Below are 41,447 nucleotides of genomic sequence, written 5' to 3'. Positions count from 1 at the left end.
TCTCGAAGCGGATCTGCACGGAACCCAGTTCGGCGCGCAGGCCGTTGATCTGGGTCAGGGCACCGTCCACCGCGGCGATGGTCTTGAAGGCATCCTCGCGGGTGGACACGTTGAGTTCGGTGAGGTTGACCTGCTCGGAATCAACACCTGCTCCGAACAGATCAACCGTGGTGCCGCCAACCAGCGTGACCTGGCCACCGACAACTCTAAACAGATCCGTGCCATCGGTGTTCTCTTCGAACTTGCCGTTGACCACGATGGTGGTCTCACCCTCGTTGTTCACCCGCAGGGAGGCGGTCAGGTTGGCGTCGGAGATGACCGTATCAAGAGCCGCAGCCGTCCGGATGGCGCTGTTGATCTCGCGCACGGCATCCTCAAGTGAGGTGACATCGGTCATGTTGGCCGTGATTGTGGTAGCTGTACCATCAACATCGATCGTGATGTTGGTGATGCTGGTGATACCCACATCGTTGATCTGCGCCTGGGTCAGACCGCTCGTGCCTTCCGCTTCCGAGGCGCCCAGCTGGGTGGTGCGGGCATCCACACCGCTCACGGCGATGGTCTGGCCCTGATTGGCACCCACCTGGAAGAACAGGTCCGTCTGGCTGCCGTCCAGGATACGCCCACCGTTGAACTCGGTGGCGTTGGCCACGCGGCCGATCTCGGCGATCAGCTGCTGCACCTCGTTGTTCAGGGCCTGGCGGTCGGAGGCGCTGTTGGAGTCGTTGGCGGACTGCACCGCCAGCTCACGCATGCGCTGCAGGGCATCGCCCACGGTGGACAGGGCACCCTCCGCCGTCTGGGCGAAGGAGATGCCGTCGTTGGCGTTGCGGATGGCCTGGTTCAGGCCGCGGATCTGGGTGGAGAAACGCTCGGAGATGGCCAGACCGGCGGCATCGTCCTTGGCGCTGTTGATGCGAAGACCCGAGGACAGCCGCTGCAGGGAGGTCTGCAGAGCGCTCTGGGAGTTGGTCAGGTTGCGCTGGGCGTTGAGCGACAGCACGTTGGTGTTGATGATCTGGGCCATGACAGTTCCCCTTCTTAATCAGAGAGTTGGTTCAGTCCACCGCCCTCGTTGGCGGGTGTCCGGGCGGCGAGACTGTGCCGCTTTCAGGCCATGTATCGGCGGCTCGTGGGGAAGCTTTAGGGGGATTTAGGAAAAATTTTGCGTCTCAGGTGCCGTTCGTACCGGCAATCCGGCCGTTCGTCGCCGGCGGCCTCGGGAAAGAAGCAAAACCGGTCCTCTCACGGGGCCACGGAGGCACGGGGAAGGCCTATTCAATAGGCCTTTCTCCGCGCCCCTGCGCCTCCGCGAGAGTACATATTTACGCCATTGATCACCGCCCCAAGAACACGGGGTTGCCGCAAGGACCATCATGATCGCGCGACTCAATCAGTCCTGTACTTGAGCGACACGACTTCTGTTGGCCACAAACAATGAGGGGCGCATCCGGAGTCCGGGTGCGCCCCTATTGCCTTGCCACTGCTGTCGATCCAGTTTGGCGTGAGGCCCGGTCGCTTACTGCAGCAGGGCCAGCACGCTCTGGGGCACCGCGTTGGCCTGGGCCAGCACCGAGATACCGGCCTGCTGCAGGATCTGGGCGCGGGTCAGCTCGGCGGTCTCGGCGGCGAAGTCCGCATCCCGGATACGGGACCGGGCGGCCGCGAGGTTCTCCGCGGAGACCCCCAGGTTGGCGATGGTGTTCTCGAAGCGGATCTGCACGGAACCCAGTTCGGCGCGCAGGCCGTTGATCTGGGTCAGGGCACCGTCCACCGCGGCGATGGTCTTGAAGGCATCCATGCGGGTGGAAACATTGAGCTCGGTGAGATTCACCTGCGTAGAGTCCACCGCTTGATCGCCGAACAACTCAATCACGGTGCCGGAGACGGCGGGGTCAGCGTCGGGGTCACCGTCGGCCAGTTCGACCGCTCCGCCCTCGACGGTGAACAGCGCCGTGTCCTCCGTATTCTCCTCGAACTTGCCGTTGATCACGATGGTGGTGTTGCCCTCATTGTCCACCCGCAGGGAGGCGGTCAGGTTGGCGTCGGAGATGACCGTATCAACAGCCGCGCCCGTCCGGATGGCGCTGTTGATCTCGCGCACGGCATCCTCGAGGGAGGTCACACCGGTCATGTCTACCAGGATTGTGGAAACTGTACCATCAAAGTCGATCGCGATATCAGCGATGCTGGCGATACCCACGTCGTTGATCTGGGTCTGGGTCAGACCTGCTACACCAGCCACTTCCGAGGCGCCCAGCTGGGTGGTGCGGGCATCCACGCCGCTCACGGCGATGGTCTGCCCCTGGTTGGCACCCACCTGGAAGAACAGATCCTGCAGGCTGCCATCCAGCACCCGCTGGCCGTTGAACTCGGTCGCATTGGCCACCCGGACGATCTCGGCGATCAGCTGCTGCACCTCGTTGTTCAGGGCCTGGCGGTCGGAGGCGCTGTTGGAGTCGTTGGCGGACTGCACCGCCAACTCGCGCATACGCTGCAGGGCATCACCCACGGTGGACAGGGCGCCTTCAGCCGTCTGGGCGAAGGAGATGCCGTCGTTGGCATTGCGGATCGCCTGGTTGGTACCGCGGATCTGGGTGGTGAAGCGCTCGGAGATGGCCAGACCGGCGGCATCGTCCTTGGCACTATTGATACGAAGACCCGAGGACAGCCGCTGCAGGGAGGCCTGCAGGGCGCTCTGGGAGTTGGTCAGGTTGCGCTGGGCATTGAGCGACAACACGTTGGTGTTGATGATCTGGGCCATCGTGGTTTCCCGCGTCTATCCAGAGCCTTGGTCCAGCCCGCCGGCCACACTGGCGGGCCCCTTGGCGGCAAGACTTTGCCGCTTACAGGGCATTGATCGGCCGCTTGGGGGAAATCTTTAGGGATGATTTCGGGGAAGAGCGCCGCTCATCGGGGCCTGATGACCATCGTTCGCTCTCAGCCAGTGGACGAGCCGAACCAACGGCGTGTTATCACTTCAGGGCAACAAGCGTTCTATACGCGCTTGTGCCTCGGCCAAGGCCTTGTGCTCCGGATGACCGGGTCGGACCACGGCAACCGACTGATTCGCTTGATAAAGAGCCGGAAAATCGGCCGCAATGAGGTCTTAAAGCCGCAATTTCTGCCCCCAAATCGACGTTCCAAGGTAATGCGGATGGGCTTGTTCCCCGTTACGGGAGCCTTCGATAGATCTGCCTGCGATGTCCTACGGCAACGATCTGAACGATCAGAATACTGTCGAGGACCGAATAGACGACTCGGTACTCCCCGATCCGGACCCGGTAGGTATGATCGCTCCCGAGAAGCTTCTTGCTACCTGGCGGACGGGGTTCCTTGGCCAAGGACTCGATAGCTTTGAGTAGCCGCGAGACAAGGGGCCGATCAAGCTTTCTCAATTCCTTCCTGGCCGACTGCTTCCATTCAATCCTGTATGAGGCCATCCCTTTTCAGCTCTGCAACCATCTCTTCATGAGACACCGTCGGCTCATCCCGCCTTTCCGCAACCACGGCCAAGTCCTCGATGTCCTCGATCAGGGCTTCGAATGCGTCTATGGGGAGTACGACGGAAGTTTTGCGGCCATTCTCGTCCGTGATGAACTGAGGATGGATATCTTTCAATTCAATCATCGCAAGGACCTCGAAACTTGATCACGGATGCCGGACTCGCTTATCGCTCCGAAACACCGGTACAGGAGCACGTGCTTGGCCTGTGCCATTATTCAGCAAGTTTCCCGATTCTGTCCATCCGAACGGGGCAGGATATCTCTCGCGAAGCCGCTAAGCACGCAAAGGAAAACCTTAATGCCTTATGAAAGGAGATCCCTTGGAGGTTCTTGGCGCGCTTGGCGGACTTGGCGAGAGAAAATTGCTCTCTTCGTGCCCTTCGTGGCAAGTGCTAACTCTGTAACCTCTGCCACTGAGAGCCAATCAGGCAGCGGCTGTCAGAGTGAAATCCACGTGCACGGCATCGTAAGGAAAGATGATCTTGCCGTCCTCGGTACGATCCAGGATGCCCGCATCCAGCAGCACGTGAACATCCCGATGCACGCTCTTCACGTCGCGGGCCACGCGCCGGGCGGCCTCGCGGATGCTCATGGCGCCTTGGCCAGTCATGGCCTTGAGCAAGGCCCAGCGTTTGCCGGTCAGGGTCTGCCAGAGAAGTTCGACCGAGGTGAAGGTGATGCGGTCCCCCTGCTTTTTGCCCTCGAAGGCGGCCAGGGCACGGCGGGTGACGTCTTCACGCTTGGCAACGGACAGGGTGACGGTGCTCATGGTCGTCTCCACTGGTCCACATCGGACCAGAAGTCGGCCAGCAACTGGAATGTCTTTCCTTTGCGGCTTCGCGGCTTGGCGAGAGACCCAGGCCTTGGGTTTTGCCGTCATCTTGGGCCGAAACCGGTCCTCTCACGGGGGCACGGAGGCACGGGGAGGATCTATTCAAACAGCTTTTCTCCGCGTCCCTGCGCCTCCGCGAGAGGATCGCCTTTCGCCTTTGACCAGCCGAAAGCCAAAGTCAAAACCATCCTCTCGCAGAGGCGCGGGGGCGCGGAGGAAAGGCAAAAGCTTGATCGCTCGCGCGAGAGAAATGCCTTTCACCGTCTATAATGGCCCCATGCGCCTGACCACAGAACAGATCGACATCATCCGCAAAAGCGCCGAGGAGGCCTTCGGGGAGGGGTCGACCGTGACCCTGTTCGGATCCCGGGTAGACGATCACAAGCGGGGCGGAGATATCGACCTGCTGGTGCACCCTGCTCGCGCAGATGATCTGCTGCGCCGCAAACTGCGTATGCTGACCCTGCTTGAATTGCGCCTGGGCGAGCGCAAGGTGGATGTGGTGGTGGAGACGCCGGGCGACAACCGTCCGATCGTCCGGATCGCCCGCGAGACCGGGGTGGCACTGTGACCCTGGACGCTTCTCTCGCGGGGGCACCGAGACACTGGACAGGGCAAAAACCGATCTCTCGCCAAGCCGCGAAGCCGCCAAGAAACCCATTTTGAATGTTTTTCCTTTGCGTCTTTGCGGCTTGGCGAGAAATCCAGGCATTTGGTTTTACCGTCGCCTGAGGTCAACACCTGTCCTCTCACGGAGCCACGGGGGCACGGAGGAAATCCTGTTCAAATATGCCTTCCCCGTGCCTCAGTGGCCCCGTGAGAGGATCGCCTTTCGTCTTCCCCCGAAACCCAAAGTCAAAACCATCCTCTCGCAGAGGCGCGGGGGCGCGGAGGAAAGTCAAAATCTTGATCTCTCGCGAAGGCGCGAAGACGCCAAGAAACCCCATTTCGAATGTCTTTCCTTTGCGGCTTCGCGGCTTGGCGAGAGATCCGGGTCTTTGGTTTTTCCGTCACCAGGGCCTAAACCAGTCCTCTCACGGGGCCACGGAGGCACGGGGAGGATCTATTCAAACAGCTTTTCTCCGCGTCCCAGCGCCTCCGCGAGAGGATCGCCTTTCGCCTTTGACCAGCCGAAACCCAAAGTCAAAACCATCCTCTCGCAGAGGCGCAGGGGCGCGGAGGAAAGGCAAAATCTTGATCTCTCGCGAAGGCGCGAAGACGCCAAGAAACCCCATTTCGAATGTCTTTCCTTTGCGGCTTCGCGGCTTGGCGAGAGACCCAGGCCTTGGGTTTTGCCGTCATCTTGGGCCGAAACCGGTCCTCTCACGGGGGCACGGAGACACGGGGAAGGCTTATTTGCAAAGGGTTTCCTCCGTGTCCCCGTGGCTCCGTGAGAGGATCGCCTTTAGCCTTTGTCCCGCCGAAACCCAAAGTCAAAACCATCCTCTCGCAGAGGCGCAGGGGCGCGAGGGAAAGGCAAAAGCTTGATCTCTCGCGAAGGCGCGAAGGCGCCAAGAAACCCAGTTCTATATCTTTCCTTCGCGTCTTTGCGGCTTGGCGAGAGACCCAGGCCTTTGAATTTACAGACACTTGAGGCCTAAACCGGTCCTCTCACGGGGCCACGGAGGCACGGGGAAGGCCTATTCAAAGCGCTTTTCCCCCGCGCCCCCGCGCCTCTGCGAGAGAAATGCCTTTGTCCTTTCACCTCACACCCCAAGGCATCCCCCAAACCCTTGCCTGTCAGGGCGTTTCCCTGCATGTTAGAGCCATTCCCCCATTCTTCCCGGACAGGACCCATGGCTGCGGCCAAGCACCCAGCACGCTACCCAGCATCACCGTCACGACAGTTGGGACTGTTCGGCCTTCTGATCACCCTGCTGTTCGTCCTGATCGCCTGCACCCCTGCCCCGAGCGAACCCTTACGCATCGCCGCCGGCCCCTTCCCCGGCTACGAACCCCTGTACCTGGCCCGGGAGCTGGGCCTGCTGGATCCGGATCAGGTCCGGCTGGTGGAGTACGCGCCCGGCTCCCAGAGCCTGCGGGCCTACCGCAACGGCGTGGTGGATGGAGCGGCGCTGACCGCCGACGAGGTGCTGCTGCTGGCCCGGCAGGGCTACAACCCGAGGATCGTGGCGGTGCTGGATGTGTCCAATGGCATCGACGTGGTCATGGCCCGTCCGGAGATCACGTCCCTGTCGGACCTGCGCGGACAGCGCATCGGTGTGGAGAACACCGCCCTGGGGGCCTATTTCCTGAGCCGGGTGCTGCACTTCGCGGGGCTGACCAAGGATGACGTGCAGCTGGTACCCACGGAACTGAGCGAGCACAGCCGGGCCTACGAGGATGGCCGGGTGGATGCGGTCATCACCTTTGCCCCGCAACGTGAGGCCTTGATGGTCCTGGGGGCGCATCAGCTGTTCGACAGCAGCCTGATCCCCGGCGAGATCGTGGATTTGCTGGTGGTCAGAAAACGCGTCCTCGATGACCGGGGTGAGTCCGTGGCCCACCTCCTCACCGGACTGTTCGGCGCCCTGGATCACCTTGGTCGCGACCCGGCATCCTCCGTGCAACGCATGGCGCCCCGGGTGAGCATGAGCGAGACGGAGTTCGCACGCGCACTGGACGAGCTGGAGTTACCGGACCTTGCGCAGAACCTTCGGCTGATGCAGGGCAATCCCCCGCCCCTGGAGCTGACACTCACGGAGATCATGGAGCTGATGATTCGCGAGGGGTTGCTGGATGGGCCGGTGGAGGTCTCCGGGCTGATTCGGGGTGATCTGCTCAACGCCGTTCAGCAACGGGCGGCACGCTGATATGCCGCTGCGCACCCTGATCCCTGCGCTTCTGGTGGGTCTTGCCCTGGTGGCCGGACTGCTCTCATATCAGAGCGGCACCCACGCGGCCCTGGCGCAGGTACAGGCCAGCGAGACGGAGAACCTGCGCCGGCTGATGAACCGGCTGCAGGAAAACCTGGAATACCTGTTGCGCCATGACGGAAGGCACCGGGTCCAGGAGGAGATGGCGGCGCTGAGCGTCGAACCGCACCTGAATCTCGCCCTGGTGACCGACACGCAGGGCCGGGTGCTGGGCTCCATGCATCGGGCGGACCAGGTCCGCACGGCTGCCGAGCTGCTGAATGAACGGCTCCTGCCCCAGTGGCAGGACGAGGCCGCGGACTGGCTGAAGGCGCCCGGCCAGATCACCGCCGGTACGGTGCGGGTCTCTGCGGACGGGACGACCCTGCTCGGACTCTATCCCCTGGTGCTCGGCAGCGAACCCGGCGAGTTGCGTCCCACCCAGGTAGGCCTGCTGGTGGTGCAGGCGGATCTGGGCCGCTACCAGCAGATGGCACGGCATCTGGTGGAACGCCAGGCCCTGACCTTCGTGGGTGTGATGCTGCTGGTGGCGCTGCTGGGCGGGTTCCTCAGCCACCGGCTGGTCACCCGTCGCATGGACCGCCTGCTGCAGGCCACGCGACGGCTCGGACAAGGCGAGCTGGGCGTCCGTACCGGGCTGAGCGGACGGGATGAACTGGCCAGGCTTGGCCAGGATTTCGACCGCATGGCCGAGCAGATCCAGGCCGCGCGCAAGGCCTTGGAGGACAATGCCGAGCGCCTGGAACGGGCCCAGGCCATGGGGCAGATGGGGGATTGGGAATGGGATATCCAGACCGGCGAGCTGTATTGGTCTGCCCAGGTCTACCGCATCTTTGGGGTGTCTCCCGCGTCGTTCACACCCAGCTATGACAGCTACCTGAGCCTCGTGCATCCCGAGGACCGGGTGGCGATGCTGGCAACCGTGGAGGCCGCCCGCACGCACGGGGAGCCCTACCGACTGGATCAACGCATCCTCTGGCCCGATGGCAGTCTGCACATGATCCAGGTCCAGGGGGAGGCGCTGCGCGATGCCGATGGCCGCATCACCGGCCTGAGAGGCACCGTGCTCGATGTCACCGAGCGCAAGCAGGCGGAGGCTGCCCTGTTCGAGGCCAAGGAACGGGCCCAGGTGACCCTGCATTCCATCGGCGACGCGGTGATCACCACCGATGCCCAGGGCGTTGTCACCTACCTCAATCCAGTCGCCGAAGGCCTCACCGGCTGGCGCAACGAGGATGCCGCCGGCCAGCCCCTGGACAAGGTGTTCCGCATCTTCAACGAGTTCACCCTGCAACCCACCCAGAACCCGGTGAAGACCTGCCTCGAGGAAGGGCGCATCGTGGCCCTGACCAACCACACGGTGCTCATGAGCCGGGACGGCGCCACCCGGGCCATCGAGGATTCCGCCGCACCCATCCGCGACCGCAACGGGCTGATCCTGGGCGTGGTACTGGTGTTCCACGACGTGAGCAAGACCCGGCAGATGGCGCGCCAGCTCTCCTGGCAGGCCACCCACGATGCGCTCACCGGCCTGTTCAACCGCTACGAGTTCGAGCAGCGCCTGGCCCAGGCCCTGGCCCAGGCGCGGGACCGTCTGGCCCATCACGCGGTGCTGTACATGGACCTGGACCAGTTCAAGGTGGTCAACGACACTTGCGGCCACAGCGCCGGCGATGAGTTGCTCAAACAGCTCGCCTACCTGCTCATGGGCAAGGTGCGCGAGAGCGACACCCTGGCGCGGCTGGGCGGTGACGAGTTCGGCGTGCTGCTGGAGAACTGTCCCCTGGACAAGGCCCGGGAGATCGCCCAGGAACTGCGTCAGACGGTGCGCGACTTCCGCTTCAGTTGGAAGGGCAAGAGCTTCCAGATCGGCATCAGCATCGGCCTGGTGATGATCAGCGACGGCAATCTGGATCTGGCCGAGGTCCTGAGCGCCGCCGACATGGCCTGCTACGCGGCCAAGGACCTGGGCCGCGACCGCATCCACGTCTATCACGCCGAAGACGCGGACCTGCAGCGGCGTCACGTGGAGATGCAGGCCATCAACCGCATCACCGATGCCCTCACCCATGACCGGTTCGTCCTCTACACCCAGCGCATCGTCGCCACCGGCGTGGCGGGCCCCGACGGCGGGGGCGAGCACATGGAGATCCTGCTGCGCATGGTGGACGAGAAGGGCGACCTGGTGCCGCCCGGCGCCTTCATCCCCGCTGCGGAACGCTACGACCTCATGCCCGCCATCGACCGCTGGGTGATACGGCGCTTCTTCAGCACCATGGCACAGCACATCCGGGAAGAATGCGGCGTGGATGGCGCCGGGGGCACCGCCGCCGGCTGCCTCTATGCCATCAACCTCTCAGGTGCCTCCATCAACGACGAGACCTTCCTGGGTTTCGTCACCGAGCAGCTGGAGACGCACCGCATCCCCCCGACCTCCATCTGCTTCGAGATCACCGAGACGGCCGCCATCGCCAACCTCACCCGCGCCATGAACCTGATCAACGAATTGCGCAAGCGGGGCTGCCGCTTCTCCCTGGACGACTTCGGCACCGGCGTGTCCTCGTTCGGCTACCTGAAGAACCTGCCGGTGGATTACCTGAAGATCGACGGCAGCCTGGTCAAGGACATCGTCACCGATCCCATCGACCGGGCCATGGTGGATGCCATCAACCGCATCGGCCAGGTGATGGGCATCCACACCGTGGCCGAGTTCGTGGAGAACGACGAGATCCTGGCAAGCCTGCGGGAACTGGGCGTCGATTATGCCCAGGGATACGGCATCGACCGGCCGAAACCGCTCTTGCGTGAGGGGTCGGGCGTGAGGGGTCAGGCGTGAGGGGTAACATCATCACTTCTCACTTCTCACTTCTCACCCATCCCTCGATCCACTCCGGTATCTCCCCCACCCGTCTGACCACCCCATCCGGCCGGCAGCCCTCCGGTGCCGGCAGATCCTGCGGGTTGACCCACAGCGTCCTGAGCCCCACCCGGGCCGCGCCGATCACGTCCCGCTCCGGGTCGTCGCCCACGTGCAGGGCCTCGTGGGCCGCGACGCCGGCCTCGTCGAGCGCCGCCGTGAAGATCGCCGGATGGGGTTTGGCCACGCCGGCACCGGCGGCGGTGATGGAGAAGTCGAAGTAATGACCGATGCCGATGTGGTGCACGTCGGCATTGCCGTTGGTGATGCTGCCCAGCAGGTAGCGGCCGCGCAGGCGCTCAAGGGTCTCCAGCACGTCGTCGTAGAGGCACACCTGGTTGCGCGCCTCCCAGAACACCCGGAACCCGGGTTCCACCAGTGATTCGTCGTAGCCGGTTTCACGGGCCAGCACGCTCAGCCAGCGTTTGCGCAGGCGGGTCATGTCATGGTGCAGATCCGGGTATCGGCCGAACCAGTCCTTGCGATGCTCGATGAGCGCCTCCGGGGTGAAGCGCTCAGGGATGCGCGGGTAGTGTTCCGTGAGCCAGTGATAGAAGCGGCTCTCGGCCCCCTCGATCACCGGGGCGCAGTCCCACAGGGTGTCATCGAGGTCGAAGGTGATGCAGCGGATGGTCATGGGTGGGTCGGTCCAGCAAGTTCATTAAGGTGCCACGGAGCGTGAGGCGTAAGGAGAGAGGAGGTAGGCGTGTCGGGATGCCCCCTCACGCCTTACCCCTTGCCCCTCACGGCCAACAAGCACTGGCATTTTACCCCCCGCGCTCTGTACCTTGTTGAGCACAGAGTCAGGAGGCTTGTTCATGGTCGATCTCTTCCGTAAGACCTATCACCCGCCCGGCACGGCGCCCGGCACCCTGGGCCTGCGCCCTGCCGAGGGGGAGGCCCTGGCGCCGGCGGCGCGCATTACCGCCCTGCGCTACCACGATCACCAGTTCACGCCGATCCCCGAGGAAGCCCTGCCCACCTGGTCCGAGGCGGCCGCCGACGAGGTGATCTGGGTGCATGTCCAGGGCACGCCCACCCACGACCAGCTGCACCACCTGGGACAGTGCTTCGGCCTGCACCCCCTGGCCCTGGAAGACGTGGCCAACACCGGCCAGCGGCCGAAGTCCGACGTCTACGACGACCACGTGGTGGTGATCCTGAGCCACGCCCGCTGGGTCAACGACGAGATCGCCCTCGATCAGGTCAACCTGTTCGTCGGCGAGAACTACGTGGTGAGCTTCCATTCCGGTCACGAAGACCCCTTCGATCCGGTCCGGCGCCGCATGCAGGTGCGCAACCGCAATTTCATCGAGATGGGTGCCCCCTACCTGGCCTACACCCTCATGGACCTGGTCGTGGACCAGGCGTTCCCGCTCATGGAGGACCTGGGCGCGCTGATCGAGGAACTGGAGGAGATCGTGCTTGCCTCCGCCGACAAGGAAACCCTGGCGCGCATCCATCACCTGCGCCGGGAGCTGCTGCTCCTGCGCCGCCAGCTCTGGCCCACCCGGGAGGCCCTGGGCCGCCTAATGCGCGAAGGCACGGCGCTGTTCGACGCGGGCACCATGCCTTACCTGCGCGATGTCTACGATCACACGGTGCACATCATGGACCTGCTGGAGTCCTACCGGGAGATGGCCTCGAGCCTGGTGGACGTGTACATCTCCAGCGTCAACAACCGGCTCAACGAAGTGATGAAGGTGCTCACCGTGATCGCCACCATCTTCATCCCCCTGACCTTCCTGGTGGGCGTCTACGGCATGAACTTCGAACACCCGGAAAGCCCCTGGGCCATGCCGGAGCTGTATGCCTACTACGGCTATCCGGTGGTGTGGCTGATCATGATCCTGGTCGCCGGCGGGATGTTGTATGCGTTCAAGCGGCGGGGGTGGTTCTAACGAAGTACGAAGTGTGAATTGGGAAGTGCGAACGAAAGGCCGTTTCACTTCGCACTTCCCAATTCACACTTCGTACTTCCTCTCCCACTTCCCAATTCACACTTCTTACTTCAACGGTATCCCGTCAACTCCACATACCCCCTGCCCACGGACTGCCCACCTTCATACACATACACCGCCCCTTCCCAGTAGCGCACGGTCAGGCGCATCTCCTGGGCCGGCTGCACGGCACGCACCTCGAATACCCGGCCCTCGGGTTTGAGATGCAGGCGCCAGGCCACGGGATAACGCACGCCAGTCTGCGGGCTGCGCCAGTGATCCAGAACCTCCAGGTCCACGTCCTCACGCCGCACCAGCCGGCTGCTGGCGTCGGTGTCCACCCACAGGCCCTTGCTGTGGGGATCGGCACTGCCGTCCTGACGGCGCATCTGGTAGTACATCAGCTCCCGCCCCTCATCCAGCTGCAGCGCGAACCAGTCCCAGCCGGCCTGGTCCTCGGCCAGGGCGCTGGTGCTCCATTCCCGGTCGAGCCAGGCGCTGCCACTCACCCCATGGCGCTGTCCCTGCAGGCCCACATGCCCGACGGCGTCGAGCCGGGTCATGGAATAGTAGTAGGAGGCGTTGCCCTCACCGGCCCCCTTCTGGCTCATACCGCCATCGCCCTGGAGCACCGGTGGTTTGCGCGGCGTGAATTCCAGATCCAGGCTGATGCCCGCTTCCTCCAGTTGCAGGCGCCAGGGCAGGTCATTGCCCGCCACGGCCGCAAGTCGCCAGTCCTCCAGCCAGACCCGGAAGGGATCCAATCGTGCCCCCGCAAGCCCCGCCGCGCCACGGGCGAAGCGCTCGAAGGCATGGTGCTGCCCTGCGCCCACATCGGTCAGCGCGAAGTGGCCCATCCACACATGATCCGTGGCCCAGGCGGAGGGGCTTTCGGGCACGTCCGGCGTGAGCGCCACGCGGAAGAAGGTGATCTGGAAACCGAAGCGCCGGCCATCCTCGCCATCCAGGTTGCCGGTGACGTACCACCACTCGTTGCGAAATCCCGGATGGGGCCCGTGGTCCTCGGGGAAACGGAATTCCCGGGGGCTGTCGGCGCGCAGGAAACCGACGGTGTCGTCGCCGCCCATGGCGATGGCCACATCGAGGGATTCGTCGGGGGGTGGGGGTGAACAGGCAATGAGAGCAGTGGCAAGTAGCAAGTGGCAAGTGGCAAGGAGAACCACCCTCACCCCGGCCCTCTCCCTGAGGGAGAGGGAGAGGGAGAGGGAGAAAGGAAGCCGACTTTGTTGCCCCCTCTCCCGCTTGCGGGGGAGGGTTGGGGTGGGGGCCCTTGCCACTAGCCACTTGCCACTTGCCACTTTCATTCTTCCCTCAAGGCCTGCGCCGGTCTGACCCGCCCCATGCGCCACGCAGGACGCAGGCCGGCCAGCAGGGCCGCGATCACCGCCAGCCAGACCGCCTCCACCAGCACGCCCGGCGGCACGTGCTGCTGCATGCTCCAGCCGAAGGAGCGTCGGTTAATCACATCGATCAACACGTCGGCCATCATCATGCCCAGGGGGATGGCCAGCAGCCCGGCGGCCAGGCCCAGCAGCGCGCCCTGCAGGGTCACGAGGCCGGTCACCTGCCCCGCGGTCATGCCCGTGGCGCGCAGCACGGCGTGCTCCCGGGCCCGCTCCAGCTGCAGGGCCATGAGCGCGCTCAGTATGCCCACGAAGGCCACGCCCACGGTGAGCAGGCGCAGCACGTGGGTGATGGCGAAGGTGCGGTCGAAGATCTCCATGGAGGCCTCGCGGATCTCGGCGGCGGCGGTCACCAGCACCGGCCCGGACGATTCGGGCAGATCGGCCAGGGCGCGGCGCACCGCCTCCACCCCGGTAGACACCTCGACACCCGGCGCAAGGTAGACACCGAGGGAACCCACCCGGCGCTCGTCCCAGAGTTGCTCATAGAGGTCTCTGGCCATGAGCACCACGCCCTGCTGGGAACCGTAGTCCTGATAGATGCCGGCCACGGGAAACACCCGCTCGCCTTTTGGCGTGTGGAGCTTGAGTTCATCGCCCACCGACACACGGTGGTGCCAGGCGAAGGGCTCGGACACCAGCAGCGCCTCCCCCGCCTGCCAGCGGGGCCAGGCCTGGGCCGGTGAACCGGCACGGAACCGGAAGCCCTCGAAGCTCGCCGGTGCCGGGTCCATGACGAACAGGTCCACATCGCCGTGGCTGGAGGCCACCCGGATGCGCCGCCCGGTGCTGAAGGCCGCCACCTCCGCCACGGCGCCGACCCGTTCCATGACCCCCTCGGGCAGCAGCGAGCCGGCACGCTCGTCGCCGGGCGCGGGCGAGGTGACGTAGAGGGCGCTCTGCAGGGTGTGGCCCAGCCAGCCCTGCACCGTGGTGCGGAAGCTGTCCACCATGATGCCCACCCCCACGGTGGCCGAGACCGCCACCGTGAGCGCCGCCACCGCCACGCCGGTGCGGCTGAGCGCGGCGCCCAGGCCGCGTGCCGCGAGACGACCGGTGATGCCGAGCACACCGCCCAGGGGGCGGGCCAGCAGCCTTGAGAGCAGCCAGACCCCCAGGGGCACCAGCAGGCTGTAGCCCATGATCATCAGGAACAGGGCGATGAATCCGGCCACCAGCCCCTGACTGGCCGGCACTAGGGCATACCCCGCGAGGATCAGTGCCACGCCCGCCAGCGCCAGCCAGGGCATAAGCCGGTGGGCGCGCCGCTCCAGGCCCGAGCGTCGTAGACCTTCCCGGGGACGGGTACGGGCCGCCTCCCAGGCGGGTGCCAGGGCGGCGATCCAGGCCGCGCCCAGCCCCAACCCCAATCCCTTGAGCAACAGCCAGGGGGAGACGTGCAGGCCGGTCACCGAGAGCACGAAATAGAGGTCGTTGATGGTGCGCGTGACCAGGTGCACCAGGCCCTGCCCCACCAGCAGTCCGAGCAGCAGCCCGGGCACCCCCCCCAGCAGGGCCAGCACCGTGGCCTCCAGCAACACCAGCCGGAAGATCTCGGCCCGGGTCACGCCCAGGGTGCGCAGGGCGGCCAGCAGCGCTTGGCGTCGCAGCACCGCGAACATGAGGGTGTTGTAGATGAGGAAACCGCCCACCAGCAGGGCCAGCAGGCTCATGGCGGTGAGGTTGATGTGAAAGGCCCGGGTCAGCTGCCGCGCCGACTGTTCCCGCGCCCCGGTCTCCAGCACCCGGGCGCCCGGCGGCAGGAACCCGGCCAGCAGGGCGTCGGGATCGGACCCCTCCGGCAGGATCAGATCGATGCGGTCCAGCCTTCCCACCCGCCCCAGCAGCACCTGGGCAGTGGCGATGTCCGTGAGCAGCAGGCCCTCCACCCCGGGTGCCGAGGACTCGAGGATCGCACCCACCCTGAGCACATGCCTGCCCGAGGCGGCGGTGACCGTGAGGCTGTCCCCGGCCTCGACGCCGAGCCGGCGGGCGAGGCCACGGCTGAGCGCCAGGGTGTCGGGCCGCGACACCAGTTCCCGCGCCGCCGGATCCAGCACGCCGGTCAGGTGGCTGCGGAACGGGGCCTCGGAGAAGGGCTCCAGGCCCAGTAGCGGGAAGGTCTCGCCGTCCACGCGCACATGGCCCTCCACCACCGGGGCGCTGGGACGGATGCCGGCCATGCGCAGGCGGGTGAACAGGGCCTCGTCCAGCCCCCCGGGGCCGGTGGCCTCGATCTGGTGGGTGGCCTTGCCCGAGACCGCCTCCAGGGACAGACCGAAGGCCCGTGAGGCGCTGTGGTTGGCCAGGTCCACGGCCACCACCACCGCCACCCCCAGGGCCACGCCCAGCACCGCCAGGATCCATTGCCAGGGATGGCGCCGGGCGTCCCGCCACAGGGCGCGCGAGGTGAGTGTCACGGCGTCTCGTCCCGCTGGTCGTGGATGCGCCCGTCCGTCAGACGCCAGACCCGGTCCGCCACGGAGGCCACCTCGGCGCTGTGGGTCACCAGCACCAGGGTCGCCCCCTGCCCGCGCACCAGCCCCTTGAGCAGGTCCATGACCTGGGCGCCGGTCTCCGCGTCCAGGTTGCCGGTGGGTTCATCGGCCAGGATCACGGAGGGCGCGTGGATCAGGGCCCGGGCCAGGGCCACCCGTTGCTGCTCGCCACCGGAGAGCCGGTCCGGGTCCTCGTCGCCCCGTCCCGCCAGGCCCACCCGGTCGAGAAGCCGCGCGACCTCGCCCCCGTCGCGCCGCCCCACCAGTTCCAGGGGCAGGGCCACGTTCTCGGCCACCGTGAGCGTCGGGATCAGGTTGAAGAACTGGTAGATGAAACCGATGCGGTGGCGGCGGAACAGGGTGCGAGCGCGCTCGTCGAGGCGTGCGATGTCGAGGCCCTCTACCAGCACCCGGCCGCTGTCCGGCAAGTCGATGCCCGAGATGAGATTCAGCAGGGTGGACTTGCCGCAGCCGCTGCGCCCCAGCAGGGCGACGATCTCGCCGGGCATCACCCGGGCATCGACCCTGTCCAGCACCCGGCGCGCCTGCTGACCCTCCCCGTAGCGGCGGGTGACGGCATGCAGTTCGATGAGTGGAGAATCAGTCATGGGCTTGGTAGGGCGTCAGGGGTCAGGGGAAACGATATGGCCAATCGGGGTGCTATGCTCAGGATCATGAGCCAATGCCGCGCACCGACCTGTGCCGGATGGCGGTATCCACTTCGTCTGTCTGGCACCCCACTCCTCCAGGTCCTCCTGGTTTGTCTGCTCGCATTCTCCGCGCGCCTATGGGCAGACCCGGATCTGCCCCCGGAGTTCTATCCCGAACATCATCAGGTGGATGCCCTGCTGGAGACAAATCCCCCGCCCCACGGGGTGATGTTCCTGATCCGCAACGAGCGTGAGGATGCCCTGGTGGAACTGCTGCCCCGGGCCCGCTACTACATCGAGCGCATGCAAGCCCGCCTGCCCGGCACCCACATGGCGGTGATCAGCTATGGCCCGGAACTGGTCGCCCTGTCCCATGCCAAGCGCGCCGACTACCCGGGCCTGCAGGACGAGGCCGTGGCCCTGGCGCAGATGGACAACGTGGACCTGCACCTGTGCGGCGCCTTCGCCGCCGACGTGAACCTGGATGCGGGGGATTTTCCACCCGAGCTGGACGTGGTGCCGTCGAGCACGGCCACCTATCAGGACTACGAGGCCCTGGGGTATGAGACCATCGTGCTTCAACCTGCCTGGTAGCGTAGGAGCCGGCGACCTCGCCGCGAAACGCCGTGGCCTCGACTGGCATCGCTGTTCGGCCCGAAGTCGGGCCTCCTACAGTTCCAACCCAACACAGGAGAGGGGTCACCAAGGCGGACAGCAATGACAGCAGATCACACCCTCATTGCACCTGAAATCCACCCGGCGGCGACAGCCTGGACCTGGTGTCATTGGGATCCAGCAGGCTGGTATCCGATACCGTGAAGCCATCCAGCAGCCACACGGTATCCTCGGCGTAGGCCGGGTTGGACCAGCCCATGATGTAGCCGGCGTGCCAGCCGTTGGGACCGTTGGGCGGGGCGCTGAAGTTCTTGCCCGTGGTCTGGCCGATCAGGGTGAATTCCGATTCATCCTCCCAGCGCCGCCAGATGCGGGACTCACCGTCCATGCTCGTGGCGTTAGTGGACATCTTCGCGTACAGCACCACCTGCATCCAGCGCCCCTGGTCCTCGGGAGAACGGATGAAAAAATCGTAATGGGCATGATGCCCGCCGTCCGGCTGCCCAGTCTCGTTCAGGCTGTAGGTAAAGCGGCTGCTGTCGGTCTGTCCCTGGCGCCAGAAATTCCACACGATGGTGGGGCCGTCGCCGTGCTGGGAATAGCCGTCCATCCAAAGGGCGAAGAACTTATTGTTGGTGGGAGGGGTGTGCCCGTGACGGAAGTTGCTGGGTACCCGCAGCCAGTAGCGGATCCAGATCTCCGGATAGGCGCGGCCCAGGTTGAAACGCTGCTCCGACCAGAACTCACCCGCGGGATAGAAGAAGGCCAGGGAATGGGCGCCATCGATGGCCGACCAGTCGGCGCCCGCGGGCCCGGACACATCCCGCGGTCCATTGCGCCAGACCTCCCGGGGGCCCGGGTCCATGGTCACCACGGCGGTGCGGTTGTTGCCCGCCCAGCGAAAGCCGTTGCCATGGGGTGCGGACATGTCGGCGGACTCGAAGGAATCCAGGAAGGTGATCTCGGCCTGGGTGGTACTGCCGAGCGACAGCAGGCCGAGGACGATTAAGCTGGGAAAAATATGTCTCATGGGGTCGCTCCCTGCGGTTCAAAGCCGGTGGGCCAGGGCCTCGGTCTTCATGCCCTCTGTCCCGTCCGACTCCATGGCGCTGATGCGGAAGTAGACGCTGCCCACGGGCAGCTCCAGTTCATAGGTGGTGGTGTCCTGCCCCTCGATCTCCACCACGTGGGGCAGGTGATCCGGTGTCGGGCCGTAGTAGAGCCGGTAACCCGAGATGTCCGAGAGCGCCACCGCGCTGCCGTCTGCCCGGTGGGTCGGCGCCACCCAGGTCAGGGTCACCGTCGCGGTGCCAACGGCCGACTCCCCTCCCCCATCCCCGATACAGCCGCCGAGGCTCGATGCCAGCAACACCAACGCCGCGATCCTTGGAATTCGCCAATCCATGGAATGCCTCCCTGAGATGATGACCTAGGCGATGCTGCCGGTAGCATCAGGGGCATTCTGTGACGAATACCAAAGAATCCAGGGTTTCGATGACTCACGCAGGACACGCGGCCGAACAGAACGGATAGGCGGATCGTAGAGAGGGAAGTGACAATCACTTCGCACCTCCCAATTCATCCTTCGTACCTGATGGCCTGTCATCAAACCGCCACATGACATCCCTATGATGGCTGTCCATGGGCGAACCCTTGAAGATCCTGATGATCAGCGATGTGTACTTTCCGCGCATCAACGGGGTCTCCACCTCCATCGCCACCTTCAAGCGGGAACTGGAAGCCCTGGGCCACCGGGTCACCCTGATCGCCCCGGCCTACCCGGCCGGCACCACGGATGACGAGCACGACATCATCCGCATCCCGTCGCGCTACCTGTTCCTGGACCCGGAAGACCGGATGATGAAGCGCGGCGCCATCCGCCGCCTGCTGCCGCAGCTGCGCGAGACCGGCTACGATCTGCTGCACATCCAGACCCCCTTCATCGCCCACTACCAGGGACTGTGGCTGGCACGCAAGCTCGGCATCCCGCGCATCGAGTCCTACCACACCTATTTCCAGGAATACCTGTTTCACTACTTCCCCCTGCTGCCCGACGGGGTGATGCGCGCCATCGCCCGCAGCTTCTCCCGCAGCCAGTGCAATGCCATGGACGCCATCGTGGTGCCCTCGGTGGCCATGTCCGAGGTGCTCGGCCGCTACGGGGTGAAGACCCATCGCGAGATCGTGCCCACGGGCATCGAGCTTGAGGATTTCAATCACGGCGACGGCGCCGCCTTCCGGGCAAGGCTGGGCATCCCGGCCGAGACGCCGGTGCTGGTGCACGTGGGGCGCATCGCCTTTGAAAAGAACATCGACTTCCTGCTGCGGGTGATGGCGCGGGTGCGCGAGGCCTTGCCCCAGGCGCAGATGATCGTCGCCGGCGAGGGACCCGCCCTGTCCCACGTGAAGCACCTGGCACGCAAACTGGGGCTGGCCGAGACCGTGCACTTCGTGGGTTACCTGGACCGGCGCAACGCCCTCCTGGACTGCTACCGGGCGGGGGATGCCTTCGTGTTCGCCTCGCGCACCGAGACCCAGGGACTGGTGCTGCTGGAGTCCATGGCCCTGGGGGTGCCGGTGGTGTCCACGGCGGTCATGGGCACCCGGGACATCGTGGAGCCCGAACTGGGCGCGGTGCTGTGCCCGGAGGACGAGGCCGGTTTCGCCGACCGGACGGTGGCCCTGCTCACCGATGGGGAACGCCGACGCAACCTGGGCGTGCAGGCCCGCCACTTCGCCGAGGGCTGGTCGGCACCCGCCATGGCCGAGAAGATGCTGGCGCTGTATCGGCGCGTGCTGAAGCAGGCCTCACGGGAGGGCTCCGCCTTGACCGTCAACAGCAGGTCTATATAATCGGCGAGGTCCCAAACGAGAGGTCACGTTACCTTGGAAAGTTCCAGTTGTACCTTAACTGACACCACTCAGCGGTAAGGCCCGCCTCCCCTCTCGGACACCCAGGCCCCTTCCCGCTGCAAGCAGACTGGCGGGAACGAAGCACCTGGCGCACATGCCCTCCCGGGCGCGCATTTTCCTTCGTTTCCAGTGATCAATTCCGACCGGAACCGGTTGACGGCGTCCCTTGGGATGCGTTCCGATCCCGGTGCCGCCATGGCTGATGCGCCGGGCGGCCTGCACAGGATCTAGCATGGACAACGAATTCGAACAGTATCTGATCGAGATCCGGGAACTGCTGGAGCGCCAGGACTGGCCGCGCCTGCGGGAAGTGCTGGACCTGATGCGCATCCAGGACATCGCCCATGCCCTCATGGAACTGGATGATGAGCAGATCCCCAGGGTGTTCACGAGCCTGCCCCGGGGCAGAAAGGTGGACGTGTTCTCCTACCTGGACCCCAGCTACCAGTACCAGTTGCTGTCCAGGATCAGCAGCGCGGACGCCCGGCACATCCTCTCGGAAATGCTGCCGGACGACCTGACCGCCCTGCTGGAAGACCTCCCCCAGGAGGAGGTCCGTCGCCTGCTCAGACTCCTGCCCTTCCGAGCCATCCGTCGTGCCCTGACCCTGCTCGGCTACCCTGAGAACAGCGTCGGCCGTCTGATGACCACCCAGTTCATCTCCATCCGGGAAGACTGGTCGGTCCAAAAGAGCCTCGACTACATCCGCTCCCAGAAGGAACGCGGCGAACCGGTGAACGTGATCTTCGTGACCGACGAGGATCGCCACCTGATCACGGACATGCCACTCAAGCATTTTGTCCTGGGCAAACCCCAGGACCCCGTTTCCAGTCTCGTATCGGGCCCCGTGATCTCCATCAACGCAACCGCCGATCGAGAGGAGGCGGTGCGTGTCATGCAGCACTACGACCTGGAAGTACTGCCGGTGGTGGACGACGAGAACGTCCTGCTGGGCATCGTCACCGTGGACGATGTCATGGACGTGGTTGAGGAAGAGGACACCGAAGACTTCCATCGCATCGGTGCCGTCGGCATGCTCAACCTGAGTCTGCGTGATGCAGGCCCCGGCATGCTGTATCGCAAGCGTATCGGCTGGCTGCTCGCCCTGGTGTTCCTGAACCTGATCGGCGGGTTCTTCATCTCCCAGTACGAAGAGACCATCGAGGCCCTGGTGGTGCTGGTGTTCTTCCTGCCGCTGATCATCGACAGCGGCGGTAACGCGGGCGCCCAGTCCGCCACCCTGATGATCCGGGCACTGGCCACGGGCGACGTGGCTGTCAAGGACTGGCTGCGACTGCTCGGCAAGGAACTGACCGTGGCCGTGGGGCTTGGCGTGACCATGGCATTGGCGGTCTCCGCCCTGGGACTGTGGCGAGGCGGCCCCGAGATCGCCCTGGTGGTGGCCCTGGCCATGACCATGGTGGTGGTGATGGGCAGCCTGGTGGGCATGTTGCTGCCCTTCATCCTGACGCGCATCCGCCTCGACCCGGCCACGGCGAGCACACCTCTGGTCACTTCCGTGGCGGACATCGGTGGCATCCTGATCTATTTCAGCATCGCCGTCTGGCTGCTGCACATCCCCACACCCTAGGACGGATCGCGTGATTCACGACACTGTCATGGCGCTGTTGCTGCACGTGATCAGCAACAGTCCGCTCGAGATGCGCGGGCTGCACAGTGAGAGCATCGACGGCACCGACAAGGTCAGGGTGTATTCCGAATTGCACGCCTTCGGCGCCCAGAACAAGGTGCTCGAGCAACTGGTCAGCCGGCTCAGTCTGGAGGACGCCGTCACGGCCGTCAGCTGGACCCTGGAACCCGAAAAAGACGAATCACCAGCCCCCCTGGCAGTTGCCAAGGCTGGAGGACTGTTCCGTAAATGACACAAGCGACAGACAACGAGATCACCACCAACCAGGCCAACGTGGAGACCGCCGATCCATCCAGGATCGCCAGCCTGATGACCGAACGCCAGTGGGATGCCCTCAAGGAGATCTTCGAGGGCATGGCCGATCCGGACATCGCCAAGGTCGTCCCAACACTGGAGCGCAGTGACTGGGTCCTGCTGCTCAAACTCCTGCCCCCGGAGCGGGCAGCGTCGGTGTATGCCTACCTGAGCACCGAACAGCAGGCGGATCTGCTCGGCGACCTCACCGATGAGGAAAAAGCGCAACTGATCGGGGAACTGTCCTACGACGACGCCGCGGCCCTGCTGGACGAGCTGCCCGATGAGCATACCGAGCTGCTCATGGACATGCTGCCGTCCGAGGACCAGGAGATCCTGCAGACCCTGCTGGCCTATCCCGAGGAGAGCGCCGGACGGTTGATGACGCCTGAGTTCATCACCCTGCGCCCCGACTGGGACGCCCGGCAGTGCCTGGATCACGTGCGCCGGGAGTCGGAGAAGGGCGAAACCCTCAACACCCTGTTCGTCACCAACGACAAGGGAAATCTGCTGGGATGGGTGCAGCTGCGTGACCTGCTCCTGTCAAGACCCGCCACGCCGGTCAACACCCTGATCAATACCGATGTCATCAGCATCGGGGCTGAACAAGATCAGGAAGAAGCGGTCCGGCTGATTCGTCACTATGACCTGGAAGTCCTGCCTGTGCTCAACGGGGACGGCGTCATGGTCGGCATCATCACCGTGGACGACATCCTGGACGTGGTCGAGGAGGAAACCACCGAGGACTTCCACAAACTGGGTTCTGTGGGCGTGCTCAATCTCAGCCTCAAGGAGGCCAGCGCGCGCCTGCTCTACCGCAAGCGGATCGGCTGGCTGGTGATCCTGGTGATGGTCAACGTCTTCAGCGGTGCCGCCATCGGCATCTTCGAGGCCGCCATCGAGGAGGTGGTCGCCCTGGTGTTCTTCCTGCCGTTGGTGATCGCCTCGGCGGGCAATGCGGGCACCCAGGCCTCCACGCTGATGGTGCGTGCCCTCGCAACCGGCGACGTAGTGCCCAGGGACTGGTTCCGGCTCTGGGGCAAGGAATTGCTGGTTTCCCTGTCCCTGGGTATCACCATGGGCATCGCCGTCTGGGCCGGGGGCATCTGGCTCGGCGGCTGGGACGTGGGCATGGTGGTCGCCATGGCGATGGTGCTGGTGGTGGTCATGGCCAGCATGTTCGGCATGGTCCTGCCCTTCGCCCTCAACCGCCTTGGGATGGATCCGGCCACCGCCAGCGCGCCGCTGATCACCTCCATCGCGGATATCTTCGGCATCCTGATCTATTTCTCGGTGGCGACGGCGGTGCTTTTGTAAGTAGGAAGTGTGAATTGGGAAGTGCGAAGTAAAACCTGCTCCATCTCCCTCAGGGGGAGGGTCAGGGTGGTTTCTTTCCCACTTCCTACTTCCTACTTCCTACTTTTTTTTGCGCGCCTCCTCGTCCCGGCGGCGCAACTCCTCCAGCTTCTCCGCGATGCGGATCTCAAGCCCCCGGTTCACGGGCCGGTAGTAGTGCCGCTCACCCATCTCATCGGGTAAATAGCGTTCGCCGGCGGCGTAGCCGTCCTGCTCGTCGTGGGCGTAGCGGTAGCCCTTGCCGTAGTCCAGGGACTTCATGAGTTTCGTGGGCGCGTTGCGCAGGTGCATGGGCACCTCCAGGGTGCCCGTCTCGCGCACCTCGGCCATGGCCTGGTTGTAGGCCATGTACACGGCGTTGCTCTTCGGCGCGCAGGCCAGGTACACCACCGCCTGGGCCAGGGCCAGCTCCCCTTCCGGCGAGCCCAGGCGTTCGTAGACGTCCCAGGCCTCCAGGGCCAGGGTCAGGCCCCGGGGGTCGGCGTTGCCGATGTCCTCGCTGGCCATGCGCACGATGCGCCGGGACAGATACACAAGATCGCAGCCGCCGTCGATCATGCGGCACAGCCAGTAGAGGGCCGCATCGGGGTTGGAGCCGCGCACGGACTTGTGCAGGGCGGAGATCTGGTCGTAGAAGAGTTCGCCGCCCTTGTCGAAGCGGCGCAGGCCCTGGCTGGTAACCTCGTCGAGGGTCGCCTCGGTGATCTCGGCGCCCTGCGGCCCCTCCTGCGCCAGGTCGGCGGCGATCTCGAGCAGATTGAGCGCCCGACGCGCGTCGCCGTCGGCGGCCCTGGCCAGCCGGTCACGCAGCTCGTCCGCCATGTGCAGATGACGTCCACCCAGGCCCCGCTCCTCGTCCGCCAGGGCCCGGTCGATGATGGCGCGGATGTCGCCGTCCGTGAGCGCCTTGAGCACGTAGGTACGTACCCGCGACAGCAGCGCGTTGTTGAGCTCGAAGGACGGGTTTTCCGTGGTCGCACCCACGAAGGCGATGGTGCCGTCCTCCACGTGGGGCAGGAAGGCATCCTGCTGGGACTTGTTGAAGCGGTGCACCTCGTCCACGAACAGCACCGTGGGCTTGCCGTGCATGCGCCGGTATTCCCGCGCCTGCTCGACAGCGGCGCGGATGTCCTTCACCCCGGAGAGCACCGCGGAGATCGTCAGGAACTGGGCACCGCAGTAGTGGGCGATCATGCGCGCCAGGGTGGTCTTGCCGGTGCCCGGCGGCCCCCAGAACAGCATGGAGTGCAGGCGGTCCTCTTCGATGGCCCGGCGCAGCGGCTTGCCCGGCGCCAGCAGGTGCGACTGACCCGCGTACTCGTCCAGATTGCGCGGCCGCATCCGGTCCGCCAGGGGGCGTCCGGTTTCGACGGAGGCTGCGGTATCGAAGAGATCGTCGGTCACGGAATCTGGAGCTGACTCAACATTCAAAAGCGAACCACAAAGGTACGCGAAGGTCTGCGCGAAGGGCGCAAAGGTTTATATAACGTTTTTCAACTTCGCGATCTTCGCGCATACCTTCGCGCCCTTTGCGGTCCGCTTTTGCCTTTTGCGCCAGACCATCAATGCCGAATCACATCCACCCCCGGCGGCGCCTCGAAACGGAAGGTGGCGGCGGGGATGCTGGGATTGATGCGCATGTTGGAGAAGCGGATGCGGGTCTGCTGGCCGAACTGGTCGTAGAGCACCATCATGCCCACCCGGTCGCCGTCCATGCCGATGAGGATGCGGGTGAAGTCGGCGTCGCGATCCTTGGGGGTCAGCTCCACCCAGTTCAGTTCGCCGCGCTCGCCCACCACGCTCACCTCGAAGTCCTGCTCCAGGGGGCGGGGTTCGGAGAGCAGCATGATGGGGGCGCCGGCCAGCACCCGCTCCATGGGCTGGGCGGTGGCCTGGGCCAGCTCCTCGTCGTAGGTCCAGAGGAACTGCCCGTCGGCGATGATCAGCTGGCGGAAGGGCTGCTCGTAATCCCAGCGGAACCGGCCCGGACGCTGCAGCTGCACGCGACCCTCCGAGGCCTGCAGGACCTCGTCCTGCTCGTTGATCACCAGCTGCTCGAAGCGGGCATCGAAGCGGCTCACCTCGGCAAAGAAACGCTCCAGGCTCTGGCGGGCGTCGGCGGCCAGGGCCGGGGTGGCGAGCAGGAGCGCCAGCAGGGGCGCGAGCAGGTATCGGAACATGGGTCTCTCGTCTGACGGGATTCGATGGATTGGACAGGCAATCGGGGAAAAGGTCCCTCAGTCCTTGGGGCCGCCGGGGGCCAGGACTTCACGATTGCCGTTGGACTGCAGGGCGCTGACCAGGCCCGCCGCCTCCATGTCCTCGATCATGCGCGCGGCCCGGTTGTAGCCGATCTTCAGGCGCCGCTGCACGTAGGAGATGGAGGCCTTGCGGGATTCCAGCACGATGGCCACCGCCTGGTCGTAGAGGGGATCGCTCTCGGGATCGCCCTCGCCCATGGGCTCCAGGCCAGGGATGAAGGCGGCGCCGGCCTCGGGCTCGTCCAGCACCCCCTCCAAATAGTCGGGCTCGCCCAGGGACTTGAGGTAATCCACCACCTGGTGCACCTCGTGGTCGGCCACGAAGGCGCCGTGCACGCGCACCGGATGGGCCGTGCCCGGCGGCAGGTACAGCATGTCGCCGTGGCCCAGCAGCTGTTCGGCGCCCATCTGGTCCAGGATGGTGCGCGAGTCCACACGAGAGGAGACCTGGAAGGCCACGCGGGTGGGGATGTTGGCTTTGATCAGGCCGGTGATCACGTCCACCGAGGGCCGCTGGGTGGCCAGGATCAGGTGGATGCCGGCGGCACGGGCCTTCTGGGCCAGACGCGCGATCAGCTCCTCCACCTTCTTGCCCACCACCATCATCAGGTCGGCGAACTCGTCCACCACGATGACGATGAACGGCAGGGGCTTGAGTTCGGGCGCCGGAGCCTCGTTGTCGAATTCCAGCTGCGGCTTGTGGAAGGGATCGCGCAGGGGCTCGCCCTTGTCGGCGGCCTCCTTCACCTTGCGGTTGAAGCCGGCCAGGTTGCGCACGCCCATGTGGGACATGAGCCGGTAACGGCGCTCCATCTCCGCCACACCCCAGCGCAGGGCGTTGGAGGCGTCCTTCATGTCGGTGACCACCGGCGCCAGCAGGTGCGGGATGCCCTCGTAGACGGACAGCTCCAGCATCTTGGGATCGATGAGGATCAGGCGCACCTCCTCGGGGCGCGCCTTGTAGAGCAGGGACAGGAGCATGGCGTTGATGGCCACGGACTTGCCCGAGCCGGTGGTGCCGGCCACCAGCAGGTGCGGCATGCGGGCGAGATCCGCCACCATGGGCACGCCGCCGATGTCCTTGCCGAGCGCCAGCGTCAGGGGCGAGCCGGCGCCGTCGAAGACCTTGGACTGCAGGATCTCCGAGAGCACCACCAGTTCGCGCTGCTCGTTGGGGATCTCCAGGCCCACCGTGGACTTGCCCGGGATCACCTCCACGATGCGCACGCTGATCACGGACAGCGCCCGGGCCAGGTCCTTGGCCAGGGCGCTGATGCGGCTCACCTTCACGCCCGCGGCGGGCTGCAGCTCGAAGCGGGTGATCACCGGCCCCGGGTGCACGGCCACCACCTCCACCTCCACGCCGAAGTCCTTGAGCTTGATCTCCACCTGGCGGGACATGGCCTCCAGGCTCGCCTCGGAGTAGCCGCCCTCGTGGGGCCGGGCGGCGTCCAGCAGGGCCAGGGGCGGCGGGGCATCGGCGCGCGGCTCGCCCGTGAACAGCGGGATCTGCTTCTCCTTCTGCACCCGCTCGCTCACCTCCGGCTTGGTCACCACCGGTTCGATGCGCGGCTTGGGCCGGGCACGCACCTTCTCGGTCTCGGTGCGCACCACCACCTCCCGGGCCTCCCGGGCCTTGCGCCCGGCGCGCCGTTCCAGGGCCTCGTCGATGCGCGCCCGGACCCAGTCGATGAACAGCAGGGTGTAGCGTCCCACCCCGTCCATGACCGCGAACCAGGAAAGCCCGGTGAACAGGGTCACGCCCGCCAGGAACAGGGCCAGCAGCAGCAGGGTGGTGCCCACCATGCCGAAGCCGGAGATCAGCAGGGTGCTGAGCACCTGGCCGAGGATGCCGCCGGCGTTCAGGGGCAGGCTGCCGGGGGCGAAGTGCATGGTGGCCAGGCCGCAACCGGCGGCGAGCGTGGTGACGAAGCCGGCCCAGCGGATGCCCAGGGTGCGCAGGTCCAGCTCGCCGGTGTCGGTGCGGCCCCGGTACAGCAGCCAGCCGCTGTAACCCACGATCACCGGGGCCAGGTAGGCCAGGTAGCCGAACAGGTAGAAGAACACGTCGGCGAACCAGGCCCCCACCCGTCCGCCCAGGTTGCTGGCGCGCAGCCCGCTGCCGGTGTGGGACCAGCCCGGGTCCGCCGGGTTGAAGCTCGCCAGGGCGATGAGCAGGTACACGGCCGCCGCGCCCAGCACCAGCAGGGCGCCCTCGCGCAGCCCGCGCCCCACGTGGGCGCTGAGCGGTTTACCTTCTGTTTTCTTCTGGGTTGCCTGGGCCAAGATTCAGTATCGTCTTTAGGAATTTTTTGTAATTGTATGATTCACAATGTGAAGTTGGAAGTGTGAATTGGGAGGTGGGAATAAAGACCAGTTCGCACTTCCCAATTCACACTACCCACTTCAGTTCTCCATTTCCGCCTTCACCGCCGCATTCACGTACACCCCCGCCCGCACGTTCACCCCCTCCATGAGCGCCATGTCCTCCTCCCAGTCGGGCTGCGCCAGGCGCAGCACGTGGGGGATCAGGCTCGCGGACAGGGCCTGGGACGAGGTGCGGGGCACAGCGCCGGGCATGTTGGTGACGCAGAAGTGGGTGACCCCCTCCTCCACGTAGGTGGGCGCCTCGTAGGTGGTGGCCCGGGTGGTCTCCAGACAGCCGCCCTGGTCCACGGAGATGTCCACCGCCACGCTGCCGGGGGCCATGGCGCGCAACATCTCCCGGGTCACCAGGTGGGGTGCCCGGCGGCCGGGCAGGAGCACGGCGCCGATGAGCAGGTCGGCGTCGGCCAGAGTCTCGCCGATGGCCTGCTGGTAGGCGTAGAGGGCGGTCACATTACCGCCCACCCGGCGCATGGCGTCCATGCGTTCGGCGCTGATATCGAAGACCGTGACCCGGGCCCCCAGGGCGGCTGCAGCCTCCACGGCGGCGCTGCCGGCCACGCCGGCCCCGAGCACCACCACGTGCCCCCGGCTGGCGGCGGGCAGACCGCCCAGCAGCAGGCCCTTGCCGCCCTGGGGCTGGTGCAGAAGGTGGGCGCCCACCTGCACCGCCAGGCGCCCGGCGATCTCGCTCATGGGCGCCAGCAGGGGCAGCGACCGGCCCACCCGCACGGTCTCGAAGGCCACGGCGGTGATCCCCAAGGCGCGCAGGCGTTCTGCCAGATCCCGGTTGGCGGCCAGGTGCAGGTAGCAAAACAGGATGTGGTCGGGGCGCAGGTGGGCCAGGTCCCCGTCCAGGGGCTCCTTGACCTTGACGATGAGCCCGGCCTCGCCGTACAGGCTGGCCGCATCGGGCACCACCCGGGCTCCGGCGGCCGTATAGTCGCCGTCAGCGTAGCCGCTGCGGGCACCGGCGCCCGCCTGCACCAGCACCTCGTGGCCGTGGCGCACCAGCTCCGCGCAGGCGGCGGGCACCAGGCCCACCCGGCCTTCCAGGGCTTTGATCTCGGTAGGGATGCCGATCTTCATGGGGTCGTACCTGATATCCTCAACAGGATTGCGGCGGGTGACTTGAGGGGGGGCTATCCGGATAATACGGCCTTCGCGATGCGGTGCCCTCCCCCTTTGCCGCGGGAAGAACCCTGCCCGGCCCGCCCTGTCTGACAGGGGGTGAACACCCCGGGCCATGCCCCGCTTCAGCCTCAGACACTCAAGCCTCAAGAACAGGAGTCAGTATACATGAGCGATCCCAAGCACAGCCGGCTGCTTATCCTCGGTTCCGGTCCCGCCGGTTACACCGCCGCCGTCTACGCGGCCCGGGCCAACCTCAACCCGGTGCTGATCACCGGACTGGAACAGGGCGGCCAGCTCACCACCACCACCGACGTGGACAACTGGCCGGGGGATGACGCGGGCGTGCAGGGCCCGGAGCTCATGGAACGCATGAAGCGCCACGCCGAGCGTTTCAACACCGAGATCATCTTCGACCACATCAACACCGTGGACTTCTCCAAGCGCCCCTTCAGCCTCACCGGCGACTCCGGCAGTTACACCTGCGATGCCCTGATCATCGCCACCGGCGCCTCCGCCATGTACCTGGGCCTGCCCTCGGAAGAGGCCTTCAAGGGCAAGGGCGTGTCCGCCTGCGCCACCTGCGACGGCTTTTTCTACCGCAACCAGAAGGTGGCGGTGATCGGCGGCGGCAACACCGCCGTGGAAGAGGCCCTGTACCTCTCCAACATCGCCTCCCACGTGACCCTGGTGCACCGTCGCGACAAGCTGCGTTCCGAGAAGATCCTCCAGGACCACCTGTTCGAGAAAGTGAAGGAAGGCAAGGTCACCATCGAGTGGAACCACGTGCTGGACGAGGTGCTGGGCGATGACTCCGGCGTCACCGGCATGCGCATCAAGGACGTGAAGTCCGGGGAGACCAAGGACATCGAGCTAATGGGCGTGTTCATCGCCATCGGCCACAAGCCCAACACCGCCATCTTCGACGGCCAGCTGGAGATGGAGAACGGCTACATCAAGGTCAAGAGCGGCACCGGCGGCAACGCCACCGCCACCAGCGTGCCCGGCATCTTCGCCGCCGGCGACGTCATGGACCATGTCTACCGCCAGGCGGTCACCTCCGCCGGCACCGGCTGCATGGCCGCCCTGGATGCCGAGCGCTTCCTGGAGGAGAACCGCTGAGCGCGGATCTCCCGAACCCAGTCCCCGCCCCCGTGCGCCTGCGCATCGTCGAGCGACTCGACGCCGTGGACGCCGGGGCCTGGGACGCCCTGGGCGGGCATGAAAACCCGCTCATCAGCCATGCCTTCCTGGCGGGGCTGGAACGCTACGGCTGCCTTGGCAGCCAGTACGGCTGGTTTCCCCGACACCTGCTCATCGAGGACGAGGCCGGCCGGCTGCTGGCCGCCATGCCCCTGTACGCCAAGACCAACGGCTACGGCGAGTTCGTGTTCGACTGGTCCTGGGAATCCGCCTGGGAACGTTCCGGGCTTCGCTACTACCCCAAGCTGGTGGTCTCGCTCCCCTACACCCCCGCCACCGGCCCCCGCCTGCTGGTCCATCCGGATGCCGACGGCCCCGTGCTGCGCCGCTTGCTCATCCAGCAGGGCCTTGCCTTTGCCCGGGAGCACCAGGTCTCTGGCCTGCACTGGCTGTTCCCGGACGCCGAGGACCTGGAGGCCCTGCGCGCCGAGGGCCTGAACCTGCGCATGGGCTGCCAGTACCACTGGCGCAACGACGACTACGGGGACTTCGACGATTTCCTGTCGCGCTTTGCCTCGAAGAAGCGCAAGAACGTGCGCCAGGAGCGGCGCAAGGTGGCCGACCAGGGCGTGAGCCTGCGCATCCTGCATGGCGACGAGGTGAGCGATGCCCTCTGGGCCACCTTCCACGGCTTCTACGTGGACACCTTCGAGAAGAAGATGGGCATCCCCACCCTGAGCCTTGAGTTCTTCCGCGAGACCGGACGCGCCCTGGGCCGGGGCGTGGTCATGGTGCTGGCGGAACACGAGGGCAAGCCGGTGGCGGCGGCGCTCTGCTACCGCAGCCACGACACCCTCTACGGCCGTTACTGGGGCTGCGCCCGGGACTACGACGGCCTGCACTTCGAGGCCTGCTACTACCAGGGCATCGAGTACTGCATCCGCGAGGGACTCAGCCGCTACGAGCCCGGTGCCCAGGGGGAGCACAAGATCCCCCGGGGCTTCCTGCCCACCCCCACCTGGTCCGCCCACTGGCTAGCCAACCAGGACCTGGGCCAGGCGGTGGCGGATTTCTGCCTGCGGGAACAGCAGGTCATGCAACGCCACTGCCAGCAGCTCATGGGCCTCTCGCCGTTTCGCGAAGGCGCCGCCCCGGGCGGCGATGCCGCGCCCGAGCCTGGTGAAGCCTGAGCCATGCATCCCCTCACCTGGCTGCATCCCGGACAGGCGGACGAGCCCTTTCCCCACCCGGACCGGGCACTCACCGAACCCAACGGCCTGCTGGCCGCCGGGGGCGATCTCAGCCTGCCGCGGCTGCTGCGTGCCTACCGGCAGGGCATCTTTCCCTGGTACGAGGCCGGCCAACCCATCCTGTGGTGGTCACCGGACCCGCGCACGGTGCTGTTCAGCCACGAGGTGAAGGTGAGCCGCAGCCTGGCCAAGACGCTCAGGAGCGGCCGCTTCCGGGTGAGCTTCGACGAGGCCTTCGAGCAGGTCATCAAGGGTTGCGCCGAGCCCCGGGGCGGCGTGCACGGCACCTGGATCACCTACGGCATGCAGCAGGCCTTCATCGCCATGCACCAGGCAGGCTTCGCCCACTCCGTGGAGGTCTGGCAGGAGGACAAGCTGGTGGGCGGGCTGTACGGGGTGTCCCTGGGCCGCATGTTCTACGGCGAGTCCATGTTCAGCCGGGTGAGCGACGCCTCCAAGGTGGCCCTGGTCATCCTGTGCCGGCACCTGGAGCGCTGGGGCTACCCGCTGATCGACAGCCAGACCCCTTCGGCCCACCTGGCGCGCATGGGCGCCCGGCCCATGCCCCGCAATGAATTCCGCCAATGGCTGGACCGGCTGTGCGATCAGCCGCCCCACCCCGAGCCCTGGCAGGTGGACCCGCAATTGAAGTAGGAAGTAGGAAGTAGGAAGTAGGAAGTAGGAAGTAGGAAGTAGGAAGTAGGAAGTGGGAAGTGGGAAGTGGGAAGTGGGAAGTGGGAAGTGGGAAGTGGGAAGTGGGAAGTGGGAAGTGGGAAGTGGGAAGTGGGGATTCCCACTTCTTACTTCATGTCCCACATCCCAATTCACACTTCGCACTTAACACGCATTGCTCACAGCGCGGCTTCGGCCTGCACACGTCCTTGCCATGGGCGACGATCAGGGCGTGGTATTCGTTGAACAGCTCCGTGTCGGCGCCGAGGACCGATTCCAGTGACACCCTGAAATCCTCGTAGCTGGCCTGCGCGTATGGATGACCCAGCCGGCCGAGCAAGCGCCGCGTGTAGGCATCGATGACGAACACGGGACGATCAAAGGCGTAGAGCAGGATGTCGTCGGCGGTCTCGGGACCGATGCCATGCACCGACAGCAGGGATGCCCGCAGTTTCTCCGTAGGCCAGTGGCGCAGGCGCCGCCGTCCGCCGTGGTCCAGGTACCAGCGGCACAGGGCCTTGAGGCGGCGGGCCTTGACGTTGAAATAACCGGAAGGACGGATGAGCCGGGCAAGCTCGGCATCGGAGAGGGCCAGCATGGCCTCGGGCGAAAGCGCATTCGCTGCCTTCAGTGCGGCGATGGCCCGTTCCACGTTGCGCCAGGCGGTGTTCTGGGTCAGCACCGCCCCAACCATCACCTCGAAGCGAGTGCGCGCCGGCCACCAGTGCTGGGGACCGTGGGCCTCAAGCAGCAGCTGGTATACGGTGTGCAATCGCTGGCAGTTCATGGGAGTGCCGTAGATCTACAGGCAATGGACAGGATGAACAGGATGTCTATGGATTGACAGGATCGAGACAAATGTCCAGTCAACTCACATCTTTGATCTTGTTAATCCTGAAAAATCCTGTTCATCCTGTCCATTTGATCATCCCATGAGACCTTAGCGCTTCGGCCGCCTCGCGGTGCGCGGCGGCTTGGGCGGGCGGCGTTCCTCGCGGCGGATCCTCGGCGGCGTCCAGGGCAGGCCCGCCGCCGCATACAGGGCACCCATCTCGGCGGGTTCCAGGTCCCGCCAGCGGCCTGCGCGCAGGTCGCGGCCCAGGCTCACGGGTCCATAACGCACCCGGGTGAGCCGGCTCACCGTCAGGCCCACCGCTTCCCAGAGGCGGCGCACCTCGCGGTTGCGGCCCTCGCGCAGGGTCACGTGGTACCAGCGGTTGGCGCCGGTCCCGCCGGCCTCCCTGAGGGTCTCGAATCGGGCGGGGCCGTCTTCCAGTTCCACGCCGGTGGTGAGCTGTTTCAGGGCGTCCGGGGAGACCTCGCCCAGGATGCGCACGGCGTACTCGCGCTCCACCTCGCCGGAGGGATGCATGAGCTTTGCCGCCAGTTCGCCGTCGGTGGTGAACAGCAGCAGCCCCGAGGTGTTGTAGTCCAGGCGCCCCACGGCGATCCAGCGGCCGTTGCGCAGTCGCGGCAGGTGCTCGAACACCGTGGGACGGCCTTCCGGGTCCTTGCGGGTGGTCAGTTCCCCGTCGGGCTTGTGGTAGGCGATGACCCGGGGCTTGGGCGCCACATCCAGGGGCACCATCCGGCCACGAATGGCCACCTTGTCATCGGGGCCGGCCTGGTCGCCCAGGCTGGCCACCTTGCCATTCACCGTGACGAGGCCTTCCTCGATCCAGCGTTCGATCTCCCGTCGGGAGCCGTGACCCAGACGGGCCAGAAGTTTTTGCAGTCGTTCAGTCATGATGATTCGCCTCCCGGCGATTGGAAGGTCAGATTCAAAATTCAAAATTCAAAATTCAATGGAATCTGGCCCATAATCCCCTTTGAATTTTGAATCTTGAATTTTGAATCGTAGTTATAATCCTGGAGCCTTCCATGTCCGACACCCGCGCCTTCATCCCCATCAACATCGCGGTGCTCACCGTCTCCGACAGCCGTACCGAGGCCGACGACACCTCCGGCGGTTACCTGGTGAAGGCGGTGCAGGAGAGCGGTCACCGGGTGGCGGAAAAACGCATCGTACCCGACGACATCTACCAGATCCGCGCGGTGGTGTCAGGCTGGATCGCGGACCCGGCGGTCAACGCGGTGATCACCACCGGCGGCACCGGCATCACCGGGCGGGACGGCACCCCGGAGGCGGTGGCGCCCCTGCTCGACAAGGAGATCGAGGGCTTCGGCGAGCTGTTCCGGGCCATCTCCTACCAGCAGATCCGCACCTCCAGCCTGCAGTCACGAGCCATCGCCGGGGTGGCCAACGCCACCTTCATCTTCTGCCTGCCCGGCTCCACCGGCGCCTGCCGCACCGGCTGGGAAGACCTGATCAGGGAGCAGCTGGACAACCGCCACATGCCCTGCAACCTGGTGATGCTGATGCCGCGGCTTGGCGAGAAATAAGGCGCAGATACAAGAGGCAAGATACAAGAGACAAGTATGTCTGACTTGTCTCTTGTATCTTGCCTCTAGTGACGTAGGATGGGTGAAGCGCAGCGCACCCATCACACCCTGTCAGCATGGGCACGCGTTGCTTTGCCCATCCTACATAGCTATTGCAGCGTATGTCCTTCGGCGTTGCGGGGCAGCTCCTCTTCGGGCGGCTGCACGTCGTCCGCCTGCATGGCCACCTCACCGGCGTCCGGGGCGGTGGATTCCACCGCCTCTTCCTCGACGGCCGGCTTGCCGCCCACGCCCTCCCCCGGACCATCCAGGTCCAGTTCCGGGTGCAGCTTGTCCAGGTCGCGCAGTTCGGCGAGCGTCGGCAGCTCGTCCAGGGTCTTCAGATTGAAGTAGTCCAGGAACTGCCGGGTGGTGCCGAACAGGGCGGGACGGCCGGGCACGTCCCGGTGACCCACCACGCGCACCCATTCCCGCTCGGTGAGCGTCTTGACGATCTGGGTGCTCACGGCCACGCCGCGGATCTCCTCGATCTCTGCGCGGGTGATGGGCTGGCGGTAGGCGATCAGGGCCAGGGTCTCCAGCAGGGCGCGGGTGTAGCGCGGCGGCTTTTCCTCCCACAGCCGCGACACCCAGGGCGCCACGGTCTCGCGCACCTGGAAGCGAAAGCCGCTGCCCACTTCCTTCAGTTCATAGCCGCGTCCCTCGCAGTCCTCGCCCAACTGCTTGAGGGCGTCGCGGATCGCGCCGCGATCCGGACGCTCGCCTTCCTCGAAGAGCTTCTCCAGCTGCTCCAGGGACAGGGGCCGGTTGGCGGCCAGCAGGGCGCCTTCGATGATCTTTTTAAGCAGCTCAGTATCCATAGCAATCCAGGGTCATGATCCAGGAACAACAGATCGAGGGGATGCGGCCTTCATTCCCACTTCCCAATTCACACTTCGCACTTACTCCTGCGCCTTTCCCGCCAGGCTCAGGTAGATCGGCGCATAGGGTTCCCGCTGCACCAGGTCGATGAGATGTCCCTTGAGCATCTCCAGGATGGCCAGGAAGGTCACCACCACGCCCCGGCGACCTTCCTCCACGGTGAACAGCTTGTGGAACTCCACGAAGGGCGCGGCGTTGAGCGCCTCCAGCACCCGGGACATGCGCTCGCGCACCGACAGGGGTTCGCGCTGGATGTGGTGGTGGGTGAACATGTCCGCCCGGGACAGCACCTCCCGGAAGGCCAGCAGCAGTTCCTTCAGCTCCACGTCGGGCAGGCGCGGCGCACGCTCCATGGGCGGCGGCTCGGCGGACACCGGGAAGATCTCCCGCTCCACCCGGGGCAGCGCGTCGATGTCCTCGGCGGCCTTCTTGAAGCGCTCGTATTCCTGCAGCCGGCGGATGAGTTCGGCCCGGGGGTCCTCCTCGTCCTCGGTGGCGCCCGGCCGGGGCAGCAGCATGCGCGACTTGATCTCCGCCAGCATGGCGGCCATCACCAGGTATTCCGCCGCCAGCTCCAGGCGCAGGTCCTTCATGAGCTCGATGTAGCTCATGTACTGGCGGGTGATCTCGGCGATGGGGATGTCGAGGATGTCCAGGTTCTGGCGCTTGATGAGATACAGCAGCAGATCCAGCGGGCCCTCGAAGGCCTCCAGGAACACCTCCAGGGCGTCCGGCGGGATGTACAGGTCCTTGGGCGGGGTGCTCAGGGGCTCACCGCGCACGATGGCGAACGGCATCTCCTCCTGACTCGCGCCGCCCGGGTGGGGGCCGTGGATCTCGATGCTCATCGGTAGGCCAGTCCCATGGCGCGACGCACCTCGTCGAGGGTGTCGCGGGCCATGTCCCGGGCCGCCTCGCAGCCCTCGTTGATGATGGTGCGCACGGCCGCGGGGTCCGCCTCGTAGTCCCGGGCGCGTTCCTGGATGGGACGCAACTCGGCACGCACCGCGTCGATCACCGGCTGCTTGCACTCCAGGCAACCGATGCCCGCGCTGCGACAGCCTTCCTGCACCCACTGGCAGGTGGATTCGTCGGAGTACACCTGGTGCAGGGCCCACACGGGGCACTTCTCCGGCTCGCCGGGATCGGTGCGCCGCACCCGGGCCGGGTCCGTGGGCATGGTGCGGATCTTCTTCTCCACCTCCGCCGGGTCTTCCCGCAGGGAGATGGTGTTGTTGTAGGACTTGGACATCTTCTGCCCGTCCAGGCCCGGCATCTTGGAGGTCTTTGTCAGCAGCGCCTGGGGCTCGGGCAGGATGATCTTGCCGGAGCCTTCCAGGTAGCCGAACAGCCGCTCCCGGTCGCCCAGGGAGATGTTCTGCTGGGTCTCCAGCATGGCCCGGGCCACGTCCAGGGCCTGGTCGTCGCCCTGCTCCTGGTAACGGCGGCGCAGGTCGCGGTAGAGCTTGGCGTTCTTCTTGCCCATCTTGTCCACGGCGGCCTCGGCCTTCTCCTCGAAGCCCGGCTCGCGGCCGTAGAGGTGGTTGAAGCGTCGCGCCACCTCCCGGGTGATCTCGATGTGCGCCACCTGGTCCTCGCCCACCGGCACCAGGCCGGCCTTGTAGATCAGCACGTCGGCGCTCTGCAGCAGCGGATAGCCCAGGAAGCCGTAGGTGGCCAGGTCCTTCTCGCGCAGCTTCTCCTGCTGGTCCTTGTAGGTGGGCACACGCTCCAGCCAGCCGAGCGGCGTCATCATGGACAGCAGCAGATGCAACTCGGCGTGTTCCGGCACCCGTGACTGGATGAAGATCTTCGCGGCGCCAGGGCTCACGCCCGCGGCCAGCCAGTCCACCACCATGTCCCAGACGCTCTCGGAGAGGATGCGGGGGTCTTCGTAGTGGGTGGTCAGGGCATGCCAGTCGGCCACGAAGAACAGGCACTCGTAGGCATGCTGGAGTTCGATCCAGTTTTTCAGGACGCCGTGATAGTGGCCCAGATGAAGCCGGCCCGTGGGCCGCATGCCGGACACCACGCGCTGGTTTTGCGCAGGAAGGGAACTCAAGGTCGCTCCTCGATGTTATGCGATGCTCTGAACGGGATGGGGCTCATTATCGGTGCTCCGGTGGCTCAGTTGAACCCACCGGAGGCAAACAGGCCCATGAGCAGGAGGTACAGCCACTGGCTCTGGTCTTGGCCGTTGAGGGTCAGGCGGCTGTCGCGCAGTTCCAGTTCCGCCCGGTAGGCGTCCTCACCGGCCAGCACGTAGCCCTGTTCCACCAGGCCCTCCATGACGCCCCGGCCCAGGGAACGGGTCAGCATCTCGCGCAGCGCCGGGTCCATGGCGGTGCCTTCCTCGTCCTCCATGGAACGCAGGCTGATCTCCCCGGCCAGCTCCTCCAGCAGGGCCTTGCCCCCCTGCAGGCGGCCGTCCAGGCCGATGCGCGGCAGGTAATCCACGGTGTTGGGGTCGAAGCCCTGGCCGTTGAAGCGCGCGGTGAGCTGCAGTTCCAGCTCGCCCTTGGGCATCTGCAGGCGCAGGGTCTCCAGGCTCAGGGCCGGGGAATGCACCAGCATCTCCGGCAGGCTCTGCAGCAGGATCAGGCCCGCCATCTCCCCGGCCTGGACCTCGTCCAGCGCATTGAGCACCTCCAGGCGCTGCAGGAACAGGTCGTAGACCTCCCCGTGCAGCGGCCCCAGGCGCAGTTGCAGGTCCCCGCCACTGGATTCCCAGTCGGCGGCGCGCAGGGCGCCGAAGCCCAGGTCGAAATACAGGTGCAGGTACTCGCCCTGCCGGTTCTGGCCGGAACGCAGGCGCAGGCGCTCCAGATGCAGCGGCCCCTGATCCCCGCGGCCCTCCAGGTCCAGGACCGCGACCCGGTACTCGAACCAGCCGTCCGACACCCGGCTGCCCGGGTCCGTCAGGTCCAGGTCCAGGCGCTGGCCGCTGACCCGCAGGTGGCTGTCCGCATCCCGCATCTCCATCTCCGGCAGCTCCAGGCTGCCCGCGAGCCGCTCGCGGCTCCATTGGAACGCCCCCTGCAGGCCCTCGGAGCGCAGCCAGGTGCCCGGCTCGTCGGGCAGTTCCGCCTCGAAGGACGGGGACACGATGCGCAGCTCGGCCACATGGGTGATGGGATCGATCACGGTGTGCAGGGTGAGCGGCACCTGGCCGCCGAAGACGGCGTCCAGGCGCACGGCCACGTCATCCGGATACACCGGCTCGGACACCAGGGTCAGGGCACCGTAGCCATGGCGCACCCGGTGCTGCATGGCGAATTCCACCGGCTCCCCCTGGACCACCAGGCGCAGCTGACTGGTGGCCGTGGACGTGAACCAGCCGCGCTGGAAGGATTGCAGGCGATGGTCCACGCGCAGGTCACCCAAGTTGCCGCCCTGCCAGTTGTCCAGGTGGCGCTGGGCCTGTCCGCCCAGCCAGACGGGCCAGAACAGGGCCAGGACAGCAATGAGCAGCAGCGGGAGCAGCAGGAGGCGTTTTGCCGTCATGGCATGGATTCCTTTTGGAGGTGGATCAGCGAAGCTTGTGGAAGGGCAGCCCGAAGAGACGCTCGATGAGTTCCACGAAGAAGCCGTAGAAGGGCCCGATGATGGCGCCCAGCATCCCCGTGGCCAGCAGGCCCAGGACGATGAACAGCCCATAAGGCTCGATGCGGTCGTAGGTGGCGGCCATGCGCGGCGGCAGGAAGCCGGACACCACCCGCCCGCCGTCCAGGGGCGGCACGGGCAGCAGGTTGAGCACCATGAGCAGGATGTTGATGGCGATGCCCGCGATGCCCATGTAGACCAGGGGCACCGCCACCCAGTCGAAGCTGCCCATGAGGCTGAAGCCCAGCTTGATCATCAGCGCCCAGAACAGGGCCATGATGAGATTCGCCATGGGTCCGGCCGCCGCCACGATGGCCATGTCCCGCTGGGGCCGGGACAGGTTGCGGCTGTTCACCGGCACCGGCTTGGCCCAGCCGAACACGAACGGTGGCCCCGGGGTCATGGCGGAGAAGATCAGCAGCCCCACGGGCACCAGCACGGTGCCCACCGGGTCGATGTGCTTGAAGGGATTGACCGTGAGCCGCCCGAGCATCTGGGCGGTGGTATCCCCCAGCAGCTTGGCGACCCAGCCATGGGCCACCTCGTGCAGGGTGATGGCGAACAACACGGGAATCGCCCAGATGGCGATGGTCTGGATGATGTTATCCATAGAGACGCCGATTATACCGCCAAACCCCGCCCCCGGGCGAAAGCCTTAAGGTTTTCCCTTGCCACTCGCCACTTGAGACTGGCCACTGCCTTCAAAGCCAGTCCACCGCCCCGCGCCCCTGGCGCACCACCTCCGGCACCTCCCCCACCAGGTCCACCACCGTGGTGGGCTCCACGCCGCAGGACCCGGCCAGCAGGATCAGGTCCACGTGGGCCGAGAGGCGTTCCTCGATGTCGTAGGGATCGGACAGGGGCAGATGATCCCCGGGCAGGTGCAGGGTGGTGCTCATGAGCGGCTCGCCCAGCTCCGCCAGCAGGGCCTGGGTGATGGCATGATCCGGCACCCGCAGGCCAATGGTCTTGCGCTTGGCATGTTGCAGACGCCGGGGCACCTCGTGGGTGGCCTTGAGCAGGAAGGTATAGGGCCCCGGGGTGAGGTTCTTCAGCAGCCGGTAGGCGGTGTTGTCCACCTTCGCGTAGGTGGCGATCTCGGACAGGTCCCGGCACACCAGGGTGAAGTGGTGGTCCTCGTCCAGCTGGCGGATGCGGCGAATACGCTCCATGCCGGTCTTGTTGCCGATGCCGCAACCCAGTGCGTAGCAAGAGTCTGTCGGGTAGACGATCACGCCCCCCTCCCGGATCACGTCCACCGCCTGCCGGATCAGGCGGGCCTGTGGGTTGTCGGGGTGGATTTCGATTCTGCGGGTCACGGGGGGCGGTCCTTCGGGTTTGGGGAGGGGGATTTTAGCGCGGGATGGGGGTGAGGGTTAATTTGGTGTGGATTGGCCAGATTTTCTTTGCAGCGTCCTAATGTCAAAAAATCAAAGTCAAAGGCTTCCGATCCGGCTTGCAGCCGGCTCGGGTTACTTTCTTTGCTTGTCCAAAGAAAGTAACCAAAGAAAAGACACCCGAGTTTCTCGCCCCTGCGGGGTGCCCTGCGCGCGGGGGGGTTCCGGGGAGGTCGGCTGACAGGCCGTCCATGGCCTGGCAGCCGACGCGCCGCATCCCTGCGGCGCCCCTATCGGGCTTTAACCCCGGAACACCCCCGTGCTCGGCGAGAAAAACGGGGGGGAACGTCAAAGGCAGCAACCTCCACAAGGTAGGTAGTCTTGCCTGGTTTCGTAGGAGCCCCGACCCCGGGGCGAATTTCCCACCATTCGCCCCGGGGTCAGGGCTCCTACCAGGAAAACCCAAGGCAGATCGAAGCGGTTTTGACCTGCCTGCCCCCTTATGCCGCACCGAGTAGCGCAGGCTTCGAGGGAAAAAGCCCGAAGGGGCGCCGCAGGGATGCGGCGCGTCGCCTGCCAGGCCAGGGACGGCCTGTCAGGCGACCCCCTCGAAGCCGAGCAACGCAGGGCACCCGCGAACAGCGGGTGCGGCATCGGGGTGTCCTTCTTTTGGTTACTTTTCTTGGACAAGCAAGAAAAGTAACCCGAGCCCCGTGCAACGGGGATCGGAAGCCTTTGACTTTGACTTTAACGTTGACCGACTCAACCCCAAACCTCAAAACGAGGCTTTGCACCCACCCCACAAAACCCGCCAAACTACCCCCCATGAAACTGCTCTATGACCTCCTCCCGGTCATCCTCTTCTTCCT

At 65.7% G+C, this 41,447-nt stretch carries 36 protein-coding genes; 13 read left to right on the top strand and 23 right to left on the bottom strand.

Features of this window, described 5'->3' with window-relative positions; translation table 11 throughout:
• From D580_RS15075 to D580_RS0102400, 5 genes are all read right to left on the bottom strand, one after another.
• Positions 1-1,027: hypothetical protein (locus D580_RS15075; protein ID WP_018952848.1), on the bottom strand; the 1,027-nt coding region annotated here is incomplete at its 3' end.
• 492 nt (positions 1,028-1,519) lie between these two features.
• A complete protein-coding gene (locus tag D580_RS0102415) occupies positions 1,520-2,764 on the bottom strand; it encodes a flagellin (protein WP_018952847.1) in 1,245 nt (414 codons plus the stop codon).
• A 409-nt stretch (positions 2,765-3,173) separates the two neighbouring features.
• Positions 3,174-3,443 carry a type II toxin-antitoxin system RelE family toxin gene (locus tag D580_RS0102410; protein ID WP_018952846.1) on the bottom strand — a complete coding sequence of 90 codons (270 nt, stop codon included), beginning with the start codon at positions 3,441-3,443 and terminating at the stop codon, positions 3,174-3,176.
• Positions 3,424-3,630: a hypothetical protein gene (locus D580_RS0102405; protein WP_018952845.1), complete on the bottom strand. Its 207-nt coding sequence runs from the start codon at positions 3,628-3,630 to the stop codon at positions 3,424-3,426. Before D580_RS0102405 ends, D580_RS0102410 begins: the two co-directional genes overlap by 20 nt.
• A 300-nt stretch (positions 3,631-3,930) precedes the next feature.
• Positions 3,931-4,275 carry a transcriptional regulator gene (locus D580_RS0102400; protein WP_018952844.1) on the bottom strand — a complete coding sequence of 115 codons (345 nt, stop codon included), beginning with the start codon at positions 4,273-4,275 and terminating at the stop codon, positions 3,931-3,933.
• A 340-nt stretch (positions 4,276-4,615) separates the two neighbouring features.
• Here D580_RS0102400 and D580_RS0102395 point away from each other — a divergent pair, with 340 nt between their 5' ends.
• The 3 genes from D580_RS0102395 (at position 4,616) to D580_RS0102380 (ending at position 10,050) form a co-directional block, all read left to right on the top strand.
• Positions 4,616-4,909: a nucleotidyltransferase domain-containing protein gene (locus D580_RS0102395; protein WP_026289631.1), complete on the top strand. Its 294-nt coding sequence runs from the start codon at positions 4,616-4,618 to the stop codon at positions 4,907-4,909.
• A 1,225-nt stretch (positions 4,910-6,134) separates the two neighbouring features.
• Complete coding sequence (locus D580_RS0102385) at positions 6,135-7,151, top strand: ABC transporter substrate-binding protein (RefSeq protein WP_026289630.1); 1,017 nt, start codon at positions 6,135-6,137, stop codon at positions 7,149-7,151.
• A 1-nt stretch (position 7,152) separates the two neighbouring features.
• Complete coding sequence (locus D580_RS0102380; RefSeq protein WP_018952840.1) at positions 7,153-10,050, top strand: EAL domain-containing protein; 2,898 nt, start codon at positions 7,153-7,155, stop codon at positions 10,048-10,050.
• Positions 10,051-10,069: 19 nt separating this feature from the next.
• On the opposite strand, the gene D580_RS0102375 is transcribed toward D580_RS0102380, so the two are convergent.
• Complete coding sequence (locus tag D580_RS0102375; RefSeq protein WP_018952839.1) at positions 10,070-10,768, bottom strand: HAD family hydrolase; 699 nt, start codon at positions 10,766-10,768, stop codon at positions 10,070-10,072.
• Positions 10,769-10,949: 181 nt separating this feature from the next.
• On the opposite strand from D580_RS0102375, the gene corA reads away from it, so the two are divergent.
• Complete coding sequence (gene corA / locus D580_RS0102370; RefSeq protein WP_018952838.1) at positions 10,950-12,032, top strand: magnesium/cobalt transporter CorA; 1,083 nt, start codon at positions 10,950-10,952, stop codon at positions 12,030-12,032.
• A gap of 110 nt (positions 12,033-12,142) precedes the next feature.
• On the opposite strand, the gene D580_RS0102365 is transcribed toward corA, so the two are convergent.
• The 3 genes from D580_RS0102365 to D580_RS0102355 form a co-directional block, all read right to left on the bottom strand.
• Positions 12,143-13,231, bottom strand: a complete 1,089-nt coding sequence (locus D580_RS0102365) for a lipocalin-like domain-containing protein (protein WP_419581638.1) — start codon at positions 13,229-13,231, stop codon at positions 12,143-12,145.
• 161 nt (positions 13,232-13,392) lie between these two features.
• The gene (locus tag D580_RS0102360) at positions 13,393-15,915 is read right to left on the bottom strand and encodes an ABC transporter permease (protein WP_018952836.1); all 2,523 of its coding nucleotides are present in this window, start codon (positions 15,913-15,915) and stop codon (positions 13,393-13,395) included.
• Complete coding sequence (locus D580_RS0102355; RefSeq protein WP_018952835.1) at positions 15,912-16,601, bottom strand: ABC transporter ATP-binding protein; 690 nt, start codon at positions 16,599-16,601, stop codon at positions 15,912-15,914. Before D580_RS0102355 ends, D580_RS0102360 begins: the two co-directional genes overlap by 4 nt.
• Before the next feature lie 228 nt (positions 16,602-16,829).
• Here D580_RS0102355 and D580_RS0102350 point away from each other — a divergent pair, with 228 nt between their 5' ends.
• The gene (locus D580_RS0102350) at positions 16,830-17,237 is read left to right on the top strand and encodes a DsrE family protein (RefSeq protein WP_018952834.1); all 408 of its coding nucleotides are present in this window, start codon (positions 16,830-16,832) and stop codon (positions 17,235-17,237) included.
• A 142-nt stretch (positions 17,238-17,379) separates the two neighbouring features.
• Here the strand turns inward: D580_RS0102350 and D580_RS0102345 are convergent, their stop codons facing one another.
• The gene (locus D580_RS0102345; RefSeq protein WP_018952833.1) at positions 17,380-18,288 is read right to left on the bottom strand and encodes a hypothetical protein; all 909 of its coding nucleotides are present in this window, start codon (positions 18,286-18,288) and stop codon (positions 17,380-17,382) included.
• 18 nt (positions 18,289-18,306) lie between these two features.
• Entirely contained in the window at positions 18,307-18,663 is a 357-nt protein-coding gene (locus tag D580_RS0102340) for a fibronectin type III domain-containing protein (RefSeq protein WP_155999663.1), read from the bottom strand.
• Positions 18,664-18,899: 236 nt separating this feature from the next.
• On the opposite strand from D580_RS0102340, the gene D580_RS0102335 reads away from it, so the two are divergent.
• From D580_RS0102335 to mgtE (D580_RS0102320), 4 genes are all read left to right on the top strand, one after another.
• Positions 18,900-20,111 (top strand): glycosyltransferase, encoded by a 1,212-nt coding sequence (locus D580_RS0102335; protein WP_018952831.1) that lies wholly within the window; start codon positions 18,900-18,902, stop codon positions 20,109-20,111.
• Positions 20,112-20,403: 292 nt separating this feature from the next.
• On the top strand, positions 20,404-21,762 hold the full coding sequence (gene mgtE / locus D580_RS0102330) for a magnesium transporter (protein ID WP_018952830.1): 1,359 nt from the start codon (positions 20,404-20,406) through the stop codon (positions 21,760-21,762).
• 28 nt (positions 21,763-21,790) lie between these two features.
• Complete coding sequence (locus tag D580_RS0102325) at positions 21,791-22,054, top strand: hypothetical protein (protein ID WP_018952829.1); 264 nt, start codon at positions 21,791-21,793, stop codon at positions 22,052-22,054.
• Positions 22,051-23,433 carry a magnesium transporter gene (gene mgtE / locus D580_RS0102320; protein ID WP_018952828.1) on the top strand — a complete coding sequence of 461 codons (1,383 nt, stop codon included), beginning with the start codon at positions 22,051-22,053 and terminating at the stop codon, positions 23,431-23,433. The genes D580_RS0102325 and mgtE (D580_RS0102320) overlap by 4 nt, the downstream gene beginning before the upstream one ends.
• A 99-nt stretch (positions 23,434-23,532) precedes the next feature.
• On the opposite strand, the gene D580_RS0102315 is transcribed toward mgtE (D580_RS0102320), so the two are convergent.
• The 4 genes from D580_RS0102315 to ald all read right to left on the bottom strand — a co-directional run bounded on the left by D580_RS0102315 (position 23,533) and on the right by ald (position 29,207).
• Positions 23,533-24,876, bottom strand: coding sequence for a replication-associated recombination protein A (locus tag D580_RS0102315; protein WP_018952827.1), 1,344 nt, complete (start codon positions 24,874-24,876; stop codon positions 23,533-23,535).
• Between the two features lie 158 nt (positions 24,877-25,034).
• Positions 25,035-25,652: an outer membrane lipoprotein chaperone LolA gene (gene lolA / locus D580_RS0102310; protein ID WP_018952826.1), complete on the bottom strand. Its 618-nt coding sequence runs from the start codon at positions 25,650-25,652 to the stop codon at positions 25,035-25,037.
• Between the two features lie 57 nt (positions 25,653-25,709).
• On the bottom strand, positions 25,710-28,019 hold the full coding sequence (locus tag D580_RS0102305; protein WP_026289628.1) for a DNA translocase FtsK: 2,310 nt from the start codon (positions 28,017-28,019) through the stop codon (positions 25,710-25,712).
• Between the two features lie 120 nt (positions 28,020-28,139).
• Positions 28,140-29,207 (bottom strand): alanine dehydrogenase, encoded by a 1,068-nt coding sequence (ald, locus tag D580_RS0102300; protein WP_018952824.1) that lies wholly within the window; start codon positions 29,205-29,207, stop codon positions 28,140-28,142.
• Between the two features lie 210 nt (positions 29,208-29,417).
• Between ald and trxB the strand changes: the two genes are divergently transcribed.
• From trxB to aat, 3 genes are read left to right on the top strand one after another with little or no spacing between them, the layout of a single operon-like run.
• Entirely contained in the window at positions 29,418-30,371 is a 954-nt protein-coding gene (gene trxB / locus D580_RS0102295) for a thioredoxin-disulfide reductase (RefSeq protein ID WP_018952823.1), read from the top strand.
• Positions 30,372-30,403: 32 nt separating this feature from the next.
• Positions 30,404-31,582 (top strand): GNAT family N-acetyltransferase, encoded by a 1,179-nt coding sequence (locus D580_RS0102290; RefSeq protein WP_018952822.1) that lies wholly within the window; start codon positions 30,404-30,406, stop codon positions 31,580-31,582.
• Positions 31,583-31,585: 3 nt separating this feature from the next.
• On the top strand, positions 31,586-32,296 hold the full coding sequence (aat, locus tag D580_RS0102285; RefSeq protein WP_018952821.1) for a leucyl/phenylalanyl-tRNA--protein transferase: 711 nt from the start codon (positions 31,586-31,588) through the stop codon (positions 32,294-32,296).
• Positions 32,297-32,447: 151 nt separating this feature from the next.
• On the opposite strand, the gene D580_RS0102280 is transcribed toward aat, so the two are convergent.
• Positions 32,448-33,101: an endonuclease III domain-containing protein gene (locus tag D580_RS0102280; protein ID WP_026289627.1), complete on the bottom strand. Its 654-nt coding sequence runs from the start codon at positions 33,099-33,101 to the stop codon at positions 32,448-32,450.
• 153 nt (positions 33,102-33,254) lie between these two features.
• Complete coding sequence (gene rluB, locus D580_RS0102275) at positions 33,255-34,061, bottom strand: 23S rRNA pseudouridine(2605) synthase RluB (protein ID WP_018952819.1); 807 nt, start codon at positions 34,059-34,061, stop codon at positions 33,255-33,257.
• A gap of 134 nt (positions 34,062-34,195) precedes the next feature.
• On the opposite strand from rluB, the gene moaB reads away from it, so the two are divergent.
• Complete coding sequence (gene moaB / locus D580_RS0102270) at positions 34,196-34,717, top strand: molybdenum cofactor biosynthesis protein B (RefSeq protein ID WP_018952818.1); 522 nt, start codon at positions 34,196-34,198, stop codon at positions 34,715-34,717.
• Between the two features lie 149 nt (positions 34,718-34,866).
• On the opposite strand, the gene scpB is transcribed toward moaB, so the two are convergent.
• The 6 genes from scpB to D580_RS0102240 form a co-directional block, all read right to left on the bottom strand.
• Entirely contained in the window at positions 34,867-35,577 is a 711-nt protein-coding gene (gene scpB, locus D580_RS0102265; RefSeq protein ID WP_018952817.1) for an SMC-Scp complex subunit ScpB, read from the bottom strand.
• An 81-nt stretch (positions 35,578-35,658) separates the two neighbouring features.
• Positions 35,659-36,486 (bottom strand): segregation and condensation protein A, encoded by an 828-nt coding sequence (locus D580_RS0102260; protein ID WP_018952816.1) that lies wholly within the window; start codon positions 36,484-36,486, stop codon positions 35,659-35,661.
• Entirely contained in the window at positions 36,483-37,700 is a 1,218-nt protein-coding gene (locus D580_RS0102255) for a tryptophan--tRNA ligase (RefSeq protein WP_026289626.1), read from the bottom strand. The genes D580_RS0102260 and D580_RS0102255 overlap by 4 nt, the downstream gene beginning before the upstream one ends.
• Positions 37,701-37,765: 65 nt before the next feature.
• On the bottom strand, positions 37,766-39,142 hold the full coding sequence (locus D580_RS0102250; RefSeq protein ID WP_018952814.1) for a DUF945 family protein: 1,377 nt from the start codon (positions 39,140-39,142) through the stop codon (positions 37,766-37,768).
• Between the two features lie 25 nt (positions 39,143-39,167).
• Positions 39,168-39,851: a site-2 protease family protein gene (locus tag D580_RS0102245; protein ID WP_018952813.1), complete on the bottom strand. Its 684-nt coding sequence runs from the start codon at positions 39,849-39,851 to the stop codon at positions 39,168-39,170.
• Between the two features lie 91 nt (positions 39,852-39,942).
• Positions 39,943-40,560 (bottom strand): L-threonylcarbamoyladenylate synthase, encoded by a 618-nt coding sequence (locus D580_RS0102240; protein ID WP_018952812.1) that lies wholly within the window; start codon positions 40,558-40,560, stop codon positions 39,943-39,945.
• Positions 40,561-41,447 lie beyond the last annotated feature (887 nt).

The organism is Thioalkalivibrio sulfidiphilus (assembly GCF_000377945.1).
Lineage (GTDB): Bacteria > Pseudomonadota > Gammaproteobacteria > Ectothiorhodospirales > Ectothiorhodospiraceae > Thioalkalivibrio_A > Thioalkalivibrio_A sulfidiphilus_A.
The sequence above is the reverse complement of the archived record's forward strand: the minus strand, read 5'-3'. Positions and strand labels throughout refer to the sequence as shown.

Coding starts and splice junctions, on each gene's coding strand:
- D580_RS0102415 (WP_018952847.1), bottom strand. CDS start 2,764: ATGGCCCAGATCATCAACACCAACGTGTTGTCGCTCAATGCCCAGCGC.
- D580_RS0102410 (WP_018952846.1), bottom strand. CDS start 3,443: ATGGCCTCATACAGGATTGAATGGAAGCAGTCGGCCAGGAAGGAATTG.
- D580_RS0102405 (WP_018952845.1), bottom strand. CDS start 3,630: ATGATTGAATTGAAAGATATCCATCCTCAGTTCATCACGGACGAGAAT.
- D580_RS0102400 (WP_018952844.1), bottom strand. CDS start 4,275: ATGAGCACCGTCACCCTGTCCGTTGCCAAGCGTGAAGACGTCACCCGC.
- D580_RS0102395 (WP_026289631.1), top strand. CDS start 4,616: ATGCGCCTGACCACAGAACAGATCGACATCATCCGCAAAAGCGCCGAG.
- D580_RS0102385 (WP_026289630.1), top strand. CDS start 6,135: ATGGCTGCGGCCAAGCACCCAGCACGCTACCCAGCATCACCGTCACGA.
- D580_RS0102380 (WP_018952840.1), top strand. CDS start 7,153: ATGCCGCTGCGCACCCTGATCCCTGCGCTTCTGGTGGGTCTTGCCCTG.
- D580_RS0102375 (WP_018952839.1), bottom strand. CDS start 10,768: ATGACCATCCGCTGCATCACCTTCGACCTCGATGACACCCTGTGGGAC.
- corA (WP_018952838.1), top strand. CDS start 10,950: ATGGTCGATCTCTTCCGTAAGACCTATCACCCGCCCGGCACGGCGCCC.
- D580_RS0102355 (WP_018952835.1), bottom strand. CDS start 16,601: ATGACTGATTCTCCACTCATCGAACTGCATGCCGTCACCCGCCGCTAC.
- D580_RS0102345 (WP_018952833.1), bottom strand. CDS start 18,288: ATGAGACATATTTTTCCCAGCTTAATCGTCCTCGGCCTGCTGTCGCTC.
- D580_RS0102340 (WP_155999663.1), bottom strand. CDS start 18,663: ATGGATTGGCGAATTCCAAGGATCGCGGCGTTGGTGTTGCTGGCATCG.
- D580_RS0102335 (WP_018952831.1), top strand. CDS start 18,900: ATGGGCGAACCCTTGAAGATCCTGATGATCAGCGATGTGTACTTTCCG.
- mgtE (WP_018952830.1), top strand. CDS start 20,404: ATGGACAACGAATTCGAACAGTATCTGATCGAGATCCGGGAACTGCTG.
- D580_RS0102325 (WP_018952829.1), top strand. CDS start 21,791: ATGGCGCTGTTGCTGCACGTGATCAGCAACAGTCCGCTCGAGATGCGC.
- mgtE (WP_018952828.1), top strand. CDS start 22,051: ATGACACAAGCGACAGACAACGAGATCACCACCAACCAGGCCAACGTG.
- lolA (WP_018952826.1), bottom strand. CDS start 25,652: ATGTTCCGATACCTGCTCGCGCCCCTGCTGGCGCTCCTGCTCGCCACC.
- ald (WP_018952824.1), bottom strand. CDS start 29,207: ATGAAGATCGGCATCCCTACCGAGATCAAAGCCCTGGAAGGCCGGGTG.
- trxB (WP_018952823.1), top strand. CDS start 29,418: ATGAGCGATCCCAAGCACAGCCGGCTGCTTATCCTCGGTTCCGGTCCC.
- aat (WP_018952821.1), top strand. CDS start 31,586: ATGCATCCCCTCACCTGGCTGCATCCCGGACAGGCGGACGAGCCCTTT.
- D580_RS0102280 (WP_026289627.1), bottom strand. CDS start 33,101: ATGAACTGCCAGCGATTGCACACCGTATACCAGCTGCTGCTTGAGGCC.
- rluB (WP_018952819.1), bottom strand. CDS start 34,061: ATGACTGAACGACTGCAAAAACTTCTGGCCCGTCTGGGTCACGGCTCC.
- moaB (WP_018952818.1), top strand. CDS start 34,196: ATGTCCGACACCCGCGCCTTCATCCCCATCAACATCGCGGTGCTCACC.
- scpB (WP_018952817.1), bottom strand. CDS start 35,577: ATGGATACTGAGCTGCTTAAAAAGATCATCGAAGGCGCCCTGCTGGCC.
- D580_RS0102260 (WP_018952816.1), bottom strand. CDS start 36,486: ATGAGCATCGAGATCCACGGCCCCCACCCGGGCGGCGCGAGTCAGGAG.
- D580_RS0102250 (WP_018952814.1), bottom strand. CDS start 39,142: ATGACGGCAAAACGCCTCCTGCTGCTCCCGCTGCTGCTCATTGCTGTC.
- D580_RS0102245 (WP_018952813.1), bottom strand. CDS start 39,851: ATGGATAACATCATCCAGACCATCGCCATCTGGGCGATTCCCGTGTTG.